General features: G+C 64.1%; 53 protein-coding genes (1 of these 53 running past the window's edge). 15 read left to right on the top strand and 38 right to left on the bottom strand.

Going from position 1 to position 57,671, the window contains the following annotated elements; genetic code table 11:
- The 4 genes from IP86_RS20570 to mdeB form a co-directional block, all read right to left on the bottom strand.
- On the bottom strand, positions 1-251 hold a 251-nt coding region (locus tag IP86_RS20570), incomplete at its 3' end, for a carboxyl transferase domain-containing protein (protein ID WP_283804787.1).
- 17 nt (positions 252-268) lie between these two features.
- Positions 269-1,996 (bottom strand): dihydrolipoyl dehydrogenase, encoded by a 1,728-nt coding sequence (gene lpdA, locus IP86_RS20575; RefSeq protein WP_054164297.1) that lies wholly within the window; start codon positions 1,994-1,996, stop codon positions 269-271.
- 8 nt (positions 1,997-2,004) lie between these two features.
- A complete protein-coding gene (locus IP86_RS20580; RefSeq protein WP_054164298.1) occupies positions 2,005-3,288 on the bottom strand; it encodes a 2-oxo acid dehydrogenase subunit E2 in 1,284 nt (427 codons plus the stop codon).
- 17 nt (positions 3,289-3,305) lie between these two features.
- Positions 3,306-5,984, bottom strand: coding sequence for an alpha-ketoglutarate dehydrogenase (gene mdeB, locus IP86_RS20585; protein ID WP_054164299.1), 2,679 nt, complete (start codon positions 5,982-5,984; stop codon positions 3,306-3,308).
- Between the two features lie 329 nt (positions 5,985-6,313).
- On the opposite strand from mdeB, the gene IP86_RS20590 reads away from it, so the two are divergent.
- Complete coding sequence (locus tag IP86_RS20590) at positions 6,314-7,174, top strand: AraC family transcriptional regulator (RefSeq protein ID WP_197279908.1); 861 nt, start codon at positions 6,314-6,316, stop codon at positions 7,172-7,174.
- A 73-nt stretch (positions 7,175-7,247) separates the two neighbouring features.
- Here the strand turns inward: IP86_RS20590 and IP86_RS20595 are convergent, their stop codons facing one another.
- The 12 genes from IP86_RS20595 to IP86_RS20650 all read right to left on the bottom strand — a co-directional run bounded on the left by IP86_RS20595 (position 7,248) and on the right by IP86_RS20650 (position 18,652).
- The gene (locus IP86_RS20595) at positions 7,248-8,471 is read right to left on the bottom strand and encodes an ABC transporter substrate-binding protein (protein ID WP_054164300.1); all 1,224 of its coding nucleotides are present in this window, start codon (positions 8,469-8,471) and stop codon (positions 7,248-7,250) included.
- Positions 8,472-8,632: 161 nt separating this feature from the next.
- Positions 8,633-10,498, bottom strand: a complete 1,866-nt coding sequence (locus IP86_RS20600) for an AMP-dependent synthetase/ligase (RefSeq protein ID WP_054164301.1) — start codon at positions 10,496-10,498, stop codon at positions 8,633-8,635.
- A gap of 1 nt (position 10,499) precedes the next feature.
- Entirely contained in the window at positions 10,500-11,279 is a 780-nt protein-coding gene (locus tag IP86_RS20605; RefSeq protein ID WP_054164302.1) for an enoyl-CoA hydratase/isomerase family protein, read from the bottom strand.
- A gap of 15 nt (positions 11,280-11,294) precedes the next feature.
- Positions 11,295-12,428 (bottom strand): LLM class flavin-dependent oxidoreductase, encoded by a 1,134-nt coding sequence (locus IP86_RS20610; protein ID WP_054164303.1) that lies wholly within the window; start codon positions 12,426-12,428, stop codon positions 11,295-11,297.
- 166 nt (positions 12,429-12,594) lie between these two features.
- Positions 12,595-13,386: a creatininase family protein gene (locus IP86_RS20615; protein ID WP_054164304.1), complete on the bottom strand. Its 792-nt coding sequence runs from the start codon at positions 13,384-13,386 to the stop codon at positions 12,595-12,597.
- 4 nt (positions 13,387-13,390) lie between these two features.
- Positions 13,391-14,155 carry an enoyl-CoA hydratase/isomerase family protein gene (locus tag IP86_RS20620; RefSeq protein ID WP_054164305.1) on the bottom strand — a complete coding sequence of 255 codons (765 nt, stop codon included), beginning with the start codon at positions 14,153-14,155 and terminating at the stop codon, positions 13,391-13,393.
- 105 nt (positions 14,156-14,260) lie between these two features.
- Complete coding sequence (locus tag IP86_RS20625) at positions 14,261-14,980, bottom strand: ABC transporter ATP-binding protein (protein WP_082364145.1); 720 nt, start codon at positions 14,978-14,980, stop codon at positions 14,261-14,263.
- The gene (locus IP86_RS20630; protein ID WP_054164306.1) at positions 14,973-15,698 is read right to left on the bottom strand and encodes an ABC transporter ATP-binding protein; all 726 of its coding nucleotides are present in this window, start codon (positions 15,696-15,698) and stop codon (positions 14,973-14,975) included. The genes IP86_RS20625 and IP86_RS20630 overlap by 8 nt, the downstream gene beginning before the upstream one ends.
- Positions 15,695-16,705, bottom strand: coding sequence for a branched-chain amino acid ABC transporter permease (locus tag IP86_RS20635; protein WP_245290686.1), 1,011 nt, complete (start codon positions 16,703-16,705; stop codon positions 15,695-15,697). Before IP86_RS20635 ends, IP86_RS20630 begins: the two co-directional genes overlap by 4 nt.
- 4 nt (positions 16,706-16,709) lie before the next feature.
- Positions 16,710-17,579 carry a branched-chain amino acid ABC transporter permease gene (locus tag IP86_RS20640; protein WP_054164307.1) on the bottom strand — a complete coding sequence of 290 codons (870 nt, stop codon included), beginning with the start codon at positions 17,577-17,579 and terminating at the stop codon, positions 16,710-16,712.
- A gap of 113 nt (positions 17,580-17,692) precedes the next feature.
- Positions 17,693-18,217, bottom strand: coding sequence for a flavin reductase family protein (locus IP86_RS20645; protein WP_054164308.1), 525 nt, complete (start codon positions 18,215-18,217; stop codon positions 17,693-17,695).
- 90 nt (positions 18,218-18,307) lie between these two features.
- Positions 18,308-18,652, bottom strand: coding sequence for a VOC family protein (locus tag IP86_RS20650; protein WP_245290687.1), 345 nt, complete (start codon positions 18,650-18,652; stop codon positions 18,308-18,310).
- Positions 18,653-19,032: 380 nt separating this feature from the next.
- On the opposite strand from IP86_RS20650, the gene IP86_RS20655 reads away from it, so the two are divergent.
- Both IP86_RS20655 and ribB read left to right on the top strand, forming a co-directional pair.
- Positions 19,033-19,656 carry an Lrp/AsnC family transcriptional regulator gene (locus IP86_RS20655; protein ID WP_054164310.1) on the top strand — a complete coding sequence of 208 codons (624 nt, stop codon included), beginning with the start codon at positions 19,033-19,035 and terminating at the stop codon, positions 19,654-19,656.
- Between the two features lie 146 nt (positions 19,657-19,802).
- The gene (gene ribB, locus IP86_RS20660; protein ID WP_054164311.1) at positions 19,803-20,879 is read left to right on the top strand and encodes a 3,4-dihydroxy-2-butanone-4-phosphate synthase; all 1,077 of its coding nucleotides are present in this window, start codon (positions 19,803-19,805) and stop codon (positions 20,877-20,879) included.
- On the opposite strand, the gene IP86_RS20665 is transcribed toward ribB, so the two are convergent.
- A complete protein-coding gene (locus IP86_RS20665) occupies positions 20,838-21,776 on the bottom strand; it encodes an AraC family transcriptional regulator (protein WP_054164312.1) in 939 nt (312 codons plus the stop codon). The genes ribB and IP86_RS20665 overlap by 42 nt on opposite strands.
- A gap of 91 nt (positions 21,777-21,867) precedes the next feature.
- On the opposite strand from IP86_RS20665, the gene IP86_RS20670 reads away from it, so the two are divergent.
- Genes IP86_RS20670 through IP86_RS20680 form a run of 3 tightly spaced genes read left to right on the top strand, consistent with a single transcriptional unit; the run spans position 21,868 to position 25,045 of the window.
- Positions 21,868-23,940, top strand: coding sequence for an FUSC family protein (locus tag IP86_RS20670; RefSeq protein ID WP_082364148.1), 2,073 nt, complete (start codon positions 21,868-21,870; stop codon positions 23,938-23,940).
- Entirely contained in the window at positions 23,937-24,155 is a 219-nt protein-coding gene (locus tag IP86_RS20675) for a DUF1656 domain-containing protein (RefSeq protein WP_054164314.1), read from the top strand. The genes IP86_RS20670 and IP86_RS20675 overlap by 4 nt, the downstream gene beginning before the upstream one ends.
- A 14-nt stretch (positions 24,156-24,169) precedes the next feature.
- Positions 24,170-25,045: an efflux RND transporter periplasmic adaptor subunit gene (locus IP86_RS20680; protein WP_245290688.1), complete on the top strand. Its 876-nt coding sequence runs from the start codon at positions 24,170-24,172 to the stop codon at positions 25,043-25,045.
- A 153-nt stretch (positions 25,046-25,198) separates the two neighbouring features.
- Here the strand turns inward: IP86_RS20680 and IP86_RS20685 are convergent, their stop codons facing one another.
- The 7 genes from IP86_RS20685 to IP86_RS20715 form a co-directional block, all read right to left on the bottom strand.
- The gene (locus tag IP86_RS20685; protein WP_054164316.1) at positions 25,199-25,966 is read right to left on the bottom strand and encodes an SDR family NAD(P)-dependent oxidoreductase; all 768 of its coding nucleotides are present in this window, start codon (positions 25,964-25,966) and stop codon (positions 25,199-25,201) included.
- Positions 25,963-26,745 carry a 2-keto-4-pentenoate hydratase gene (locus IP86_RS20690; protein WP_054164317.1) on the bottom strand — a complete coding sequence of 261 codons (783 nt, stop codon included), beginning with the start codon at positions 26,743-26,745 and terminating at the stop codon, positions 25,963-25,965. Before IP86_RS20690 ends, IP86_RS20685 begins: the two co-directional genes overlap by 4 nt.
- A 189-nt stretch (positions 26,746-26,934) precedes the next feature.
- The gene (locus tag IP86_RS20695; protein WP_054164318.1) at positions 26,935-28,164 is read right to left on the bottom strand and encodes an ABC transporter substrate-binding protein; all 1,230 of its coding nucleotides are present in this window, start codon (positions 28,162-28,164) and stop codon (positions 26,935-26,937) included.
- A gap of 310 nt (positions 28,165-28,474) precedes the next feature.
- Positions 28,475-29,284 carry an alpha/beta fold hydrolase gene (locus IP86_RS20700; protein ID WP_054164319.1) on the bottom strand — a complete coding sequence of 270 codons (810 nt, stop codon included), beginning with the start codon at positions 29,282-29,284 and terminating at the stop codon, positions 28,475-28,477.
- Positions 29,285-29,311: 27 nt separating this feature from the next.
- The gene (locus IP86_RS20705; protein WP_054164320.1) at positions 29,312-30,835 is read right to left on the bottom strand and encodes an AMP-binding protein; all 1,524 of its coding nucleotides are present in this window, start codon (positions 30,833-30,835) and stop codon (positions 29,312-29,314) included.
- Positions 30,826-31,353, bottom strand: a complete 528-nt coding sequence (locus IP86_RS20710) for a hypothetical protein (protein ID WP_156332576.1) — start codon at positions 31,351-31,353, stop codon at positions 30,826-30,828. Before IP86_RS20710 ends, IP86_RS20705 begins: the two co-directional genes overlap by 10 nt.
- Positions 31,310-32,338 carry an amidohydrolase family protein gene (locus tag IP86_RS20715; protein ID WP_245290695.1) on the bottom strand — a complete coding sequence of 343 codons (1,029 nt, stop codon included), beginning with the start codon at positions 32,336-32,338 and terminating at the stop codon, positions 31,310-31,312. The genes IP86_RS20710 and IP86_RS20715 overlap by 44 nt, the downstream gene beginning before the upstream one ends.
- Between IP86_RS20715 and IP86_RS20720 the strand changes: the two genes are divergently transcribed.
- The 8 genes from IP86_RS20720 to IP86_RS20755 are packed head-to-tail and all read left to right on the top strand — an operon-like array spanning position 32,244 to position 39,113.
- Positions 32,244-33,719, top strand: coding sequence for an NAD(P)/FAD-dependent oxidoreductase (locus IP86_RS20720; RefSeq protein ID WP_197279912.1), 1,476 nt, complete (start codon positions 32,244-32,246; stop codon positions 33,717-33,719). The genes IP86_RS20715 and IP86_RS20720 overlap by 95 nt on opposite strands.
- Positions 33,720-33,748: 29 nt before the next feature.
- The gene (locus IP86_RS20725) at positions 33,749-35,038 is read left to right on the top strand and encodes an aromatic ring-hydroxylating oxygenase subunit alpha (RefSeq protein WP_054164323.1); all 1,290 of its coding nucleotides are present in this window, start codon (positions 33,749-33,751) and stop codon (positions 35,036-35,038) included.
- Between the two features lie 12 nt (positions 35,039-35,050).
- Positions 35,051-35,536: an aromatic-ring-hydroxylating dioxygenase subunit beta gene (locus IP86_RS20730; RefSeq protein ID WP_054164324.1), complete on the top strand. Its 486-nt coding sequence runs from the start codon at positions 35,051-35,053 to the stop codon at positions 35,534-35,536.
- Between the two features lie 8 nt (positions 35,537-35,544).
- Positions 35,545-36,306 (top strand): SDR family NAD(P)-dependent oxidoreductase, encoded by a 762-nt coding sequence (locus IP86_RS20735; protein ID WP_054164325.1) that lies wholly within the window; start codon positions 35,545-35,547, stop codon positions 36,304-36,306.
- On the top strand, positions 36,303-36,632 hold the full coding sequence (locus IP86_RS20740; RefSeq protein ID WP_054164326.1) for a non-heme iron oxygenase ferredoxin subunit: 330 nt from the start codon (positions 36,303-36,305) through the stop codon (positions 36,630-36,632). Before IP86_RS20735 ends, IP86_RS20740 begins: the two co-directional genes overlap by 4 nt.
- Entirely contained in the window at positions 36,616-37,365 is a 750-nt protein-coding gene (locus IP86_RS20745) for a TetR/AcrR family transcriptional regulator (RefSeq protein ID WP_054164327.1), read from the top strand. The genes IP86_RS20740 and IP86_RS20745 overlap by 17 nt, the downstream gene beginning before the upstream one ends.
- Positions 37,365-38,243: a VOC family protein gene (locus tag IP86_RS20750; protein WP_082364152.1), complete on the top strand. Its 879-nt coding sequence runs from the start codon at positions 37,365-37,367 to the stop codon at positions 38,241-38,243. The genes IP86_RS20745 and IP86_RS20750 overlap by 1 nt, the downstream gene beginning before the upstream one ends.
- A gap of 18 nt (positions 38,244-38,261) precedes the next feature.
- The gene (locus IP86_RS20755) at positions 38,262-39,113 is read left to right on the top strand and encodes a VOC family protein (protein ID WP_054164329.1); all 852 of its coding nucleotides are present in this window, start codon (positions 38,262-38,264) and stop codon (positions 39,111-39,113) included.
- A gap of 278 nt (positions 39,114-39,391) precedes the next feature.
- Here IP86_RS20755 and IP86_RS20760 read toward each other — a convergent pair whose 3' ends face one another.
- The 6 genes from IP86_RS20760 to IP86_RS20785 all read right to left on the bottom strand — a co-directional run bounded on the left by IP86_RS20760 (position 39,392) and on the right by IP86_RS20785 (position 45,867).
- On the bottom strand, positions 39,392-40,003 hold the full coding sequence (locus IP86_RS20760; RefSeq protein WP_054164330.1) for a TetR/AcrR family transcriptional regulator: 612 nt from the start codon (positions 40,001-40,003) through the stop codon (positions 39,392-39,394).
- A gap of 192 nt (positions 40,004-40,195) precedes the next feature.
- Positions 40,196-41,380 carry an enoyl-CoA hydratase-related protein gene (locus IP86_RS20765; protein ID WP_054164331.1) on the bottom strand — a complete coding sequence of 395 codons (1,185 nt, stop codon included), beginning with the start codon at positions 41,378-41,380 and terminating at the stop codon, positions 40,196-40,198.
- Positions 41,381-41,458: 78 nt separating this feature from the next.
- Positions 41,459-43,024, bottom strand: coding sequence for an acyl-CoA synthetase (locus IP86_RS20770; RefSeq protein WP_054164358.1), 1,566 nt, complete (start codon positions 43,022-43,024; stop codon positions 41,459-41,461).
- Positions 43,025-43,264: 240 nt separating this feature from the next.
- A complete protein-coding gene (locus IP86_RS20775) occupies positions 43,265-43,822 on the bottom strand; it encodes an aromatic-ring-hydroxylating dioxygenase subunit beta (protein ID WP_082364154.1) in 558 nt (185 codons plus the stop codon).
- Positions 43,822-45,030, bottom strand: coding sequence for an aromatic ring-hydroxylating oxygenase subunit alpha (locus tag IP86_RS20780; protein WP_245290689.1), 1,209 nt, complete (start codon positions 45,028-45,030; stop codon positions 43,822-43,824). The genes IP86_RS20775 and IP86_RS20780 overlap by 1 nt, the downstream gene beginning before the upstream one ends.
- A gap of 168 nt (positions 45,031-45,198) precedes the next feature.
- Positions 45,199-45,867: a TetR/AcrR family transcriptional regulator gene (locus IP86_RS20785; protein ID WP_054164333.1), complete on the bottom strand. Its 669-nt coding sequence runs from the start codon at positions 45,865-45,867 to the stop codon at positions 45,199-45,201.
- A 140-nt stretch (positions 45,868-46,007) separates the two neighbouring features.
- On the opposite strand from IP86_RS20785, the gene IP86_RS20790 reads away from it, so the two are divergent.
- The gene (locus IP86_RS20790; RefSeq protein ID WP_245290691.1) at positions 46,008-47,231 is read left to right on the top strand and encodes an MBL fold metallo-hydrolase; all 1,224 of its coding nucleotides are present in this window, start codon (positions 46,008-46,010) and stop codon (positions 47,229-47,231) included.
- Here the strand turns inward: IP86_RS20790 and IP86_RS20795 are convergent.
- The 8 genes from IP86_RS20795 to IP86_RS20830 form a co-directional block, all read right to left on the bottom strand.
- On the bottom strand, positions 47,215-48,561 hold the full coding sequence (locus tag IP86_RS20795; RefSeq protein WP_197279920.1) for an FAD-dependent oxidoreductase: 1,347 nt from the start codon (positions 48,559-48,561) through the stop codon (positions 47,215-47,217). The genes IP86_RS20790 and IP86_RS20795 overlap by 17 nt on opposite strands.
- A 99-nt stretch (positions 48,562-48,660) precedes the next feature.
- Positions 48,661-49,578, bottom strand: coding sequence for an alpha/beta hydrolase (locus IP86_RS20800; RefSeq protein ID WP_245290692.1), 918 nt, complete (start codon positions 49,576-49,578; stop codon positions 48,661-48,663).
- Entirely contained in the window at positions 49,575-50,309 is a 735-nt protein-coding gene (locus IP86_RS20805; RefSeq protein WP_054164337.1) for an SDR family NAD(P)-dependent oxidoreductase, read from the bottom strand. Before IP86_RS20805 ends, IP86_RS20800 begins: the two co-directional genes overlap by 4 nt.
- 3 nt (positions 50,310-50,312) lie before the next feature.
- Positions 50,313-51,149: an enoyl-CoA hydratase/isomerase family protein gene (locus IP86_RS20810; RefSeq protein ID WP_054164338.1), complete on the bottom strand. Its 837-nt coding sequence runs from the start codon at positions 51,147-51,149 to the stop codon at positions 50,313-50,315.
- 157 nt (positions 51,150-51,306) lie between these two features.
- Positions 51,307-52,461, bottom strand: a complete 1,155-nt coding sequence (locus IP86_RS20815; protein ID WP_245290693.1) for an acyl-CoA dehydrogenase family protein — start codon at positions 52,459-52,461, stop codon at positions 51,307-51,309.
- A gap of 282 nt (positions 52,462-52,743) precedes the next feature.
- On the bottom strand, positions 52,744-54,393 hold the full coding sequence (locus IP86_RS20820) for a glycosyltransferase family 39 protein (RefSeq protein WP_054164340.1): 1,650 nt from the start codon (positions 54,391-54,393) through the stop codon (positions 52,744-52,746).
- Between the two features lie 172 nt (positions 54,394-54,565).
- Entirely contained in the window at positions 54,566-56,065 is a 1,500-nt protein-coding gene (locus IP86_RS20825) for an efflux transporter outer membrane subunit (protein ID WP_054164341.1), read from the bottom strand.
- A gap of 239 nt (positions 56,066-56,304) precedes the next feature.
- Positions 56,305-57,671: the final stretch of an efflux RND transporter permease subunit gene (locus IP86_RS20830; RefSeq protein WP_283804786.1), read on the bottom strand. 1,801 nt of this gene lie beyond the right edge of the window; only the last 1,367 of its 3,168 coding nucleotides appear in the window; its start codon lies beyond the right edge, outside the window — the gene reads right to left on this strand; the stop codon is at positions 56,305-56,307.

Consider the following 57,671-nt stretch of genomic DNA (forward strand, 5'->3'; position numbering starts at 1 on the left):
TTGCGGCCGTTGACCGTGCCCCAGCCGGTGACCACACCGTCACCCGGAATTTTGGTCTTCTCCATCCCGAATTCGGTCGAGCGGTGCTGGACGAACATGTCCATTTCCTCGAACGAATGCTTGTCGAGCAGCAGGTCGATGCGCTCCCGCGCGGTCAGGCGGCCGCGCGCGTGCTGCGCGTCGATGCGCTTCTCGCCGCCGCCGAGTTTGGCACCGGCGCGACGTTGTTCGAGAGCTTGAATAACGGACATCGATTGGGCCAACTGATCTATCGCTTTCTGGCGATGGGAGGCAGGTCGGTGCAAATGCCCTCATAGACTTCGGCAGCCATGCCGATCGTCTCGCCGAGGGTCGGATGCGGGTGAATGGTCTTGCCGATATCGATCGCGTCGGCGCCCATTTCGATCGCAAGACAGATTTCCCCGATCAACTCGCCGGCATGCGGGCCGACGATCACGCCCCCGACGATGCGACCCGTTTCGGCGTCGAACATCAGCTTCGTTAGGCCATACGACGCGCCCGAGGCGATGGCCCGACCGGACGCGGCCCATGGGAATTTTGCCGAACGGACCTTTCCTCCGGATGCGGCGACATCGTGCTCGGACTTGCCGACCCAGGCGATCTCTGGATCGGTGTAGGCGACGTTGGGAACGATCCTCGCGTCGAAGGCAGCCGGCTTGCCGGCAGCGACTTCCGCAGCGACATGTCCCTCATGCACCGCCTTGTGGGCCAACATCGGACCGCCGACCACGTCGCCGATGGCGAAGATGTTGCGTGCCGTCGTTCTCATCTGCTCGTCGACTTTGATAAAGCCGCTATCATCGACTGCAACGTCTATCCGATCGAGGCCGAGCTCGCGGCTGTTGGGAACACGGCCTGCGGATTGCAACACCAGATCGTAGGATCGCGTTTGCATCGATGCGCCCGTGATACCAACCGTCACGCCGTCCGGCGTCACCGCGGCGGTTGTTACGCTGCAGGCGACGTCGATACGCTCGAAGCGATGCGCGTTGCGCGATCGCCAGATCTTCACGGCGTCGGCGTCCACGCCCGCCAGGATCTCGGGGAGCCTTTCGACGAGGTCGATTTTGGCGCCGAGCGCGCTGTAGACGGTCGCCATCTCCAGCCCGATGATCCCCGCGCCGATCACCAGCATGCGGCCCGGGATGCTGCGCAGTGCGAGCGCGCCGGTCGAGGTCACGACCCGCTCGTCCTTGGGAAGCATCGCCAGTTCGACTGCGCGCGAGCCTGTCGCGATGATGCACTGTCCGAATTCAATCTGCCGCGAACTCGGCGCGTCGCCGGCGATCTCGAGCCGCGTGGCGGAGACGAATGTCGCGGTGCCGCGGATCACCGTCACGCGGCGCGCCGTCGCCATCTGGCTCAGCCCATCCGTGAGCTTCTTGACGGTGCCGTCCTTGAAGGCGCGCAACGCCGGCAGATCGATCTGCGGCGCGGCAAAACGAATGCCCTTGTCGGCGATCCGCTCGGCTTCCTCCTTGACGGCCGCAACATGCAGCAGCGCCTTGGACGGGATACACCCGACGTTCAGGCAGACGCCGCCCAATGTGTCGTATCGCTCGACGATGGCTGTCTTCAGTCCAAGGTCTGCAGCCCGGAAGGCTGCGGAATAGCCGCCAGGGCCGCCGCCGATCACCACCAGATCGTAGCGCTCGTGATCGACTGCTACCCCCTGGTTAGCATCGGATCGGCTTGCGTCGACATCTTCCGCCTGTCCCGCCGTCGCATCGGATGCCGACGTCGCGGCCATGCCGATCAGTGTGCCTTGGGACACCTTGTCGCCGACGCGCAGGGCGACGCTGGCGATGACGCCATCGATCGGCGACGGAATCTCCAGCGTCGCCTTGTCGGATTCCACGACGATCAAGGCCTGCTCACGCGCGACGACGTCGCCGGCCTTGACGTGAACTTCGACAACTTCGACGTCCCGGAAATCCCCGATATCAGGGACCCGGATCTCCTCTGTCCGCTGCATCTATATCCTCACAAAGCGAAGCGCCGCAGATCGGCCAGCACCGATGCGACGAAGCCCAGGAACCGGGCTGCGGCGACGCCATCGACCACGCGGTGATCCCACGAGAGATTGAGCGGAAGCATGAGCCGTGGCTCGAATTCGCGTCCGTTCCAGACCGCCTCGGTGGCGGCCCGCCCGGCGCCGAGAATCGCTACCTCGGGCGCATTGATGATCGGCGTGAAGCCCTGACCACCGACGCCGCCCAGCGAGGACACTGAGAAACAGCCACCCTGCATTTCGCCCGACGCGAGTTGTCCTGCGATCGCCTTGTCGGCGAGCGAGCGCATCTCTGCGGCGATCTGCCGAAGGCCCTTTTGGTCACAGTCGCGGATCACCGGCACGACCAGACCTTTCGGCGTGTCGACGGCGAAGCCGATGTGGACGTAGCGCTTGAGGATCAACTCATCGCCCTCGAGCGACGAATTGAAGCGCGGGTATTTCACCAGCGCCAAGGCCGCCGCCTTGATCAGCAGCGACACCATGGTGAGCTTCGCCGCGTCCTTCGAAGCCTCCGCATTGGCGAGCTGGCGAAAGGCTTCGGCGTCGGTGACGTCCGCTCTGTCGAAATTCGTCACATGAGGAATGACATTCCAGTTGCGCGACAGGTTGGCACCGGTCAGCTTCTGGATCCGCGTCAGCGGCAGGCGCTCGACCGCGCCGTACTTCTCGAAATCCACCTTTGGCCAATCGACCGGCGCTTGGGTCGCGGGCGCCATCGCCGGCCCCGATCGCACCAGGCCGTTGACGAAGGCCGCTACGTCCTCGCGCAGGATCCGGCCCTTGGGCCCGGTGGGCTTGACGGAGTCCAGCGCAACGCCGAGCTCACGGGCCAAAGCGCGGACCGACGGCGACGCATGAGCGGCGCCGATCGGCTGTGGCTGCTGCGCACGGCCCCGGGAGTCGACGGGCGGCGCTGCGGGCGCTGGCGGTTGCGGCACAGCGGCCTGCGGCGAGACCGGTTGCTCCAGCATCGGCGCCAACGTAGCCTCCGGTGGAGATGCGGTGGTTTCTCCTCGCTGTTCGAGGATCATCAGCACCGAGCCTTGAGAGACTCGCGCACCGACATCGATCAGCAGTTTCGCCACCGTGCCTGCGGCCGGGGATGGCACCTCCATGGTCGCCTTGTCGGACTCGATCGACAACAGCGGCATGTCGACCGTGACCTCGTCGCCGACCGACACATTGATTTCGACCACCGGGACGTCTTTGTAATCGCCGATATCCGGCAGAACGACTTCCATTGAATGAGACATGGCGCTTCGCCCCTCTCTCAGCGGGACCAAGGCGATGAAACGCCGGTCGGCAATTCATAGCGAGTGATCGCTTCGGCAACCTGCTGCCGCGTGACGTCGCCCGTTTTCGCCAGCGCCGACAGCGCCGCGACGACGATCTGCTTGCGGTCGACCTCGAAGAAGGCCCGCAGCGCGGCGCGCGTATCGCTGCGCCCGAAGCCGTCGGTGCCGAGCACCGTAAACGGCGCTTCGATGTAGGAGCCGATCAGTTGCGGATAGCCGCGGACATAATCCGACGCCGCGACGATCGGCGTGCTGCCGCCGAGGCACTTTGCGACGTGGCTTTCGACCTGGTCTGACAGCGGCGCGAGCCGGTTGGTTCGCTCGACCTCGCGCGCGTCCCGCGCCAACTCGGAATAGCTGGTTGCCGACCAGACTTCGCTCGACACATTCCATTCGCTGAGCAGCATCGCCGCAGCGGCCATCACCTCCGGCAGAATGGCGCCCGAGCCGACCAGCCGTATTCTTGCCGGTCCGTCCGCACTGGGCAGAACCCGATAGAGTCCCTTGATGATGCCCGGTTCCGCATCGGCGGGTATCGAGGGCTGCGCGTAGTTCTCGTTCATCACCGTGAGGTAGTAAAACTCGTCGTTGCCCTGCTCGAGCATCGACCGCATGCCGTGGTCGACGATGACGGCCACCTCGTAGGAGAACGCCGGATCGTAAGCGCGGCAGTTCGGAACGGTCGCCGCCATCAAATGGCTGGAGCCGTCCTGATGCTGCAAGCCCTCGCCGCCGAGCGTCGTCCGGCCGGCCGTCGCTCCGATCAGAAAGCCGCGCGCGCGTTGATCCGCCGCCGCCCAGATCAGATCTCCGACCCGCTGGAAGCCGAACATCGAGTAGTAGATATAGAACGGCAATAGCGGGAAATTATGGGTGCTGTAGGACGTCGCCGCCGCGGTCCAGGATGAAATCGCCCCGGCCTCGGTGATGCCTTCCTCCAGCAGCTGACCGTCGATCGCCTCCTTGTAGTACAGCATGGAGCCGGCATCCTCCGGCTCGTAGAGCTGGCCTGCCGGCGAGTAGATGCCGACCTGCCGGAACAGATTGGCCATGCCGAAGGTGCGGGCTTCATCGGCGACGATCGGAACGATGCGCGGGCCGAGCGTCTTGTCTTTCAGCAGATTGGTGAACAGCCGCACGATCGCCATCGTGGTCGATGTCTCCTTGCCGTCGCCGCGCAGCGCGAACTCGCCATAGGATGGCAGCGGCGGCACCGGAAGCGTCTCCGAGTTGCGTCGCCGCGCCGGCATGTAGCCGCCGAGCGCCGCGCGGCGGCCGCGCAGATACTGAATTTCCGCGCTGTCCTCCGCCGGCCTGAAGAACTCCAGATTCTCGACCTGGTCGTTGCTGAGCGGAAGGGCGAACCGATCGCGGAACGCATACAGCGCGTCAACGTCGAGCTTCTTGGCCTGGTGCGACGTCATGCGCGACTCGCCGGCGCCGCCCATGCCGTAGCCCTTCTTGGTCTTCGCCAGAATGACCGTCGGCCGGCCCTTGGTGTCCTTGGCGGCCGAGAAGGCTGCGAACAGCTTCTTGAAGTCGTGACCGCCGCGCTTCAGGCCGTCGATATCCGCGTCCGACATGTGCGCGACCAGCGCCCGAACTTCAGGGTCCTCGCTGAAGAAATTGGCGAGGTTGTAGGCCCCGTCCTTGGCGCCGAGCGTCTGATATTTGCCGTCGACGGTCTCGGCGAATTTGCGCAGCAGCGCGTGCTTGCTGTCGCGGGCGAAGATATCGTCCCAGTCCGATCCCCACAGCACCTTGATGACATTCCAGCCTGCCCCTTGGAACAGCGATTCCAATTCCTGGATCACCTGGCCGTTGCCGCGGACCGGTCCATCAAGGCGCTGCAGGTTGCAATTGACGATGAAGGTGAGGTTGTCGAGATTTTCGCGCGCCGCCAGTGCGAGCCCGGCGATCGACTCCGGCTCGTCCATCTCGCCATCGCCGAACACACCCCAGACGTGGCGACCAGCGGTCTGCACCAGACCGCGATGCTGCAGATACTTCATGAACCGCGCCTGGTAGATCGCACTGATCGGCCCGAGGCCCATTGACGCACAAGGCACCTGCCAAAATTCCGGCATCAGCCAGGGATGCGGATAGGACGACAGCCCGGGGCCGCTCAGTTCCTGCCGATACAGCTTCAGGTTCTCGTCCGTCAGCCGACCTTCGAGAAACGCGCGCGCGTAGACTCCGGGCGACGAGTGTGGCTGGAAATACACCAGGTCGCCTTCGGACTCCGGGCTCGCCGCGCGGAAGAAATGATTGAAGCCGACCTCAAAAATCTCCGCGGCGGAGGCGTAGCTGGCGACATGGCCGCCGAGTTCGCCATAGGCCTTGTTGGCACGCACCACCATCGCCAGCGCATTCCAGCGAATCATCGCCGTCAGCCGGGTTTCGATCGCGATATCTCCGGGATAGGGCTGCTGCCGCTCAAGCGGAATCGAATTGCGATAAGGCGAATACGGCGGAGCATCCGGCAGCACGCCGAGTTCCTTCGCACGCCGATCGAGCGCAGCCAGAATGTATCGCACGCGTTCGGCGCCTGCGCTGTGGTGGAGCGAGCCAAGCGAGGCCAGCCAATCGGCGGTTTCGATCGCGTCTTGATCGGCGTTGATGGCTTTGCGCGGTGGATCGATGTGAACAGTCATTCGTCGGCTCCCAGAAAGCCCGCACTTGGTAGCACCGGGTGCCGTGGCACGTGCTGCTGAATACGGCTCCGGTCTGGGCTCGTATGCAGCATTCTCTGCTGCGGGATTAATCAGGGAGTGACCAAACTCCACGCTGCGCTGCAGTCTCCCCGGTTTGCCGACGACGCAGAATGCCGAACGACTAAGCGCACACGTGCAGGTCACGGGCATCATGTCGCGGACGGTCGAAGCTAACGGCTTGTCGCGACTAGTGACCCGAGCTTCGAAAGCAGCTAATCTCGGATCGCACGACAATCTGCGTCAAGGCTTGACGAATTGGCAGGATGGGAATGCGGCCCGAGACCGAGTTCGATCCAGATTTTGCACGGATGGATCTGCCTGATCTTCGGATCAACTATGATCCCGTCGATCCGGATCAATTCGATCGTCCCATCACTTCGTTTTGTCTCGAAACCAGCAAAGACAACGACGATCTCCCGCTGCACTCGCATCGCAAGGGCCAACTGGTCGTCGCATCTCATGGCTCGGTGATGTGCCGGGCGCCGGGCGGCTTGTGGATCGTGCCGCCGCAAGGCGCGGTCTGGATCCCCGCTGGCGTGCAACATAGCAATTGCGTCGCCGACTTCGGCAAACTCTACACAGTCTTCATCGATCCGCAGGTCAGCATGCTGCCGCGGACCTGCTGCACGTTGATGATCACGTCCCTGGTGCGCGAGTTGATCCACCGTCTGTCCGTCTTCCCACCGCTCTATCCACTGGAGGGACCGACCAGCCGTCTCGGCCGCGTCTTGCTCGACGAACTCGTGCAGATGACGACCACGGATGAAATGTATCTGCCGATTTCTGCAGACGCTCGCCTCCAACACCTCGCGGCATTCATGCTGCACAATCCGGGCGACCGGAGCACGATGGACGAAGTCGCCTCGCGCTACGCAATGAGCGAGAGCACGTTTGCGCGTTTCATCGTCAAGGAAACCGGGATGACCTTCGGGCGCTGGCGCCAGCGTCTCCACATCCTCCTCGCGATGCAACGCCTCACGGCGGGCAGTTCGGTTCAGGCGGTGTCGCTGGAACTCGGCTACGAGACGCCCAGTGCGTTCATCACGATGTTCAAGAAGACGATGGGAAAGAGCCCGCGGCGCTTTCTGGCCGAGCGGTCGCGCCTGATCAATTCCGAGATTTTGTCGTAGCCGGTCTATAGCCCACCGGCCGCCAGTTGGTTGCGGCCCCACGATCATTGTGGGGCCGCATGGCGTCGTGAAGTCAGCGTTTGCTGTAGGGCGCGAGCGGATATTCAAGCGACGCTTCGGCGATGGCTTGTGGAGCCACCACCCGCGGCCTGCCTTTCAGGCCCTGCAGCATCACCATCGAACAATGAATGTTCTGGCCGGTCTCGTCGAATTTGGTGTTGTCGCCATGCATCAGGATCGGCTTCATGTCGGTCGTCTTGAGTGCGCCGTGGATCGCCGCCGACTCCGTCGATGCTGCCCGCGTCACCGCGTCCGCGACGATCTGCACGGCCTCGAATGCGCAGCCCGCATTGGCATCGAACCAGTCGTTCGGGTAGTCGGCCGTGAACATCTTCATGATCTTGTCGGTCTCGGCGCCCTTCGGATTGAGCCACAGCGCCGACAGGATCGGCCCGTCGCCGTATTTCCCGAGCGCATCGTGATACGCCTTGTCCGAGACGCCGTTGGAGTTGGGCGAGAACACCATCTTGGGATCCCAGCCCTGCTTGATGCATTCGCGGGCGATCATGATCGCGTCGTTGACGCGCGTGACCGAGATCAGCGCGTCGGCACCCGATGCTTTCGCTTTGGCCACCTCGACCGACAGATCCTTGGCTTTCTCGTCGTAGGCGACGTACTGCGCGATCTTGAGCGGGACATCGACTTCCTTCCACGCCTGACCGATGCTCGCCGCCGTCGATTGCCCCATCGTATTGTTGAGATGGAGCACCACGGCACTGCTCGGCGGATCCTTAAGCGTACTAAGCACGGACTTCAGTTCGGTCAGCGATTGCCGCACGATGGTCAGCGACGTGGGGTAATAGCGGAAGACCTGGGTGAAGCCCTGCGACGTCACTTGCGTGGCGCTCGCGATGTGGACCACCATCGGCACCTTCGCCGCTTCGCAGGCCTGCAGCGCCGAGATGGTGGCGCCGGAATCCCACGCGCCGATCAGCACGGTGCAGCCTTGCCGGATCAGGCTCTCGGCGGCGATGCGGCCGTTTTCCGGACGGCTCTGCGTATCGGCGTGAACGATCTCGATGTCGAGGCCGAACTTTTCACGCGCGAACTTGGCGCCGAGATCGATGCCGCGTACGCAGGCCTGGCCGGGAAACGCCAGCACGCCGCTGCTGGGCATGATCGCCCCGACCTTCACCTTCGTCTTCGCCGCAAGCGATGGCTTTGATACCAAGCCTGCCGCAATTCCCAATCCGGTTCCGACAATCGTCCGCCGCGTGAGTCCGCCTTGCTTGGTCATCTCGATGCCCTGTTGCTGAAGGAAGGAAAATGATCTCGACTTGTAGCTTCGTCCGCATGGTCACGACCGGCGCCGGCGAGCCTCACCGTGCGCCCCGCTGTTCGCGGCCCGCGCAATCGTCCGGACACCGACGGTTCCGGGCGCTGCTCCGGCCGCCGACGTCAAAGGCCCATCTCGGCCTTGATCAATCTTTCTTCGGTCTCATCGTAGAGCGACGCGATCAGCGACTGATAGCGCTCGTTGATCTGCTTGCGACGCTTCTTCCGCGTCGGCGTCATCACGCCGTTCTCCAGCGACAATTCCTCCGGCAGAATCCGAAACGCCTTGATCTGCTCGGCTCGCGCCAACCTTCCATTGGCCTTGCCGATCTCCGCCTCGATCAGCCGGTTGACGATCTCGGAGGCCGCCAGGTCGGCGTAACCCGCGATCTTATCGTCACGCGACTTCGCCCACTCCATCGTGGCGGTGGCATCCACTTCGATCAGCGCGGTGAGATATTTTCGCCCCTCGCCGATCACCGCCGCCTCGGAAATGAACGGACTGTGCCTCAATTCGTTTTCGATCTGAGTCGGGCTGATCGACTTGCCGTTGGAGGTGTTGATGATCTCCTTCTTGCGATCGACCAGCTTGAAGATTCCCTCCGGCGACACCTCGACGATGTCACCCGTGTAAAGCCAGCCGTCGCGCAGCGCCGACTTGGTCTCGTCCGGCTTATTCCAATAGCCGGCAAACAAGCCCGGCCCGCGGACGATCATCTCGCCGTCCTGGAGCACGGCGGTCTCCCAGGCCGGATCCGGCAGCGGCACGCCGACATTGCCGGCCTGCGGCCACTCCGCCATCTGCACCAGATTGGCACCGACCAATTCGGTCTGGCCGTAGCATTCCTTGAGCTGTAGGCCCCACAGCTGCCACAGCGACATCAGCTCGGACGGCATCGCCGCCGACGAGGTGAACGCGACCTTCAGCTCGTTGAACCCGATCTCGGCGAGCAGCGGCCGGAACACCTCCTCGCGGCAGGTCGCGAACAGTTTCGCCACGAATGCATCGTGGTGACCGCGCTGACGGTCCTCGAGCGCCCGGCGCGCGATCGTCATGGCGAGGGCGTAGTTCGGATCTCCCGCTTCGCCGGCCGGATGCACCTTGCTGAGGATCTGCGTCGCAAACCGCTGATAGAACCGCGGCGGCGCCATGTAGTAGGTGGGCTTCACCTCCTTGATGGTCTGGGCGAAGTCGGCGGTGGTCTCGCCGAAATACGGAACGGCGTCGGCGAACAACGGCAGCGCCGTCGCCTGCCCGCGCGCAACGGTGTGCGACATCGGCAGATGCACCACCACCCGGTGCTCGTCCTGGCGCATGCTGGGGCCGAACAGAGTGATGCAATGCGCGCCGGCCAGAATCGAGAGATGCGTCAGCATCGCTCCCTTGGGATTGCCGGTCGTGCCGGACGTATAGCCGATGCTGACCACATCGGAGGCCTTCGCGGTCGCGCTCTCCTTTTGCAGATAATCATGCGCGTCGACGTCGTCCGCGCCGACGAACTCGGCCAGCGGCTTGATCAACGCCGTGGCCTCGCCGGACCAATCGGGGTCGAGCACGATGATGCCGCGCAGCTGCTCGGCCTGACCGGAGGCGAGAACGATGCGGAGCTGCTGCTCGCCGCCGACGAACGCGAACTTCGCGCCCGAGTCCGTGAGGCAGTAGGCCACCTCTTCGGGCGACGAGGTGAAGTAAACGCCCACCATGACGCCGCCGGCGCACATCGTGGCCATGTCGGCGATCAGCCATTCCTCGGACGAATCGCCCATGATCGCCACCCGATCGCCGCGCTGGAGACCAGCGCGCCGAAGCGCACTGGCCAGGTTCACGACACGCTGCGCATAGACGCCCCACGTCATGGCGGTCCAGGCACCGTGACGCTTTTGTTGCAAGGCGATCTTGTCGGGCCGCTCCGCGAGTCGCGCAGCCAAAAGCTGCGCGACGGTCGTATCGGCCAACTGGGCGCCGGATGTAATCGCAGCGACGTTCATCTCAGCGCTCCGCGAAACGCTTGCGCTTGGCCGCGAATGCGGCAACCGCTTCGGCCCGCTCGGGCGACTTGAACGTCAACATCTCCAATGCCGCAGAGGTGTCGAGCAGCAGGTGAGCGTACTGCTTGATGATCTTGTTGACGCTGTACTTGGTCCACACGATTGATTCCTTGGGCCCGCTTGCCAGCAGTTCGGCGTACTCGATCGCGGCATCGAGAACGTTGCCGTCCGCGATTACCTCGTTGATCATGCCTATCGCGGCCGCCTTTTCGGCCGAAATGAATTCGCCGGTCATGAGATAGTGCTTGGCACGCACCGGCCCCATCAGCAGCGGCCAGATCACCGCACCGCCATCGCCGGCGACGACGCCGGCATTGACGTGAGTGTCGGCAAACCGCGCGGTCGAGCTTGCGTAGATTACGTCGCAGAACAGCGCGAGCGTGGCCCCCAGGCCGACCGCGACGCCGTTGACGGCCGCGACGATCGGCACTTCGACTTCCAGCATGTTGCGGATCAGGTGACGACCGCTGCGGGTCGGGGACGGCAGCGCGCCTTTGTCCAGCGACTTCTGGTCACCGCCCGAGCAAAAGCCGCGTCCCGCGCCGGTTAGAACGATTGCGTTGACGGAACTGTCGTGGTCGAGCTTGACGAAGACGTCTTCGAGCTCCTCATGCATCTCCCAGTTGATCGCGTTGAGGATCTCCGGGCGGTTCATCGTGACGATCGCGACGCCGGTGGCGCGCTTTTCGACGATCAGATACTTGTAGTTGAATTGCGACATCGATCTCACCGTTGATTACTGATTCTGGGCCCGCATCTGGCGGATCGTGCCGAGGATTTCCTCGGTCGGCCGCACGACGTTGTTCCGATCGTTGAAATGCGGGATCACGTAACGGCCGACCATGTCGATCGCTTCCATGATCTTTTCGTGCGGGACGGAGTCCATGTGCAGCAGAACCTCGTCGACTCCCATGGCTTCAAACTTCTCGATCTGCCGGATCACCGTATCGGGGCTGCCGCACACCGTGGTGGCCGACTCGTTGACCAGATAGTCCCAGTCGTTGGCGGCGCGCTCCATCGACGGCACGCTCTCGCCCATGTACTTGTAATCGTCGGCGATCGCCGCGAGCCGCGGATAAGCGTCGGTCGAGATCTTAGCGTAGTGCATCAGCGGACCGGCGTAATCCGCCTTGGCCTGTTCGTCGGTCTTGCCGATGCCGATGAACAGCGGGACGCCGATACGCGGACGTTGCAGCGGCCCTTCCTCGTCGCGTTTCCAGTTCTTGTGATAGGCGTCGATCAGCTTCTGCTGGGCATCCCAGCCCTGATAGATGTTGCTGCTCATCACCGCGAAGCCCTGCGAGCCCGCCCAGACGTGGCTGCGCTCACTGGTCGCGGCGATGCCGATCACCGGATGCGGCTTCTGCAGCGGCTTCGGCACCAGCTGGCGCGGCGGGATCTGGTAGTACTTTCCGTCGAACGTGAAGATGTCCTGGCGCATCGCCTTCTTCAGCAGCGCCAGCCCTTCTTCCATCTGCGGCAGCGTCTCGTTCGGGTCGACGTTGAACGCCCGCATCGCGATGGTCGTATTGGCGCGGCCGCCGTAGAATTCCATCCGTCCGTTGGACAGGATGTCGGTCACCGCAAGCCGCTCGGCCGAGCGCAAGGCGTGGTTGATCCGCTGTGGCATCAACGTCACGGCCGCGCGCAGCTTGACGCGCGACGTCACCGCAGCCAGATAGCCGAACACCACTTCGGGCGCCGAGCTCGAGATGCCACCGAGCGCGACGTGTTGCTCGGAGAGCGCAACGCAGTCGAAGCCGACCTTCTCGGCCAGCCGGACTTCGTCGACCAGTTCGTGAAGCCTGCGCGTGTAACTGTGGCCAACCTGGGTTTCCTGTTCAGACCAGAACCCAAACGTAAGTGCCATGTCTCAATCCTTTTAGCTTTCGAGATGGCACAGGGTTTCATAGCCAGAGCGACATTTTCGCCCGAAGGCCGCGCCGCGTAGCAACGCTTTCCAAATTTTATGCTGTCCGTAATCGCAAGATGGCAGAAGCGCAGGAAGGCTAGGCGCACAACCGATGCGCAGGCCGTCAGCGGCGAGCACCAACGGCTGTAGAGCCGCCGTCAAACGTCTCGATCAGCAGGTCTGCGACCGCCGCGAGGCAGGCTTCGCCGATCTGACGGCTCGATCCAAACGGACATCCGATCACACCGTTAGGCGACACCGACCGGATGCCGTTCTTCCACATCAGTTCGAGATCCGCCTCCGACAGGCCGCCAAGATGGCCGACTTCGAAGCGATCCTGTCTGACGCTATCGGGGCGGATGGCCATCATCAGCGAGGTCTCGGCAATATCGGCGTGGCCGCCGACCGCCGACACATCGCCTCCGGCGTTGCGCACCGCTTGGCGCCACGTATCGATCCATGCGGTCGAGGCCGTGAACGCCTGGATCTCGACATCTGGCGGGACGGCTGCGCGCAGGCGGCCGAGCATATCCTTCAGGACCGGAAAATTGCCGATATGGCCGGAGTGGATCAGAATGCGCTTGAATCCATGCCGCGCCAGGCTGGTGCAGTAGTCGAGACAGATCGCTTCGAGCGTCTCCGGTCGGAGCGAGATCGTGCCCGCAAACGGCAGATGGTGAGCCGAGCAGCCGGTCTTGATGGTCGGCGCCACCAGCGTGGCGCCGCGGCGGCGCGCGATCCGCTCGGCCAGTGCCTCGGCATGATCCGCGTCCATGCCCAAAGACAAATGCGGTCCATGCTGCTCGACGGCCCCTAGCGGAATCACCACCGTGGTGCATCCTTGCGCCAGCGCAGCGGCGACTTCCTCGTGGCTCATCTGCTCAAGATAGATCTGGTCGGGATATCCGCGCGCCATCGCTTCAGCCCTTATTGTTCTTCGACAAGAACTTCGCCCGCGCGTTGGTGGAGCTTTCGGCCGTGACGTAGGCGTCGAGGTCGGCCACGGTCATGTCTTCGAGCGCCTGATCGCTCAGCTGAGCCGTGCGGTTGAGCGATCGTTTGATGGCGTGAAACAGCTTGCGATCCTTCTGCCGCAACGCGCCGCAGACGTCCCGCGCCCGGGATGCCACCTTCGTGGACGCCACGATCTCATTCACGGCGCCGATCGCCAGCGCGCGCTCCGCGCCGACGAGGTCGCCCCAATACAACAGCTGCTGCGCCGCCCGCACGCCGAGCTTCTCGACGGCGCGGCGCATGCCTTTGGTCACCGGCAGCAGGCCATGGTTGATCTCCGGAAAGCCGATCTTGCACGCCGCATCGGCCACGACATAGTCCGCATGTAGCAGAAACTCCAAGGCGCCTCCGACCGCATAGCCGCGGACCGCGCAGACGATCGGCCCCGGATAGGTCTCCATCACCACCAGCAGTTGGTGGAAGAATCGGATGCGCGGCCTTGCGACCTCGAGCCCGACCACTTCCTTGATGTCGCCGCCGGCGCTGAAGAAGCGGTCGCCGCTGCCGGTGAGAATGATGCCCGGCGAATTCTCCTCACCGGCAAAGCCCCTGATGGTCTCCAGCAACTCGACGATAAGCTGCGCATTCAGCGCGTTGGCCGGTGGCCGGTTCATCGTGATCGTGACCAGGTCGCGATCGCGCTCGATCAGCAGAGAAGTGGCAGTGTTCATCAGTGAGACCCAAGCGAGTGGTGGCTGCAACAGCCGGGAAGCGGTGAACCGAACGGCGGCGCGACGTGAGCTGCGACGCCTGACGCCGTGCCTGGCCAGCGCGCCTCACAGTCCCAGATAGGCGCGCTGAACATCGGGGTTCTCGAGCAGATCGCGGCTGGCTCCATGCAACACTACCGAGCCATTCTCGAGCACATAGCCGCGGCTGCTCAGCGCGAGCGATTTCGCGACATTCTGCTCGACGAGCAGGACCGTGATGCCCTGGTCGTTGAGGGATTTCACAACGTCGAACATCACGTCGGTGAGCGCCGGCGACAGCCCGATCGACGGCTCGTCGAACATCACGATCTCGGGCTTCGACATGATCGCCCGGCCGATCGCCAGCATCTGCTGCTCGCCGCCGGACAGCGTACCGGCGAGCTGGTCGCGGCGCTCGCGCAGTCGGCCGAACAATTGATAGACGGAATCGAGCGTGGTCGCGCGATCATGCCTGGCCCGCTTCAGCGAGCCGCCGATCAAGAGATTGTCCTCGACAGAGAGGGCGCCGAAGATCTGGCGGCCCTCGGCGACCTGAGCGATGCCCATTTCGCAGATGTCCCAGGGCGGGCGCCGCGAAATATCAATCCCGTTGATCTTCACAGACCCGCGCGACGACGGCACGATCCCGGCGATCGACCGGATCAGCGAGGTCTTGCCGGCGCCGTTGGCGCCGACCACGCAGATCAGTTCGCCCTTGTGGATGCGGAGCGACACGCCGTTCAGCGCATTGGAGCCGTCATAGGCCACGCACAAATCGTCGATGGTGAGCAGCGCATCATCAGGCATGGAAGCCGGCTCCCAGATAACTTTCCAGCACCGCAGGATCCGCCACCACCTCCGACGGCTTGCCCTCGGCGATCTTGGCGCCGTGGTGAAGCACCACAACGGTCGAGGCCACCTCCATCACGATCCGCATCACGTGCTCGACCAGCAGGATCGTCAGTCCGCCCTCGGCGAGCTTCTGCAGTACGCCGACAACGCCGGCCGCTTCTGTCGGCCGCAACCCCGCCATCACTTCGTCGAGCAGCAGCAGCTTGGGGCGGGTCGACAGCGCCTTGGCCATCTCCAGCATCTTGCGATCGGGCAACGTCAACTGATCGGTGCGGGCATTGGCCTTGCCGGCGAGCCCGACGCTCTCGAGCGACTGATACGCCTTCTCCCGCGCCTCCTTGACGCTCGTCGTCCAGCTGAAGGCACCCACCATGGCATTCTCCAGCACCGACATATCCTTCATCGGCCGGACGATCTGGAAGGTCCGCGCAATGCCCATGCGGCACACCGCTTCGGGCGGCTCGCGCTCGAGCGAACGGCCTTCGAACCGCACCTGCCCGGCGGTCGGCCGCAGCGCGCCGGCGACGAGATTGAAGCAGGTCGTCTTGCCGGCGCCGTTCGGCCCGATCAGCGCGGTGATGCGGCCCGCCTGCAGCGAGAAGCTGACGTCGTTGACCGCGACCAATCCGACGAACGCTTTGGTGAGGTTGTTGACTTCGAGCAGCGCGGTCATTCTTCGACCTTCCGCAATTGTCCAATCCGTCCTCGCGCCGGCAGCTGGATCGCCTCATAGCGGCGGACGATCGCCGGCCAGATGCCGTCGGGCAGAAACCACACGACCAGGATCAGCACCGCCCCGTAGGCGACGCTGTTCAGTCCAGGGAGCCCCATGCTGTCGCCGAGCGCCCCCATGGCGTGATGCAGCGGGATCGCCGCCAACGAGCCGACCAGCGGACCGAACGCCGTGCCCAATCCGCCGACTACGGGACCGATCAGCACGTCGACCGAAATCGCCATCCCCATGATCGAATCCGGGAAGATCGAGCCTTGCACCAGGCCCAGCACACCGCCGCCGATCGCAGCCGCGGCGGCCGATATCGAAACCACCAGAACCTTGTGACGAAACGTCCGCACCCCCAACGCCCGCGCGGCCTCGTCGTCGTCGCGCATCGCCCGCCAGACGTAACCCCAATACGACCGCGAGATCATTTCCGTTCCCGCGACGCCGAGCGCCGCGAGGGCTAGCGCGACGAAGTAATAGAACCGCGCGTCGCCGCGCAGCATCGCCAAATCCATCGCCCCGCTCGGCGCCTGATAGAACAGGCCCTGCATGCCGCCGACATAGTCCCAGCCGCCGAACATGATCCGGGCGAATTCGGCGGCTGCGATCGTGAGCAGCGCGAAATAGATGCCGCGGACCTCGAAGCGGAAGCTCAGCCACGCCAGCACCGCGCCGACGAAACCAGCAATCACCGCGCCCAGCAGCAGACCGATCCACGGCGTGATGCCGTACTTGATGTTCAGGATCGCCACCGCATACGCACCAATTCCAACGAACAGGGCGTGGCCGATGGACAGTTGCCCGCCGATCCCGAGCATCAGATTCCACGATTGCCCCATGAAGGTGAACAGCAGGACGATCGTGAGAAGCGAGACGACGTAGGCGTTGGACGCGCCGCCCACCACGGCGAGGACGGCGAACACCAGAGCGCCGGCGCCCCAGCGCTTGATGTCGCTCAATCGATCAGATGTCCTTTGCACCGAAAAACCCCCTCGGACGGAAAATCAGGATGACGATCAGGAGCGCGTAAGGGAGTGCTGTTTTCATCGACGGCGTGAACATCAGGGCCGCGATCGCTTCGGCGACCCCGATCGTCAGGCCGCCGAGAAGAGCGCCGCCGAAGCTGCCGAGACCGCCGACGATCACCGTCACGAAGGCCAGCAGCGTGAAGTCGACGGCGAGGTAGGGCTGCGCATCGAACAGCGGCGAGATCAACGCACCGGCGACGCCGGCGCAGGCGGTGCCGATGCCGAAGGTCACCGCATAGACCCGCGGAATGTTCAGCCCGACCACCAGTCCGCCCAGCCGATTATTTGCGGCGGCCCGCAGCGATCGGCCGAATGCGGAGTACTTCAGATAGGCTCCCAGGGCGGCGATCAGCAGTCCGGCCGTCGCGGCCGCCTGGATGCGGGCCCAATCCAATGTCAGCGGCCCGATGCTGACGGTCTGGAAGGAGAGCTGCGACGCCGTCGGCCGCGGATCCGGACCGAACGACATCAGCAAGACGCCGCTGAAAAGCAATGAGAGGCCGATGAAGACGATGAACTGATAGTGATGCGGCCGATTGACGAACCGCTTCACGAGCAGCGTCTCCAGCAGATACCCGAACACGAACATCACGACCGCCGCGATCGCCGCGGCGACCACGATCGGGACGTCCCAGACGCGAACGGTCCAATAGCCGATGTAGATGCCGAACACGACCATCTCGCCATGGGCGAAATTGACGACACGCATGACGCCGAAGATGATCGTGAGACCGAGCGCGACGAGGCCGTAGACCAGCCCGATGAGCACCCCGCCGGCCAGAACATTGAGCCACAGCGACAGCATCAGCGACCGACCGCTGTCGATTGCGCGATGGATCGTCTTGGTTTTCCTTGCATGCTCATCGGCTCCATCCTGGCTGTCGCGAAAGCGTAAGGCGTCGAACGTCGCCGCATGTCTCAGAGCGCCGTCAGCGCGGCGAAGGATCCATCCATGTAGACGAGCGGCTCACCGCGGCCTCGCGTCGTCTGAGCCACCACCTCTCCGGTGAAGATGGTGTGGCTACTCTCGCTGTAAGCATTCACGACGCGGCAATCGAAGCTGCAGACCGCGCCGATCAGACTGGGGGCGCCGGTCGTGAGATCGCACCACACCCCGTCGGCGAAGCGGACGTCGCCCTTGCTGCCGTCCTGCCCGGAGAACTTCAGCGCCAGATCGAGGTGCTCGACGCCCAGAATGTTCCAACAGAACGCCCCGCTGCTGAGGATGGTGTCGTGCGCGCCAGCGGAGCGGTTGACGCACACCAGCACGCTGGGCGGAGCCGCGGACAGCGAGCAGCCTGCCGTCAGTGTCAGGCCATGGCGGAACGGCGCCTGCCCGGTCGTGACGATCGACACGGTGCCCGGTACGTTGCGCATCGCGGCCCGGAATTCTGCGGCATCGAACGGGAGCGCTTCGGACAGCGGCGGTGTTGCGGGCGGCATGGGTGCGATACTTGGATTCATGAGAAGGATGAGTCCTGTTTGTCTAATTGCGGGCCGGGCGTGACGCCGCTGCCCCGCTGAACGTCTGAGCTATCTGGCTGCTTGGTAGAACTGGATGATGTTGCCGCCCGGATCCCGCACCTTCACCGCGCGGCCGTGACCGGCCATGTCCCGAACCGTGCCGATGTCTGCGCCCAGAGCTGCGGCGCGCTCGGCCGCAGCTTCGAGATCGTCGACATCGAATACGACGACGGCGTCTTGCAGCTGGGTCGACACCGACTCCGTCGGGCCGGCGACGCAGAAGGCAGCCGCATCGCTGACGAACTGGATCCACTTGCCGGGATCGGCGAAGCGCACCTTCAAACCCAGACCTTCGTAAAACGTGGCCAGGCGTTCGGGGGCGTTCGCGGTGAGATAGACTTGCTTCAGTTTCACGCTCGACAATCCAAACCGTTCGCTGCCTGTGTGCGATCGTGGATGGATAGTCTCCCGCCCCTCTCAGCATTACTGCTTGAACAACGCGTGTCGCAGAAGCTTCATCAGCATTTTATGCTGCCCTGACTCGTCGAAGCAGCCGGTTTAATCCAACAAGGTCACGCTGCATATCGCATGTGCAAAAAATGTATCGAAAATAGGCAACTAACATTTTGATCGCAATGCACAATCCGAACTTTGACGGTTTTTCGATACAAGTCGGCGTTTTGTCGAAATCCCACAAGCACGTTTGCGGTTAGCGTTTACCACGCAATTGTCATCACCCCGCGAATGCGGGTGATGGATGCCGCAAGAAGACTACCAGATTTGGGAGACACGCGATGTCGACGACCTCTCTCGACAGAATTGATATCAAGATCCTGAACGAGCTCCAGCAGAATGCGAGCTTGACCAATGTCGAGCTCGCATCACGCGTCAATCTCTCGCCGTCGCCGTGCCTCGCTCGCGTGCGAACGCTGGAGAAACTCGGCGTGATCGATCGACGGATCGCCCTTCTCGACCCCGCCGTGCTTGGCATTGGGGTAACGGCGTTCATTCAGATCAAGCTTGAAAAACAAGTCCAGACGTCGCTCGAGAGCTTCACCCGATCCATCGACCGGCTGGCCCAGGTGATGGAATGCTATCTGATGACGGGTGAGAGCGACTACATGCTCCGCGTCATGGCGGCCGACATCGAGGATCTCGAAGATCTCATCGTCAACAAGCTGTCCCGCATTCCCGGCGTCAGCAGCATCCGGTCGAATCTCGCTCTCAAGCGCATTTCTCACAAGACAGTGCTGCCGATCGATACCAATCGCCCTGTCACCGTGAAGGCGTGCAGCAATCCCTCGCGCCCAATGGAGCGCTCCCCAAGGCCCCGGTACGATGCAGCAAGCCCTTCGCTATCCGAAGCGCCGATCGGCCTCGACGCGCACTGCCCCAGCTACAGCGTCGAAAGACTATAGGCAACCGATGCAATCCGTCTCGAGTCTGGGCCGGTTCCCGACAATCGTGAAGACGAGATCAGCAGATGACTCGAACGGCATTCCGCGTCCAGACACCCAGATGGCTCTTCCGCAAGCGGACGTAAACTTCAGAGACATGAATTGAGATGACGGCATCCATCAAAGCAGCACTACAGGCGTTCGCGGATGGCGAAATCGTCGTGGTCACCGACGATGACGATCGCGAGGGCGAGGGCGACCTGGTTGTCGCCGCCTCGCTGTGTACGACCGAGAAGATGGCCTTCATCATCCGCAATACATCGGGAATCGTCTGCGCGCCCATGACGGTCGAGGACGCAAGGCGCCTGCGGCTCGACCCGATGGTCCTCAACAACGACTCGGCCCACACCACGGCCTTCACCGTGTCGGTGGATTATCGACCGGACAACGGAACAGGCATCTCGGCCGAAGAGCGGGCGTCGTGCTGCCGTGCCCTCGCCAACCCCAACGCCGGCGCGGACGATTTTTGCCGGCCGGGACACGTTTTCCCCCTGATCGCCAAGGAGGGAGGCGTGCTGATGCGCTCGGGCCACACCGAAGCGGCGATCGACCTGTGCAAACTGGCTGATCTCGAACCGGTCGGTGTCATCAGCGAACTCATGAACGACGACGGCTCGGTGATGAAGGGACCGCAGGTCGCGGCCTTCGCCGACAAGCACAAGCTGAAACAGGTCACCATCGCCGACCTGATCCGCTTCCGGCAGGCCCGCGAGACGCTAATCGAGCGCGTCGCGAGCGTCACGGCGGAGAGCCCGATCGGCCCGCTCCAGGGCTATTCCTACCGGTCGCCGTTCGACCCGATCCATCACGTCGCATATATCTATGGCGACTTGGGCGACGGCACCAACGTCCTCACGCGCTTCTACAAACCGAACATCCTGCGCGATCTGTTTTCGGGGCAGGAACAGGCGAGGATGAGTGTCATCCTGCAGCGCTTCAAGGACAATGGCAGCGGCGTGCTCGTCTATCTGCGCGACGGCGCGGCGGGTGTTCCGCCGGCGCCGCTGGGACCTGTCACTTCCCGCGAGGATGATCGAAATCGGGAGTGGCGCGAGATCGGCGTCGGCGCCCAGATCCTACGGGATCTCAAGATCAGCTCGATCCGTCACCTGACCTCCTCGACGCATCACTTCAAGGGGCTGTCAGGCTTCGGCATCGAGATCGTCCGAAACGAGGCGCTCTAATTGCAACCAGCGGCGTTGCGAAAGCCCGTTGATCGCGTCGCGCATGTCGGGCATCCGGCGAAGCTTGCAGTCCGTCTCGCGACAGATCTCCCCCGGACCCGTCTGGCCGGCCTCACGCTCGGAGAAGTAGCGCGCGGGCGACTTGCCGAGCGCCTTCTTGAACATGGTGATGAAGGCGCTCACCGACTCGTAGCCAAGCGCTCCCGACACCGACTGAACCGTGTCGCCAGCAGACAATTTCTGAATGGCGACGATGATCTGAAGCTGCTGACGCCAGCGACTGAAGGTCATGCCGGTCTCGGCGAGCACAATGCGCATCAGCGTCCGCTCGCCGAGCGCGACGGCTTGCGCCCACTCCGCCACGGTCCGGCGGTCGGCCGGATTGTCCATCAGGGCATCGGCGATGATGCGCAGTTTCGAACTCCGCGTGATCGGAAGATGCAGCCGTTCGGTCGGCATCGCGATCAACTCGTTGAGGAGCACCGCAGCGATCTGCGCGGTCGGGCCCTGGGAATCGTAGAGCGGCGGCAGTGTCGCCATCCGATGGATCAGCTCGTGCAACAGCGGTGAGATCGACAGCGTGCAGCATTCCTGCGGGACGTTCGCCGCGTCCATGTCGACATAGAGAAACAGCAGGCTGGCATTGCCGCTGACCCGGTTGCTGTGAGGCATGCCGCCGGGGATCCAGACGCCGCAGCGTGGCGGGACCATCCACAGGCCGCTCGGCACTTCGCACGTCACCCCGCCGCGCTGGGCGAGGACGAGCTGTCCCTTGCGGTGGGTGTGAACCGGCAGTTCGTCCTCCTGCTCCTTGGTATCCACCATGCCGGCCACGATCGGACGGTCCAGGATGTCAGGATCGAACTGGCGATAGTGCTGATGCAGCGTGCCGCGCATTGTCATCTCTTAGCAATTAATTGGCAGAGTAACGAAATTCTTGCGGGGCAGCAACACCTATGGTCGCCGGGTGTCACGGACGATCAGGACGATGCCCGCATCACTTCTCTCTCGGCTTCTCGCAGCAGTCGCGCCCGGTCGACTCGATCCGAAATGGGCGCTGTTCTCGGCGAATTCCTTTATCGCCGCGATGCTGGCGATCTATCTCGCCTTCCGCCTCGGCCTAGAACGGCCGTATTGGGCGATGCTCACCGTCTATCTGACCGCGCAGCCCTTCGCCGGGGCGGTCCGGTCACGCGCGGTCTATCGTTTTCTCGGGACATTGCTGGGCGCTTGCGCGGCGCTGGCGTTAGTGCCGGTGCTGGTCGACCAGCCGGCGTTGTTGTCGGTCGCCGTCACCGCGTGGGCTGCGCTCTGCCTCTATATCTCCCTGCAGGACCGCACGCCGCGCAGCTATGCTTTCCTGCTGGCGGGGTACACCGCGACGACAATCGCGTTCTCCAGCGTCGCCGTTCCGACCATGGTTTTCATGACGGCGCTGTCGCGGGTGGAGGAAATCCTGCTGGGCATCGGCTGCGCCACCCTGGTGCACACCCTGTTGTTCCCGAGCGACGTCACCACTCCTGTGCTGAAATCCCTCCGTGGCGCATTGTCGGACGCCTTCGCCCGGACCACCGATGTGCTCTCCGCGCGCCTCGGCGAAATGCAGGATACAGGACGCTGGAAGCTCGCTGCGGACATCACGCAGATCGAGATCTTGGCGACGCACCTGCGTTACGACACCGCCGCGAGCAAGCCGGACCTGCGTGCCATCGGTGCCGTGCAGGACCAGCTCGCATTGGTCTTGCCGATGCTGCTGTCGGTCGAGGAGGGACTCGCCGCCTTGGGAGAGAGGCGCTCGGCCGAGTTGAACCAGCTGCTGTCCGAGCTCGCCGACTGGACGCGCGCACCAGACCGGTCACCCGCCAGTGCTGACGATCTGATCAGAAAGTGCACATCGTTCGAAGTAACCTGCCGCGACGACCGCTGCGAATGGGATCGGCTGATCGAGGCCGGAACGGTGGCCAGATTGGCCACGCTGATCGAAGCGCTGGCTGCCGCCCGAAGCCTGTCTGCCGCGCTGCACGACGGTCATCGAACGTCCACCTGGAGCAAAGCTGGCTTTCGGGATGGGCACGTGAGGCGACGCCTGCACAGCGATCCCGGCCTCGCCGTTCTGTCGGTCGCGGCTCTTGTTGTCGCCGTCCTCGGCTGTTGCACCGTGTGGATCGCGGCAGCGTGGCCGGAAGGCGGCGTCGCCGCGCAAATCGCCGCGATCGCCGCGGCGCTCTATAGCAGCCTCGACGACCCCGCGCCGACGCTGATCTCCTACGCGCTCTGGACGCTGGCTTGCCTGCCGATCGCAGCGATCTACCTGTTCGTGATATTCCCGGCCATCACCGGCTTTCCGACGCTGGTGTTCTCGCTGGCGCCGACCTTTTTGGTGATCGGCTATCTACAGGCCAATCCCCGGCATTTCATCAAGGCGCTGGCGCTCGGTCTCGGACTGATCAGCGCGCTCGACCTCCAGAACAAATTCAGCGCCGACTTCGCTCTGTTCATCAATAGCAATGCGGCTGCGATGATCGGACTTCTCGCAGCGTTCATCGCTATCCGATTGCTACGCTCACTCTCCGCATCTGGCGCGGCGCAACGTCTGCTGCGCCATGGCTGGGCCGATCTGGCGAGGTTGGCCACGGCACGGCGGCCGATGAGCCGCGCCAGATGGACCAGCATCATGCTTGATCGATTTGGCCTGGTCATCCCCCGGCTGGCCGGCGCGGCGACGGACATCGCGGCGGAAGCCCGCCCTTTGGCCGCGCTGCAGATTGGACTCGATCTGCTCGCGCTCAGGCAATCTGCGCTCTATGACGAGGAGCGTAGCGATCCTGGACTCCAACAACTTCTACCCAGGCTGTCGCGCGCATTCCGCTGGCTGGCGCGCGGCAACGCGAAGCTGAAGCCAGACGACGCTCACGCCCTGCTGGCGGCGATCGACAACGCGCTGAGCGACACGTGCGAAGACGCGCCCGCCCGCCGACAGCGAAAACTCGCGCTGATCGGTCTACGCCGGACGATGTTTCCGGATGCCCATGCCTTCTCGTCCGGCGAGGTCCCGCGATGAACGAGGAAATCGCCATCGCGGGCGTCTACGTTCCGACCTTCGGGTTGGCCTGCGCTTGCGCGCTCGCCACCTGCTTCATCGCTTCCTCGGCCAATCGCAGATTCATCGGTATCGACCTCCGGAAGTATGCGTGGCACCCGGCGCTGTTCGACTTCGCCGTCTTCGTCATTCTGACCAAGATCTTCTACGCTGTTCTGGGAAAGCTGCCGCTATGACAACGATCAGTTCGATGTTTCCCCGCATGATGCTCACCGTCCTTATGGTCAGCGTCGCGGCTCCGGTCGGCATCGGCATGTGGGAGCATTACGAGACGGCGCCATGGACCCGCGACGGACGCGTTCGTGCCGACATCATCGCCGTCGCCCCCGACGTGTCCGGCCTGGTCGACGCGGTCCTCGTCCACGACAATCAGCTCGTCCACAAGGGCGACGTCATGCTGCGCCTGGATTCCGAGCGTTTTCGCCTCGCGGTCCGCCAAGCGGAGGCCGCCTTGGCCAGCCGCGAAGCCGCAGCCGAAAAGGCCGCCGGCGATCGCGTCCGATACGAGAAGCTGAGCGAGGGAGTCGTTTCACAGCAGCAGCGCGAGGCGGTCCGCGCCGCGGACCTGCAGGCCAAGGCCGTGTATAATCAGGCGGTGGCCGATCTGGCCATCGCACGCCTCAATCTCGATCGATCCGAAATCCGGGCGCCCGTCAACGGCCGCGTGACGAATTTCGACTTGCGGCCGGGCGCCTATCTCGCCGCGGGGCACGGCATCATGGCGCTGATCGACACCGATACCGTGCGCATCGAAGGCTATTTCGAGGAAACCAAGATTCCTAGAATTCATGTCGGCGACATCGTTGATGTGAAGCTGATGGGCGGAGCGAAGCTGGCAGGCCGAATTGAGAGCATCGCCGGGGGTATCGAGGACCGCGATAGAACTCTGGGCTCCAGCCTCCTTGCCAGCGTCAATCCTTCCTTCTCCTGGGTCAGGCTTGCACAACGCATCCCGGTTCGGATCCGCATTGAGAGTAAGGATGTCGATCGCCTCATCGTCGGAACGACCGCGACGATACAAGTCAACGTCCGACGCCGCCACAAGCCGCAACGCGCTGGTCTTTGATCAGTCCCGACGCCGCCCGCCAGCCCCGATGCCCCGAGGACGCGGCGACCCCAATCAGGAGATTTCAAGAGGCAACGTTGCGTTCGAAACTTCAATCGGGAACGGCCGCTGTCACTTGGGTTTCTGGCAGGCGTCGGATGGTACGCATGGCCCCTAGTAGGTCGCTCGCCCGCCCGACAAATCGAACACCGCCCCCGTGCTGAATGAGCATTCTTCGCTAGCGAGCCAGCAGATCAGCGAGGTGGCTTCGTCCAGCGTGCCAAATCGTTGCAGCGGAATCTTGGACAGCATGAACTGGATGTGCTGCTCGGACATTTGATCGAATAACGGCGTTCGGATCGCGGCCGGCGCGATGCAATTCACGCGCACTCCCGTGGAGGCCATTTCCTTGCCGAGCGATTTGGTGAGAGCGATCACCGCTGCTTTGGATGCGCTATAGGCGGAGGCGTTGGGGTTGCCCTCCTTCCCGGCCACCGACGCGACGTTGACGATCCGCCCATAGCCGTGGCGCTCCATGGCGCGAACCGCGGCACGATTGCAGTAGAACGTACCGTTGGCATTGATATCGAATACCTTCCGCCAATCACCGCCGGTGTAGTCCTTCACTGGCGCATTCGGCCCCGTGACACCTGCGCTAGCGACCAGAATATCAACGCGGCCTCCCAACGCCGCGAGGCTTCGTTGAAACGCCGCGTCGACCGCTTGTTCGACCGAGACATCGACGGGTTGCGCATCGGCAGCCCGCGTCTCTCCCATCGCGGCGTCGAGCGCTGCGGCATTCAGATCCCAGATCGATACGCGCGCACCTTCTGCCGAAAGGCGGCGCGCGACGTCGCAGCCGATGCCTGATGCACCGCCGGTCACGACGGCCGTGCGTCCTTCGAACCGCCCTTTGAAAACGCTCACGGCCACCCCGTTCATGCGAACCGCGCCGACACGGTGCCTAGACCCGTGATCGTCGCTTCGAACACGTCGCCGGTGCTGACCGGGACCATCGGTCCCAGCGCGCCGGACAACACGACGTCGCCGGCCCGCAGCGGGCGCTTGCGGCGTGCCACTTCGCCGGCCAGCCAGACCATCGCATTGAGCGGATTGCCCAGACAGGCCGCACCGCTCCCTTGCGATACGATTTCTTCGCCTCGAGTCATCCGCATCTGCATCGCGCGAAGATCCAGGCCGTCGAGCCGACGAACCGGGCCGCCCAACACGAACAGCCCGGACGACGCGTTGTCGGCTACCGTATCGACGATTCCAATGTCCCAATTGGTGATGCGGCTGCCGACGATCTCCAGCGCCGGCATCACATAGGCGACCGCGCGGATGATATCCGCGACCGTCGGAGCTTCGACATCGATATCCCGATCGAGGACGAACGCCACCTCGGCTTCGATCTTCGGCTGCAGCACTCGCCCCACGCCGACCGGTTCGTCTTCGCCGACGATCATGTCGGCGAACAGCATGCCGAAGTCGGGACGGTCGACGCCGAGTTGCTTCTGCACCGCGCGCGACGTCAATCCGATCTTGCTGCCGACCACGCGCCGTCCCTCCTTTTCCCACAAGGCCGTATTGCGCTGCTGAATCGAATAGGCCGCATCGATGTCGAGGTCGGCCAACTCGGATCGGATCGGGGCAATCGTCGCGCCGTGATAGGCCGTACGGATACGCTCGGCGATCCCGCCGATGTCTGCCTGCGTGTTCATTGGAAGGTCCCCTGCTGCTTTGTCGAAGAGTTGAAAGGCCACAATGTCGGCCGAGGTGCGCCTCTCACGAGGACATCGAATTTCGACGACGAAATACTCGCGGTCGGGCGCGGCTTTTGTGCCATCCGCGAGCAATCGACGACACGACAAACGACCGGGCGCCCGATCACGGGAGCCCGGCACGTGTGGCTAAGAGGCGATGTTATTCAGGTCGATCTTGTCTCCGTGCGGCATCCAGTTCGCGCCGTCGAACTTCGTGATCTGGATGTTGTGGATCGCCCGGTAATCGGTCGACGAATTCCCCACCTTGATTCCATCGAGGAACAATGGAGGCTGCTCGTCCCGGAGCGAGGTCGCCTGCTTCAACAGATTTTCGCGCGTGAGGTCGTTGCCGCAGCGGCGCAGCACCTGCTCGATCATATACGCGTTGTTGTAACCGGGGGTCGCGGTGGTGTCGTCGAGAGTCACCGTCGGCATATACTGCTTCATGAACTCGACAAAAGTCCGAATTCTCTGCTTGTCGCGATAGTTGGGGTCGGTGGCGATAGCCTCCCATGAGGCAGACACAAGCCCTTTTGCATTGTCCAGCCCGGCAGGCGCCAACGTCCCCCCGACGGAACTACAATTCGAGTTCACGATGTGAAGCGGCTTCCAGCCGAGTGCCGCGACCTTGCGGATGCCCTGCGCGGCGAACTTCGAGTAGGTGAGCTGCACGAACACGTCGGCACCGGCGGCCTTGCAGTCGGCGACCTGGTTGTCGATCGACGGTTCGGTAATCTCGTGACTGACTTCCTTGACGATCTGGCTGGCCTTGTCCCCGAGACCTTTCTTGAACCCGCGCAGAAAATCCTTGCCGAGATCGTCGTTGAGATACTGAACCGCAATCTTCGCGTCTGGCTTCTCCTTGAGGACGTACGCGCCGAGGGCCGCGCCTTGGGCGACGTAGAGCGGATAGAATGGGATGATCCAGGGATATTCCTTGGGATCGTTGAAGCGCTCGGCGCCGGACGTCAGAAACAGGTTCGGCACCTTCTTGCCGTTGAGATACTTCTGAACGGCGGCATTGGCGGCGGTTCCCAAGAATCCCGCAATGGCGAAGACTTCGTCGGACTCCACCAGCTTGCGGGTCTGCTCCACCGCCTTCGGCGGCGAGAAGGCGTTGTCCAGCGAAATCAGATTGATCTTGCGGCCATTGATGCCGCCATTGTCGTTGATCATCTTGAAATACGCGGTCTGCGCCTGGCCATAGATGCCATAGCTCGACGCGGGTCCGCTATAAGGCGCAGTGGTGCCGAGCTTGATCTCGGTATCGGTGACGCCGGGACTGTATTTGGACGCCGCGCGGGCGCGCGAGCCGTTCAGCGCCAGGGCAGTCGCGCCCAGGCCGGCAAGCGCGGCTCGTCGTGAGATGGCCTTCATGTCGTTTCTCCCTCATGTTGTTGTCGTTGCACGTTTGGAGCGCAATCTTTCCGTCTCGTTCGCTGCCGCGTTAAGCTGATCTAGACAGACGAGACGGACACTTGTGCGAAGCCTGACGCGCAGACTTCGTCGTCGTCGCGGGACAGACGGGCGGCAGTCGCCGGGCTGACGGCCGCGCTCGGTCCTTGAAGCGGGACTGCTGCTGAGCCGCGAGCGGCATCAGCTCGATGTTGCGACGCTTACGACAACCGTGTGATGGAGAAGCCGTGACTTCGTCCGCTCACACGGTGATGCGCACGTCACCGCTCCCTCAGGGACGGTCGAGGAAGTCGGCAACCAGGGCGTTGAACTCGTCCGCTTTCTCCCACTGTGCCCAGTGGCCGCACTTCGGGTAGACGTGAAGTTGCGCGTTAGGGATCGACTTCAGCAGGATGAAGCTGGAGTCGAACGGCACCACGCGATCCTCGCGCCCCCACACGATCAGCGTGCGATGCTTCAGCGAAGCCAGATCTTCGCGCCACAGGTCGAGCCCCGGCCGCTTGAAGATATCGATGGTGTCGGATCGCGAAGCCGCTTCGAGCCGTTCCTTCATCAGAGACTCGGTGATGGTCGACTGATCGTAGACGAGCAGGTCCAGCACCGCCTTCAGCTTTTCCATGCTCGGACCGCTGCCGGCGTTGAAGCGCGCCATTCGCATCAAGCCCTCGGTCGGCATCGGCGAGAACACCGCCTGGCTGCCGCCGGTGCCCATCAGCACCAACCGGTTGACCCGCTCGGGCGCACGCAGCGCGACCGTCAGCGAGGTGCCGCCGCCGAGCGAATTGCCGACGAAGCTGGCCTTGTCGACGCCGATCGCATCCATGAACGCCCGGGTGAACTCTCCCAGGACCTCGTAGATCGCGCCGTCCTTCAGCTTACCCTCCGTCTGCCCATAGCCCGGCAGATCGAAGACGATGACGCGCCGCTTGGCGGCGAGCGCTTCGATATTCTTGCGGTAGTTGCTCAAACCCGACGCGCCCGGGCCGCCGCCATGAATCAGGATCGTCGCTTCGCCCTGCCCTACGTCATAGTAGTGCGTGCGAGCCCCCAACACGTCGACCTGTTTGCCTTTGAAGTCCACCGTCTCTCTCCTCTTGCCATTCGGCGCTTAATGGATGCGGGCACCTTGCAGATAGGCGTCGCGCAGTTTCCGCTTGAGCAGCTTCCCACTCGCTTCGCGCGGCAGCGCGTCGAGCATGAGAAAGCGCTTGGGAATCTTGAAGCGGGCGACGTGGCGCTGCAGGAATTCCATCGCCTTTGCCGGCGTGACCTGTCGATCGTCGTCAGGCTCGACCGCCGCGACCAGGCACTCACCGAATTCCTCGTCCGGCACGCCGAACACCGCGCAGTCGCGGACACCAGGACAATTGACCAGCACGCTTTCGATCTCGGCCGGATAGATGTTGACGCCGCCGGAGATCACCATGTCGCGCTTGCGATCGCAGATGAACAGGTAACCGTCGGCGTCGAGATAACCGACGTCACCACAGGTCACGAGCCCGTCGCGGTCGATCTCGCGGCGCTGTTCCGACCGATTGTGATAGGTGAAATCGGAATACGCCTGGGTCCGAAGATAGATTTCGCCGACTTCGCCGGCGCCGACCGGCGCGCCCTGCTTGTCGTAAATCCGCACCGTCGTGCCGGCCATCGCGCGGCCGACCGTGCCGGGATGCGCCAGCCATTCCTGCGAGCTGCAGCCGATCGCCGGGCCGGTCTCGGTGGCACCGTAGGTCTCGTAGATGACCGGCCCCCACCACGCGATCATCTGCCGCTTCACCTCCGGCGGGCACGCCGCGCCGGTGTGGGTGACCCATTTGATCGACGACACGTCGTAGCGACTGCGCACCTCCTCGCTGAGGCGCAGCAGGCGCACGAACATCGTCGGCACCATGGTCAGGTGCGTGATCCGGTGCTGCGCCACGGTGCGCAGCAAGTCCTCCGGATCGAAGCCGTGCTGCAGCACGACGAGTTCGGCGTGCTGGAATGCCTGGCGCGCGAACGCGCCAGGCGAAGCGTGATACAGCGGCCCGCACACATAGGCCCGCATTCCTGTCTCGATGCCGTAGATCAGCTTCAGCAGCGCCGAATTATGCGCGAACTGCTCGGCGGTCATCGGCTGGCGTCGCACGCCTTTCGGCCGGCCGGTGGTGCCCGAGGTGTAGATCATCGTGCCGCGCGGCGCGCGGGCGGGCTCGCACCAGGCCGAAAAGCCGTCGCGAAAATGCTCCCAGGATCTCCAAGGCCAGTCATCGACGTCGGAGACTGCGGCCCCGCCTGGGTGTTGGACGACGAAGGTAGCCAGGCTGTCCGGAATCGCACCAGCGGCGGCATCGAGAAGACTGCGATGCCCGATCAGCGCGCCCGGCGTGCAATCGGAGAGAATGTAGCGGATTTCGTCGGCGCTGCTGTGCCAGTTCAGCGGCACCACATAGGCGCCGAGCAACGCCGCCGCGTGAATGAGCTCGAAGTAGACCGGGTCGTTCTGCAGCAGCAGCGCGATCGCGTCGCCTTCACGAACACCAGCCGAGGCCAACGCCGATGCCGCCCGCGCTCCTCGGTCGACAAGATCCCGCCGGGCGACGCGTTGCTCTCCGAGCACGACGGCGGCGTCGCCGCCGCTCGCTATAGACATATCGTCACCTCAGCAGTGACGGACGGCAGGCGCACGGCGTGCAACGACTTGAATTGGTCGTCGCTGAGTTCGATCGGATGCGCAAGCGTCAGCGGATCCATGTGGCCGGAAAGGACATCCGGATACGACCACGCGCTGGTCGTCACCACGCCGGCTTGCGACAGCAATTCGATCTGCAACGCAGACCCCGCCGACGATCCGCGCCCGCTGTGATAGCCGTCGCCGATCGCGTAGGCCTCCAGCACATAATGGTTGGACGCACGGCGCTGCACGCAAATTTCGACGTCGAGCAGGCCGAAGGCAACGTCGTCGGCCGCGCCCTCACAGTAGAAATAGACGTACGGAACGCGAGCGTATCGACAGTCGCCAAGACTGGCATCGATCGGCACCTGGGCGTCGGAACGACCGGGCGTGCGCGGCGGAATGGGGCCGAACAGCGCCATCTGGGAAATCGAGCGGCACAACACCATGGGGTCATGCCTCTCCGACGGCGGCGGTAGCGGGACGACGAGATTCATGCGATGTGTCCTGATCTTTGCTGCGCCCCAGCAGCGCCAGCGCGTTGCTGCAGAGGGCGTCGCCGTTGTGAGGCAATGCCTCGCGGACGAAGTGAGCGGGCTGTTTTTGCTCGATCGCGAACGGGTAGTCCGAGCCGACGACGATGCGATCGGTGCCGACCGCCGCCTCGAGAAAGCGCAATGCGGCCGGATCGTAGACGACGGAGTCGTAGTAGAAGCGGCGCGCCGCCTCGGACGGCCGCAACGGCATCCGTTTGCGCATGTCGCCGCCAAGCGACCAGCTGTGATCCATGCGCGGCAGGATCCACGGCAGCGCGCCCCCTCCGTGACTGAGCATCACCCGCAGCGTCGGGTACTTGCCCGGCACGTCGGCCGCGAGCAGAGACGCCGCGGCGAGCGCCGTCTCCAACGGAAACACCGTCGTGGCCGCAAATTCCGGACCTGCCGCAACGCGCTCCACCCCGGCGGGATGCAGCGGATGGATCATGATCGCAAGATCCAGCGCCTCAGCGGCTTCGTACAGCGGATGTAGGACCTCGGCCCCCAGCGCGACGCCGTCGATATGCGTGCCGATCTCGATGCCGTTCAGTCCGAGCGCCTTGAGGCGATCGAGTTGCCGCAGTGCACGCGGCATGTCCTGCACGCACACCATGCCGATCCCGGCGAAGCGCTGCGGTGCCTGCGCGATCATGTCGGCGATGTGATCGTTGATGATATCACCGAGATGCTCGGCATCGTCGGGCGGAAGCCAGTGCGACAGCAATTCCGGCATCGGCGACAGCACCTGTACCGCAATATCGTCGCGGTCCATGTCCGCCAGGCGTTTTGCGACGTCCCACGAGCGGTGATCGAGCTTGCGGAAGACCTTGCCGGCGATCATGACCACGCCGTTGTCGCCGGCGATCTCCACGCTCGGCCAGCGGCGATCGCGCGCGGGGTCAGGCGGAAGTCGTGCGGGCACGACATGCGTATGGGCATCGATCACGCTCAAGGCGCGCCTCCCCGGTTTCATCCCATTGTGTTTTTCCGCCGCCCGACGTTTGCACATCGCCATCGACGAATTCACTTTACAAACAGGAATGATTGTTTCTAGTTTGCGTGTCAAGAGCATTCGCAAGAGCGCTGATAGCAGCGCCGGGCGCGTCGGAGGAAACTACGTGGATCTTCTCGAGTCACGCATCGTCATCGTCGGCGCCGGTCAAGCCGGCGCACGCGCAGCCGAGGCACTCCGCGCCGCCGGTCATCGCGGCGCGGTGACGTTGATTGGCGACGAGCCTCATCCGCCCTACGAACGGCCGCAACTCTCCAAGAAAATGCTGCTCGATCAGCAGGCCGACGCGGCATTCATCCGAACCACTCAGGAATGGTCGGACCTTGGCGTGACGCTGCGCACCGGCACGCGTGTGGTGACGATCGATCTTGGTCAGCGCAAGCTCGCGCTGTCCGGAGGCGATGACGTCGGCTTCGACCGTCTGCTGATCGCCACCGGCACACGGCCGCGACGACTCGCCGCGCTCGAGGGCGCGACGATTGCGGTGCACTATCTGCGCGGCATCGATGATGCGCTCACGCTGCGACCGCAGCTGGTCGAAGGACATCGCGTGGCGCTCGTCGGCGGCGGCGTGATCGGCCTCGAAGTTGCGGCTGCTGCACTGTCACGCGGCTGCAAGGTCACCATCATCGAGCGCGCCGACCACCTGCTGCCACAGATCGGCTCGCCATCGCTGAGCCGGTTCGCGCACGACATGTTCGTCAAGCGCGGCGCCGCCGTCCTTTGCAAGGCAGAGCTTTCCGATCACCACGCCAGCGGTCTCATGCTCGCGGACGGCCGCGTCGTCGATGCTGACGTTATCGTCGTCGGCATCGGCGTCGAGCCCGCCGGCGAGCTCGCGCAGCAGATCGGCCTCGCTGGCGTGCAGGGTATTCGTGTCGACGCCCGTGGCGCGACCGAATGCGACAACATCTTCGCCGCCGGCGACGTCGCCGAGCAATGGAGCGCCTGCCACGATCGCTGGCTGCGTCTGGAAAATTGGGCCAACGCGCAGAACCAGGCGATCGCGACCGCACGGGCGATGGTCGGTCTCGACAGCCGCTACGAAGCGCCGTCCTGGTTCTGGTCGGATCAGTTCGACGCGAACATTCAGGTGGTCGGCCATCCGGCCTGCGCCAACGAGATCATCCGCGGCGATGCCGGATCGGCCCGCTTCAGCGCGATCAGCGTCCGGGATGGCGAAGTCGTCGGCGCGGTCAGCGTGAACAACGCCAAGGACATGGCGATGCTGCGCCGCCTCGTGGCATCGCGCAAGAAGGTCGACCCCGCCGCACTCGCCAACCCGAATTTCGATTTGAAGCGCGCCCTCGCCTGAAGAAGGGCCGTCCCAAGGAGGAGGAAACCATGCAACATCAAAGCGATCCCGCTATCCTGATCGATCAGGCTGAGAAGACCTTCAAGGTCGCACGGCGCAACTTCACCGATCCGGACATCTTCCGTGCGGAGAAAGACCGCATCTTCGAACATTGCTGGCTGTATCTCGGCCACGCCTCGGAGCTACCCAAGCCCGGCGATTTCATCAGCCGCACGGTTGCGGGCCGCAGCATCCTGCTGAGCCGCGACAGCAAGGGCACGCTGCGCGCGCTGCTCAACACCTGCCCGCACCGCGGCGCACAGGTCTGCCGCGAGCGGAAGGGCAACGCCAAATCCTTCCAGTGCTTCTACCACGGCTGGGTGTTCGGTGCCGACGGCAAGCTCCGCAGCCAGCCCGGCGAAGAATCTTACGCTGCGGATTTCAAGCAGCGCGACTCTTCGAACATGCAGCCGGTGCCGCGGTTCGAGATCTATCGCGATTTCTGCTTCGTCGCGTTCGACAAGGACATCGTTCCCCTCGTCGACTATTTGGCCGGCGCCAAGGAATATCTCGATCTGGTGTGCGACCAGGCCGATGCCGGGCTGTCGATCATCGGCGGCACCCAGGAATACTCAATCCGCGCCAACTGGAAGCTGCTGACCGAAAACAGCATCGACGGCTATCACGCGGTCACCACTCATGCGAGCTACTTCGACTACCTGATGAACACCACCGACGGCCTGTCCGGCGGCATGGGCGGTGGTTACGGCTACGATCTCGGCAATGGTCACGCCGTGCTGGAATACGCCGCGCCGTGGGGCCGCCCGGTCGCCCAATGGATCCCGTCATGGGGCGAGGACGGCAAGCGTGAGATCGAGCAGCTGCACCGGACGCTGACCGAGCGCCACGGTCGCGAACGCGCCGACCGCATCGCGCTCAAGAACCGTAACCTGTTCATCTTCCCCAATCTGGTCGTCAACGACATCATGGCCTTGACGGTGCGGACCTATTTCCCGATCGCGCCCGACTACATGCTGATCAGCGCCTGGGCGCTCGGACCGAACGACGAGTCGGCTTGGGCCCGCAAATATCGACTGAACAATTTCCTGGAGTTTCTCGGACCCGGCGGCTTCGCGACACCTGACGATGCCGAGGCGCTCGAGCACTGCCAGCGCGGCTTCAACAACGCCAAGGAAGCGCAGTGGAACGACATCTCCAAGGGCATGGGCAAAGATCGCCCCGCGCACAATGACGAGTTGCAGATGCGCGCCTTCTGGACGCGCTGGAACGCCATGATGTTTCCGGAGCCGGTGCCCAGCCTCAAAGGCGTGGCGGCGTAAGGAGGGATGGCCATGAACACGATCGAACGCAGCAAGGTCGAAGACTTTTTGTTTCACGAGGCTGATCTGCTGGATCAGTGGCGATTGCCGGAGTGGCTCGAACTGTTCACCGACGACGCGACCTACGAGGTGCCGTGCACCGACCTGCCGGCCGATGCGTCGTCCGACGTCAGCCTGTTCTACATCGCCGACGACCGGTTCCGGCTCGGCGAGCGCGTCAAGCGGCTGATGAAGCGCACCGCACATGCCGAGTTCCCGCACTCCAAGACCAGTCGTCTGATCGGCAACGTCCGGATCTGCGAGAGCGACGACGACAGCCTGCGGGTGAGCGCCAAGTTCCAGACCTATCGCACCAAGGATGGCACCACCGACGTGTATTTCGGCACGGCGAACTATCGGTTGCGACTCGATGGGGACCGGCTGCAGATTCGCGACAAGCGCTGCCTGTTGGCCGGAGACGGCCTGCGGCCGAGCGGCCGCATCTCGATCGTGTTGTGAGCCGGCGGATGACGGATCGCTTCTCCGGACAGGTCGTGGTCGTGACCGGTGCCGCCAGCGGCATCGGCGCGGTCATCGCCCGCCACTTTGCCGAACAGGACGCAGCGCTCGTGCTGTCCGACATCGACGGCGCCAAACTAACAGCCAGCGCCGATGCGCTGGCTGCGGCGGGCCACCGCAAACCGATGATCCATGTCGGCGACCTGGCGAAGGAGGACGTCGCCGGCAAGCTGATCGGCGATGCCGTCGAACTGCACGGTTCGATCGATATCCTGGTCAACAACGCCGGCGGCGGCATCATCAAGCCATTCCTGGATCACACGCCGGACACATTGCGGACCACCGTGGACCGCAACCTCTGGACCGCGCTGTGGTGCACCTGGCACGCGGTGCCGATCATGAAGGCGAAGGGTTATGGGCGCATCGTCAATATCGGCGCCGACTCGGTCCGTAACGGCCTTTGGGACCACGCCGCCTACAATGCCGCCAAGGGCGGCGTGCATGCGATGGCGACCGGCCTCGCCCGCGAATTCGCCACCAGCGGCATCACGGTGAACGTCGTCGCGCCCTGCATCGTCAATACACCCCAGGTGCAGCAGGCGTCCGCGACGGTCCCTCACCTGATCAAGAAGTTCGTCGATGTCGTTCCGATGCAGCGGCCCGGCGAGATGGATGAGATCGCCTCGATGGTGACCTATCTGGCATCGAAGGAGGCGTCGTTCGTCACCGGCCAGGTGATCAGCGTCAACGGCGGAAGCACGATGCTATGAACACGATCGCATCCACCGACATCCAGGTCGGCACCATGTCGGACTTTCCAGAGGGGGAGATCCGGCCGGCGACATTGCCCGACGGCACAGTCGTCGCGATCTACAATGTCGACGGCACGCTTTATGGAACCGCCGACCTGTGCAGCCACGGCGAGGCGTCGCTCTCGGAGGAGGGGATCCTCACAGGGACGACGGTGGAATGTCCTTGGCACTTCGGCACGTTTGACGTTACCGACGGTCGCGCCACCGGCATGCCCTGCACCGTTGCGCTGAAGACTTACACCGTCAAAATTGCCAATGGAAATGTCTATGTCGAATCCCGATAAGCCGCGATCGACGCGGCCACGTTCCCAATCGCTGTCGGCCTCCCCGCCACGTCAGAAACTGCAGTCCAGGCGAAACAGTTCGACCGGCGCCAGCTACGCACCGCGGCGGACCCAGGCGGAGCGCAGCGAAACGACGCGGACCCAGCTGATCGAGGCAGCCATCAAGCTGGTTCGGGCCAACGGCCTGAGCGGACTGCGGACGGTAGAGGTGGCGGAGCTCGCCGGCGTGTCGCGCGGCGCGCTGATGCACCATTTCAAGAGCAAGCACGATCTGGTGGTGGCCGTGATCCGCCACGTCAACGAGATCTCGCGCGTCGAGAGCGCCCGGCGTGCGACGCTTGCGAAGCGAGCCGACAAGGATCCGATCAAGGGCATCATCGAGGACGCCCACGACTTCTACTTCGGCGATTACTTCTTTATCGAACTGGCGATCGCGATGAGTGCGGACGCCGAGTCGCGGGTCCTGAAGCGGGAGACGTTCCAGACGTCGCGCACGAGCCGCTTCTCGGTCGAGGCGGCGTGGATCGAGGCGCTGGTGGCGACAGGCATTCCCAAGCAGGTGGCCGAAAACGTGCTCGCCCTGACGCTCAGCGTGGTCCGCGGCTTCTCCGTGCGCATGTTGCTGCAGCGCGATCCCGAGCAATTCAGTCATCTGCTCAAGCTCTGGCACAGCATCCTGCGGCACTATCTCGACAGCGAGCTGGCGCCCTCCTCGAAGAAACGTGGTTCGTGATGGCACCAGTTCCGACAGACGGCGGTCCCGAGATGAAGCTGTGCTACGTCCGGCTGGGCCTGCGCGAACCCGCCGCCGCCGCCGCCTTCGCCAGCGACATTCTCGGCTTGCAGCCGGTGCCGAACGACCTGGGCTGTCATCTGTTTCGATCCGACCAGCGCGCTCATACGCTTTGCCTGTCCGACGACAGCGAACCTGTCGTGATCGGCATCGAGTTGCTGACGGATGAACTGGAGCCGATCGGCGACGCGATCCGGGCCGCAGGTTTCGAGGTCAAGGTCGCGAGCGATGACGATTGCCACCGGCGCGCCGTGCGGCAGGCACTGCTGGTCCGAGATGCCAGCGGAAACGCGATCGATCTGGTCAGTCGCCCATTGGTCAGCGGACGACGCTACTTTCCCAGCCGCGATGCCGGCGTGACCGGGTTGCAGGACGTTGGGCTACGCAGCCGCAACGTGGCGGAGGATCTGAAGCTGTGGACGGCGATCCTCGGCGCCCGCGTGAGCGATTGGGCCGGCGACGCCGCCTACATCAAGATCGACGAAAAGCATCATCGCATCGTGCTGTACCCGTCCGACCGCGCCGGGCTGGTCTATGTCGGCTACGCGGTCGAGAGTTTAGACGCGATCATGCAGAACCACTATTTCGCCCAGGAGCGGCAGATCAAGATTCTGCACGGCCCCGGCCGCGAGCCGGCTTCGGGCCAGATGTTCGTGCGGTTCGCGGGGCCGGAGGGCCACGTCTTTTCCTACGGCTACGGCATGAACGACATCACCGCCAGGCACCGCTGCCGGCAGTTCTCGCCCGTGCCGTCGTCGCTTTGCGAATGGGGAAGTGACGGCTCGGAGATCCCCGAGTTTCGCCGCTTGGTGGGCTGATACTGAAAGGACACGACCATGATCGAACTCAAGGACGTCGCTTATGCGCGTCTCGGTACGCCCGATCTCGAAGACGCTGAATCCTTCGCGACGTCCTGCCTCGGCCTGCAGGTCGCCGAGCGATCCGGCAAGGCGCTACATCTGCGGTCCGACGATCGCGCCCACACGCTGTGCTACTACGACGGCGATCCGTCGGAACAGACGCTGGGATTCGAAATTGCCGACGAGGACGAGCTATCCTCCGCGGCCACGACCCTGGAAACGATCGGTCATCCGGTTCACGTCGGCACCGAGTCCGAGTGCGCGGTGCGCAAGGTGAAGGCCTTCATCGGATTCAAGGATCCGAGCGGCAACAGCATCGAACTGGTGGTGCGGCCGGAGCGCCTCGGCCGCCGATATTTCCCGACGCGCGATGCCGGCATCACCGGCTTCAGCCACGTCGGCCTCAACTCGACCAACCCGCGCCGCGATGAGGCGTTCTGGACCAAGGTCTGCAACGCGCGTGTCAGTGACCGGATCGGCGACATCGCGTTGATGCGCGTCAACGCCATCCATCACACCGTCGCGCTGGCGCCTGCCGCCGGGCCCGGCATCCAGCACATCAATCATCAGGTGCAGAGCAACGACGACGTGTTGCGCTCCTATTATCACCTGTCCGAGCAGCGCGTTCCGATCGTGTTCGGCCCGGGACGTCATCCGACGTCAGGCGCCCGCTTCCTCTACTTCAAGGGGCCGGACGGAATGGTGTTCGAATATTCGGTCGGCGTCGACGAGATCGAGGATGAAGCCACGCACCGTCCGCGCCAGTTCGGATTCGAGCCGTCCAGCCTGTGCATGTGGGGCTCGAAATCTCAACGGATGGCGCGTTGACGGCCTGACGAGAGGTTCATCGGGGCGGCGGTCGCGCCGTCCCGCGTCCGAGGCTGGTCGCGCGGCGCCGCCCCGAATACACCCGCCGTCAAACTCACCGGCCGCGCCGTCGTCCCAGCCGAGCAGCTCGCAAATGTCTGTTCGGTGTGCAGGCCGACCGTCGTCACGGCCCATAGGCTGGATGTATCAGGGCGATCGAAAACTGCGCATCTTGCATGGTCGTAGACCAGAGGGCCCAACATGCAATCTGTCAGCGACACGTGGATGCGCAGCCCCTGTCACTCACCCCCGCCCGCAGCCGGGCTCGTAAACCCATAAAGGAAAAGATCCACGATGGTGTCGGCAAACTCGGTCGGGCTTAGTCCACGGGCCGGATCGAACCACGTGTGGCTGAAGTTGAGAATGCCAAACAGCATCATCGTGTAAACGGTTTTTGTCCGCTTCGCGATCTTGCGCTGCTTGTCCAATCGGATCAGAAGCTCCGAAATGATATCGACGATCTGTCGCTCCAACGATTTGATCGACGTCTGCTCGGCTTCGCTGAGAAACGCCATATCGTTGAGGATCAGCCGCTGCTCGTTGGGCGAACGGGCATTGAGTTCGACGATCGCGCGGATCGCGGCGCGAAACTGAGCGAGCGTATCCGTCTCGGCTGCGATCGCATCCTCGACATCCGCGATCATGCGCCGCACATGGGCATCCAGGATCGCGAACAGGATCGCTTCCTTGGATTGGAAGTAGTGATAGAGAGCTCCGCGGGACAGCCGGCAGGCGTCCGCGAGTTCGGCGATCGACGCCCGCATATAACTCTGGCGGGCGAATAGTTCGCAAGCGACGGTCAGAATTCCGTTCTGGATGTCGTCGTAATTTTCTGAGCGGGTGCGCGCCATTCCAGCCTTTCGGGCCGTCCGACGGCGAGTCGGACGGGTTGCCTGTTCGGGCCTCCGTTACGCGCGCCGGGCGGCCAGCGCAATCATTATCGAACGGACGACCGGACTGCTCAAAGCTGCGAGCTGGCCCGCGCAAGAGATTCAGCACGAACACGAGACAGGCGAGATGACCTGGCGGTCATGGCGGCTGGCTCACCGGCCGCGGAAATCAGGACGTCGCTTGTTGGCGAACGCCACCACTCCCTCCCGCGCGTCATCGGTTCGCGCGGCGAGGACGATGGACTCGCATTCGTCGCCGAGTTGCTCCCTCAGACTGGTTTCGTGGGATTGGCGAAGCAGACGGCGCATCGCGCCATACGCCTTGGTCGGCCCGGCGGCGAGCTTCTTGGCGAGACCGAAGACTTCGCTTTCCACTTCGCCATCAGCCACGACCCGGCTGACGATGCCATAAGCGAGCGCTTCGTCGGCGGTCAGACGGCGGTTCAGCAGGAAGAGCTCTTGCGCCCGGCGCATGCCGACCATCCGGGGCAGAAACCAGGTGTTGCCACCGTCCGACGTCAGCCCCAGCGCCGCATAGCCGAGCGCGAACCGGGCATCATGGGCTGCGACCACGATGTCGGCGGCATAGAGAAGGCCTAAGCCTCCCCCTGCGGCAGCGCCCCGAACGGCTGCGATGACAGGCGCATCGAAGCTCGTCAACCTCTCGATCGCCAGATGATATGCATCGATCATCGAGCGCAAACGTCCGGGCAATCGATCGGGCTCGGTGCCGGCGAACAACGCCACATCCCCGCCCACGGTGAAATTCGCCCCTGCCCCCGCCATGACGATGGCGCGAACCCCGCTCGCATCGGCGATCGTCTTCACGGCCGCGTTCAAGTCCGACGCCATCGCTTCGTTGATGGCGTTGCCCTGATCCGGGCGGTTCAACCGAAGCGTGGCGATGCCTTCGACAATGTCGAGCTGCACTGCGCTCGACGCTCCGGCTGCATCGCGCCAACGCGCCGTGTCGGTGTATTGCCGAAGCGCGCGGATCTGCTCGCCGTCGAACGTCAAGATATGCGCGAACGCAGCGTCGAGCGGCCCGCCGCTTCTCCCGCGTCCGCGGTAACGACCAGTCACCAACAATCCGTCGGCGCCGATCTCGCGGAAGCTGTCCGGCTCGGCGCGGGCTTCGAAATGCCGGGCGATTCCGCCCCAACCATTCCGACGCATCGCAGCCGCGCCATCGTGCGTGCCGCCGATGTCGAACGGCATGCCCTCGGCGATTTCTCCGACGAATTCCGGATGCAGAAGCTGATCGAGCTGCTGACGGTCTCCGCGAGACAGCGCGTCGTACAACGAGCGCGCGAGATCCGCACGAGTTCTGACTTGCATGGACGGCCTCTCTCCACGGGGCGAATGCGGTGAGCTTTGTTATAGTGGGAGGGCCGGTGCGACGGCCCTCCGGCGCGATCACCCTACGGCGCGATCGCGTCCCTCCCAGTACGGGCCGCGCAGCTCGTGCTTCAGCAGCTTGCCGGCCGCCGACGTCGGCAAGGCGTCGCGGAATTCGACGCTCACCGGACATTTGTAACCGGCGATGTATTGGCGGCAATGCTCGCGCAATTCTGCCGACGTCGCCTCGGCACCCACTCGCAGAACGACGACGGCATGCACCTGCTCGCCCCACCGCGCGCTGGGAATGCCTATCACGGCGCAACTCGCGATCGCCGGATGACGCGCCAGCGCATTCTCCACCTCGGCGGAATAGACGTTCTCACCGCCGGAGACGATCATGTCCTTGAGGCGATCCACGATGAACAGATATCCTTCGTCGTCGACGTAGCCCATGTCGCCGGACCGCAGCCAGCCGTTGCGAAAGGCGTCGTTAGTTTCCCGCTCGCGATTCCAATAGCCGATCATCACGCCGATGCCGCGGGCGACGATCTCTCCCACCGTTCCCACCTCGGCCTCGACGCCGTCCATGCCCTGAATTTGCATCTCGATGCCCCACGCCGGGCGTCCGGCGGAGCGCAGCCGCGCCTTGTCGGCGGCGTTGTGCGAGCGATGACAATGTGGCGGCAGCACCGTGTACGGCCCTCCGGTCTCCGTCATGCCGTAGCCCTGATAGAAGTCGACGTGAGGCAGCGCCTGCAGAAGTCGACCGAGCAGTTCCTCATTAATCGGGGAAGCGCCGTAAACGATCTTGCGCAGGCTGCCGAGGTCGAACTCGCCGAACCCCGGATGTTCGATCAGACGCTGCAGCATGGTCGGCACAAGCAGCGTGAAGGTGACGCGTTCCTTCGCCATGGCACGCAGCACGACTGAGGGCTCGAACGCCTCCACGTAAACGGTCCTGCACCCGCGCACCAATGCCCGGATGAGGATGCACATGCCGGCCTGGTGAAAGATCGGCGCGACCGCGAGCACGACCTCATCTGACGCGTAGGCGACGTCCAGCAGATTGCAGATCGCGTTCCCCAGAAGTGCGTTGTGACTCAGCATCACGCCCTTCGGAAACCCGGTGGTGCCGCCGGTGTAGAACACGCCCGCGAGATCATCGCCTCCCCGCCGCGCATCTTCGGCCGGCTGCGCGGCGCGCATCAGCTGTTCGGCGTGCAGCACGCCGTCGGGAGCCTCACCGTCGCCGACATAAACGATCGTCCGCAGCGATCGGCTCAGCGTACGAAGATCGTTGCACCACGACAGGAAGTGATCATCGACCAGCAGGATATGGGTGTCGCAATCGTCCAGAGAGAACGCGACCTCGGCCGCGCTCCATCGCGTATTCGCCGGATTGAGGGCGCCGCCACCCCACCAGACGCCGAGCATGTATTCGAGATAATGGTCGGAATTCAGCGCCAGCATCCCGACGCGATCGTCTTTCGCCATGCCGATCTGCTGCAGCACCGCGGCGAGACGCGCGGTGCGGTCCGCGAGCTCTCGCCAGGTTCGGCGCCGATCGCCGAAGGTCGTCGCCACCGCGTCAGGTGCCGACCGCATCTGGCGATGGAGTCCATCGGTCAAATTGAGCTTCATCTTGTCGTCCTCCCTCGAATCGATCACGCGAGCTCGGGACCTGGCGGACCGGCTCCGCGATCATCAGCCCTCTTGCCGGGGCTCATTTATTAGACCGACGCGTCGGTCTTTATCTTGCGCCGCGATGTCCGCCGGGTCGGCGAACGCCGCTGCTTATCAATGTAGCCTTCCCGTCACATCGGACCGCGCAGGGATATCGCCCTCCTGCCGCGCAACGACGGGAAAGATCGGGCCGTCCGATCAGATCAGAAAGGAGATCGTGTAGATAGGCTTGTTGTTATTCACCAGCACGACCTTCTTGTAGACGATCTTGAGAGCGCCTTGCTGCCGACGGAGTCGGTAGCAGCAGCGCGCCGCCCACATCGTATCTCCACGCAGATTGGTCTCGAAGATCTGACTGTTGCAGGCGACGCCGATGTCCTGCCCCTCGGACTGCAACAATTCGACATTGCCGATGATGCGCGCGAGCTGCGATGGCGGGGTTTGCGAATGGCGGCGTCCCGTTTTCAACTGACGCACACGGAGCGCGATCCGGGATCGATTGTCGTAGATCAGCGACATCTGCCGTTCCGGGTCGGTGTCGGCGCCGTTGGCGGGCACCCAATACACCGCGTCGTCGGTCCACAGCGCCTCCCACGCATCGTATTCATGCGTGTCCTGCAGGCGCGCCTCGCGATAGAGAAACTGGCTCACTTCATGATGGAGGTCGGCGTCGACCTCGGTGGCGTAGCTCAGATCCCGGCCCGTCCACTGCTTCAGGATATTGTCCGCAGGGCGTTCGCTCGTCTCGGCATCCATCAGCAGGCCTCCATCAGTGCGCGGTAGTGCTTCCAGATCTCCCGCGACGGAAGATCGTCGGTCGAATGCCCAATGAGGAAGCCGTCCTCGTCGCGCCGTTCTCGATGCTCGCCGCGCTTCAAATAGAGATACTCCGGCGCGCGAATTTCGAGCCCCCGTTGGTTTCGCTCGTACATCTCGGTGTCGTCAGCGAGCAGGAAGCCGGCCGGCCCCACGGACCCCATCGTCTGTTGCCTGAGTCGCCGGTTGATCTCCGGCGAGTCCTTGAATTGAATGGCGGTAACGTGCTGGATCGACTCGACTGCCGAGACCGGCTGAATGACGAAGATCTGAATTTCGGCGATGAACAGATTGGGAAAGATCATGACGTGCGGCATCCCGTCGATCATGATCTGCCGGGCGCGCTCATCGCCATAGGCCGACTGCATCTGCGCGGTGTATTCGGGCAGCTTGTCGGCCGTGGTCCCGAACCAGCTCATCGGTTGATCGCGGCGGCGGAATTCCGGACGCGGGTCGACCTCGGTGTGACCGTTGCCGAGCGCACGCGTGACGGCGACGGCGTCGTTCCCATAAAGGCTGCCGATGGCGCTATCGGCGACCGAGAAGATCGAGGAGTGCACGAAGGCGGGGTGATAGCCGTCGCACTCATTCTCCAGGATGAACTTCCAATTGGCTCGCGCGCGATGCCGCAGGAAGCCGGCGCTGAGGTCCAGTTCGCTGGTCGGCGAATTTTCGCAGGCTTGATCGAGCGTTCGGCGTGCGCCGCCGAGATGCTCCTCGAGCGACGGCCCATCCTGCGCCATCGAAGCGAACACGAAGCCGCGATAACTCGCGACGCGCGGCACCTTCGCCAGACCAAGTCCTGACTTGTCCGTCCCGGCGTATCCTTCGGGGAAAGCGTAGTTCATCAACCTGCCGTCGTTCGCGAACGTCCAAGAGTGATACGGGCAGGTGAACGACTTGCGGTTTCCCTTGTCCTGCACGCAGACCGCGTTGCCGCGATGAGGGCAGCGATTGAGCAGCAGGTTGATCTCACCGTGCTGATTGCGGACCATCAGCACGGGCATCGGGCCGATCGACTTGGTGACGAAATCGTTAGTGTTGGGCACCTCGCTTTCGTGCCCGACATAGACCCAGGTCTTGAACCAGATCTTCTCCAGCTCCTCCTTGAAGATCACTTCGTCCGAATAGAGGGAGCCATGAACCATTCCTGGCCGAATGAGGGTTTCCCAAGGGCTGTGCAGACCACCGTCCATCGGCGCTTCTCCCGTCGTCTCTTTATAATCCGGACAGTCGGTCTATAAATAGAACGCAAACAATTGTCAATCGCTGAGACCACCGGGAGCGGACTTCTACGTGACAAACGTCAGCGGTTATCAGCTTCGATCGAGTTTACGGGCGCGCGCCTTGCTGCCGCGAGCTGTTGAACCTTCACGCTCCCGCGACCGATCAGCCGGCCCCTCGGCCAGAACGCCGTCGAGATAGAGCCGTGCGATCCGATCACATAGTTCGCGAGGCTTCATCTTTCCTCCAGGCCGGAACCAGAGATCGGTCCAGTTCAGCATTCCGATCAGCAGCATGGCATAGGGCGCATAGACTTCGTCGGGCATCCCAGGATTGACCGCACGTAGCAATCCGCTGAGCGTCCGCCTCACCTTCCGCTCCAGCTTAAGGACCTGCGCACGCTTCTCGGCGGGAAGGAACTTGGCATCGTTCATGGCGCTGACATGGCGTTGCCGCGATTGAGCGGACTTCGTCACGAACACGTCGATGAAGCGCTGAAGCTGGTCCTCCGGCGATTGGCTTTCACTGAGCGCTTGGTCGATGTCCGCCAGAAGACGTTCGAGATGATCGATCAGCAGCGCCAGCAGCAGGTCGTCCTTGGTCGGGAAGTAGTGATACAGCATCGACTTGGTCGCGCCGCACAGCTTGGCGACATCCTGCAGCTTGGCGCTCGGGTAGCCTACCTTCGCAAACAGAGTCGCGGCACTGTCGAGGATCGCTCGATATTTGTCGTCGTAATTGTCGGCTCGAACGCGTGGCATCTTGGTCCCCCAATATCGCGTTTGCCATCGCAGCGTCCGGCCTGGAGCCGACCATCTGAGGCATCGGTCAGCGCGCGCCAGCGGCTGAGCGCGTTGACATAAACCGTCTCGTCGGTCTTATAACTTGCCACAGATCAAACATGCAGGTCATCTTGCGAGTGGACGCAACATTGCCCTGCCGACCGATCGGTGAACGAGCAAAGGCGGGTTCGATCAGGCCGAATTCTGATCAGTGCGACGCCGGCAGGACGGGCGACGACCGTCCGAACACCAGCCAAGCTTCGACCGACAATCGTGGAAGGACGATCATGCAGCCCGAAACTGCGACGCCTGCGCCAGCCCGCTTGAACTTTCCCTTTCCTGAGCCACCGCGGTTCGGCGAGGTGACGGAGGTGCGTCCCGGCCTGCTCTGGCTGCGTCTGCCGCTGCCGTTTCAGCTCGATCACGTCAACATCTATCTCATTCAGGATACGGACGGCTGGGCCATCCTCGACACCGGCTTGTCGGAAGATGAAGCGCTCGCGGTTTGGGACGGCTATTTCGACGGTCCGCTGGGTGGACTGAAGATCACGCGGATCGTGGTGACGCACCACCATCCCGACCACATCGGGCTCGCGGGATGGCTGTGCAAACGCTTCAAGGCGCCGCTGCTGACCAGCCTGTCGAGCTACATGAGCTGCCGGATCATCTCCCTCGACCCCCAGGCCTTCGAGTCGCCGGCGAACCGGCTGTTCTACGAGAGCCACGGCATGGACGACGATGCGGCGCGGATCGTCAGTACCCAGGGTCACGAATACTTGCGGCAGGTCGGCCCCCTGCCCGACACGTTTCTGCGCCTGGTGATGGGCGATACGCTGACGCTCGGCGACAGAAATTTTCGCGTGCTCACCGGCGATGGTCATTCCGCCGAGCAGGTCATGCTTTACTGCGAGAAGGACCGGCTGCTGTTCGTGGCCGATCAGGTGCTCGAGCGGATTTCGCCGAATGTCGCCGTCTGGGCGGGTGAGCCGGACGGCGATCCGCTCGGGCATTTCCTACGCAGCCTCCGTTTGCTGGCGAGCCAGATCCCCAACGACGTGCTCGTGCTTCCCGGGCACCGGCGGCCGTTCTACGGCCTTCATGAACGTACGCAGGAGTTGGTGCAGCATCACGAGACTCGCTGCCGTGTGCTCGCGAATGCCTGCGAGACCGGCGCCCATTCGGTCGCGGAGCTCGTTCCACTGCTGTTCAGCCGTCCGCTCGATCCGCACCAAATGGGGTTCGCCTTCGCCGAAACGCTCGCACACGCCAATCGGCTAGTGCGCCAAGGGATCCTCGACGTCGTCTCGCGACACGATCGCTACGCCTTTACTGCAAGGCGCTGACGGCCTCGTCTCGAGGATGAGCGTGGCCGGCGGCGAGTAAGGCCAGCGCCTTGTTAGCAGCCTCGCGCCCGGTGAAGGCACAGGCCTGTGTCCCGCCGTCGCCATAGTCTTTCACGGCGTCGCCGACATGCCAAAGATTGGCGAGCGGCGTCTCTTGCGGCATGTCGAAGCCCGCGCAGGAGCGCTGCGCCGGCCAGTCGCCCTTCATGACGCGAACCGACAGCATCTTGGCCCCGGCGAATGCCGGAAACAATTCGCGAAGATCCGCCAGCGACGCCTCGATCTCGGCCTCTTCGTCGAACTCGCCGATCGCCGGCCGCGGCACGGCGTAAGCGACGTACTGATACCAGCCGGCGGGAGCGAGCTCGGGGCAAGTCGCGGTCAGCTCCCCCATGTTGCACAGCCGCCGGGTTTTGCCGAATGTCACCAAGCCGGGCACATCGAGAAGCCGTTCGCGTGTTGCGAAGTTGATGACGATGTTCGCAGCCGGCTTGGGAAGCACCTTGGCCTGCTGGAGATAGGCCTCTCCCATCGCCTCTGCGCCAGGGAGAGATGCCGTCGCTGCCGGGCCGATATTGCTGATCACCACCGAAGGCACAACCGTCACGGAGGAGCCGGCGTGGTCGATCGTCACCGCGACGATGCGGCCGCCGCGAACGTCGAGGCCGGTCACGGTCGCTTGCGTCCAGACCTGGCCGCCGCGGCCGCGGATCCCCTCGGCCAAATCGTTCCACAATCCGACGGTCCCGCGCGGGCAGAAGCCGAACCGCTTGAAGGCGCCTTTGACTGCGAAGTAAGTGAGAAATGCGCGCGCCGGCAGTTCGTCCGCGTTGACGGCGAAGATGGCTGCGCAAAGATTGCGGAAGATCGCATGCACGGTGGCGTTGGTGGTGTATTGCTCGAGCCATTGCTTCGTCGTCAGCTTGGCCTCGGGAAGGTCGCCGGCGCGGGCATCGGAGAATTTCGCCCCGATCTTCGCAGCCTGCTTGGTGAATGTACCCAGCAACATGCCCCAACCGCCTTTGGCGACGTTGATGACCTTGCCGTCGATGAAGAATACGGTGGCGGGGTTGGGTTCGCGAATGTCCAGCGGAACGCCGAGCAAGTCGAACGTTTCCTCGAAGACCCCACCGCGTTCGATCGCGATCGCGCCGACATTGACGATGTGGCCGTCGATGACTTCGCTGGAGGCGCGGCCGCCCAGGCGGTCCAGACGTTCGGCGACCAGCACGGACTTGCCGGCCGCGACCAGACGCGCTGCAGCCGTGAGGCCGCCGGCGCCGGCACCGATCACGAGAGCATCGACATGCAAGGCTGATGTATCAGTCAAGTAAGCCTCCTGGCTGTAGTGGCCACACGGGTCAGGTCCAAATGCTCGGCGACGTCGGGCCCTTCGATGCCTGCCACGCGCCAAGATGCCGCCCGTCCATCACTCGGTCTTCGCTGCCGGAGCGAGATGACGGGCGATGAAGTGTCCGCCGGCAGCGATGGCCTCGTGCGCCTGAGGCAGATCGCCCGCGAATTGTTGAAACACGTGAATCATCCCGGGCCAGATTTCGAATTGCACGGGCGCTCCCTCGGCTTGCGCGCGCATCGCGAAATCGACGGTGTCGCTGACCAGCGTTTCGCGTTCGCCGACCTGAAGCAGCATCGGCGGCAATCTGCCGAACAGATCGCGCGGAGCGTGCAGCGGCGACCATCGCGGATCGTCGGCTGCGCGATCCGCTCCCAGCGCCCCCTGCGCCATCGCCAGAATGAGATGGCGCTGGTGAATCGGATCGAGCTCGGAGCGCTCGGTGTAGCTGGCGCCCGACGCGGTCAGGTCGGTCCAGGCCGACATCAGATATGCGGCCGCCGGGCTTGGCTTCCCGTCTTTCAGCCGCGACAGCATCGCCGAAATCGCAAGACCGCCGCCTGCGGAATCACCCGCGACAGCCGTGCATTCCGGAGCAATGCCGATCTGCTCCAACCAATCCAGCACCGCCACGGCGTCGTCGATCGCCGCAGGCAGCGGATGCTCCGGCGCCAGCCGATAATCGACGCCCAGCACCTGCACGCCGGCCGCCGTCGCCAGCCGCGCCATCAGGTCGCGATGCGACGCCACGGAGCCGACACGATAGCCCCCGCCGTGCAGATAGATGATCACGGCGTCTCTTCGCGTGCCGGCAGGCCTGATCCAGTGACAAGGAACAGGGCATGCGGCGACCGGTTCGACCTCCGCATCGACCTCAACGTCGAACAGAGCGTCCCAGTCGGCGCGCATTTGCGACACCGGCGTATCGCGTCGCCACCGCGAGTACACCGCGCGGACTCTGGCGACCACAGTATCGATCGGGTCTTGCGTCACGCGCCGCACCCCATGCCGCCTGACACGCCGAGAGCTTCGCCCGTGATGTAGCCAGCCTCCTCGGAGGCGAGGAATGCGATGGTGGCCGCGACCTCATCGGAGGATCCGAGGCGGCCCAGCAACGTCGCCGAGGTCATCGCCGCCATCAGTTTGTCGCCGCCATCGGAAACCGCGCGCCGAAGCATCGGCGTATCGATCGGGCCGGGCGCGATGACATTGGCCGTCACGCCCATGCCGCCGCTTTCGCGCGCGATCGATCGCGTGAACGCGATGACGCCGCCCTTGGCCGCCGCGTAAACGGCGCCACCGCGCGAACCAAGGCGGCCGGCTTCGGAGGCGACGTTGACGATGCGGCCATAGCCGCGCTGCTGCATCGCCGGCAGCAGCACGTGCGTCGTGTTGAGTACGGAGATGAGGTTGATGGCGATCAGCCGCGCCCAATCCGATGGGGCGGTTCGGGTGAAGAAGGCGTGCTGATCGACGCCCGCGCTGTTGACCAGAATATCGAACGGCTCGCGGGCCGCGATCGCCTGGCTCACCGCATCATAGTTCGTCAGGTCGGCCGCGACGAAGGACGCGCCGATCTGCTCGGCCACGCCTTCACCGCGACTCCGATCAAGATCGGCTATCGTCACGTCGATGCCCTGCGCCGCCAGGCGCGACGCCGCAGCAGCGCCGATACCACTAGCGCCGCCGGCCACGAGTGCGCGTCGCTTGCTCCGCCCGGTCATCGATTAGCGTCCGGTGAATTTCGGACTGCGCTTCTCGATCACGGCCGCGAGGCCCTCGCGCGCGTCGGCCATACCGGACAAAATTTCCTGCGCGTGGTTCTCCTCCGGCATGGCGGCTTCGACGCCCTCGCCCAAGCCGTTCCAGAGCAGCCGCTTGGTATTCGCCAGCGCCGCCGGCGCCCCGGCAGCCAAGGTGCGCGCCAGGGTCCATGCCTGGTCGAGGAGTTCGGCGTCCGGCACGACGCGCGTGATCAGGCCGATGTCGCGCGCCTGCGGCGCGTCGATGATCGGATTGAGCATTAGGATTTCCGTGGCGCGGCGAAGTCCAACGAGCTGGGTGAGCGTCACCGTGACCCCGGCGTCCGGAACCATTGCGACCCGGGTAGCTCCGGCAATGAATTTGGCGCTCTCACCGGCGACGACGAAGTCGGACGCGCACACGAGCCCCATGCCTCCACCGCCCGCGGCATATCCCTGCACGGCAGTCACGACCGGGGCTTTCAGGCGGATCAAACTACTTGCGACCATGCCGAGATAAGCGGTGGCCACGCGGATATAGGCGGGCAACTCCGTGCCCTTGGCGAGGAAGGTGTGCACGTCGCCGCCCGCGCAGAAATTGCTGCCCGCTCCTGTCAGCAGAACGACGCGGACGCGATCGTCGCCATGGAGCAGCATGATTGTTTGGTGAAGCGCGGTGAGAAGCTCGACATTCAGCCCGTTAGCGGCTTCGGGCCGATTCAGCCGGACGTGAGCGACGCCATCGGGATGAAGCTCCGCCGTGACCGGCCCAGAGGCGACCAGCAGCAACGAGGCGCCCGTCGTCGTTTGTTCGGTCTGCATGGGCTTCCTCCCGTTCACGCTTGTCGCCACTCTTTGGAGTGATCGTCGCCAAGGGCGGTGATGCCCAAGCCGTCCTTCAATAAATAGTCCGACTAGTCGGATTATGTCAAATGCGCGCTGCTGTGCTCCGCCGCTTGCCGGCGACGTCTTGCGAGCGTCACATCCGCTTGGCGACCTCTTCGAGCATGACCTCGGTCGCGCCACCGCCGATCGTCAAAATCCGCGCGTCCCGGACCATGCGTTCGATCGGAGTTCCGGACATGTAGCCGATGCCGCCATGGAGCTGCAGGCAGGTGTGCACCACTTCCTGCAGTGTCTCGCCCGCCAGCGCCTTCAGCATCGAGACCTCGCGGACGACGTCCTGCCCCTCGTCGATCATCGTCGCGCATTGATAGGTCAACGCGCGGACGGCGGCGGCTTTCGCCGCCACCCACGCCATCTTGTTGCGCACCACGGGCTGATCCCACAGCGATTTCCCGAAAGCCTTGCGCTGACGCAGATAGTCGAGCGTGAGCTGGATGGCTTTTGCACATGCGCCGGAGACGAGCCCTCCGATCACCAGACGCTCGTTCTGGAATGTGCCCATGATGTAGTAGAAGCCGCGCCCCTCTTCGCCCAGCAGCGCATCCTCGGGCACGAACATGTCCTGAAAGAACAGCTCTGCGGTGTCGGAGCTGAGCCAGCCGTGCTTGCGCAGCTTTCCGGACACGGACAATCCCGGCGTGCCGCGCTCGACGACGAACAGCGAGATGCCCCGCGCGCCGCCTGCATCCGGATCGGTCCGGGCAGCGACGATGTAGATGTCGCCGAGAACACCGTTGGTGATGAAGGTCTTGGACCCGTTGATCACCCATCCACCATCGACCCGCGTCGCGCGTGTCTTGAGCCCAGCAACGTCGGAGCCGGCGTGCGGCTCGGTGACGCAAATGACGCCGACCTTTTCTCCCGCGCAGGCCGGCGGCAGGTAGCGGGCTTTCTGTTGCTCGTTGCCACGATGCGCGATGTGCGAGATCGACATGTCGGAATGCACCGTCAGTGCGCTCGCGACACCGCCGAATGACGAGCGGGACAGCTCCTCGGCGAGGATCACGGACGACAACGCGCCTAGTCCGCCACCGCCGTAATCCGTCGGATGTCGCATCCCGAGAAAGCCGAGTGCGCCCATCTCGCGAAAGATCTCCCGCGGAATTTCGCCAGCTTCTTCCCATGACAGCCCCGCCGGCGATATGCGCTCGTCCACGTACCTGCGGAGCTGAGCCCTGAGGAGCGTCAGATCTGCTTCCGGTAGAGCGGGTTCGGCGAATTCGAACATCGTGCGGCCTCCCATGCGACATCGATCTAATTAATAGACCGACGGGTCGGTTTATATTTTAGACGGACGTGCCGCGCAATCAATATCGACGCCCGGCAGAACACGTCCGCAGGAGCCGAGCCGGACCGCTGGAATTAGCTCGCTTGTTTCAGATCGTCGTCGCGAGTTGCAGGCCGGCGGAGACGGACAATCCGTCGAGGTGCAGATCCGGGCCAAAACAGCACCGGAGTGGCTTTGCTCGGTCGCGACTGGCAGGCTTTAATTGTCCCAAGAGCGTAGACTTCATCGCAGAGCCGTCGGCTGACACGCTTCAGCCAACGGCTCCAGTGACGCGGCTTCAGTGTCGGTTTCCGGCAGCGCGAGCAGCATAATCCAACGATCCGGCGGCAGGCTTTGGCCGAGCGCGCCCCGTTCGGTGGTCACGACGATCCGTTCGGCGCACGGCCGCAGCGCGGTGATGCGGTCGACACAGGCCGGTGCCGAGGCCGGACATATCCCGACGAAGCCGCTGCGATCGAGCATGTCGGCCGAAATCCACGGCGTCAGTTCAGGTGTGCCGGCCGAGAACATGCGCGGATGGTCGGTGCTGTAGAACGACACGGTGGCGATCTCCTCGATGTCGCCGACCACAACCCTAAGCGGCGTGCCCACGCGCTCGCGCCACAGGTCGGTTGCAATCTCCGCTAAACGATCCAGCCGCGGCGACAGCGCACGATTCGGTTCGAACAGAACCTTCACCGTCGCGAGCCCCGGCGCCGCCATCAACGCTCCCACCCCGAGCACCAGCAGGATCACCGCCGCCCTGGCCACGGCGCGCAGCGGCACGGCAAGCCGCGGCAGCGCCAGAACGGCGAGCGGGACCAGCGAGAACAACGGGATGGTCCAATCGCTCTTCATCAAGACCGGCATCGCAATGGCGGCGATGAGCGGCCCTATCGTCAACACGGCGACGATGATCCAGATCTGGCGGGCGCGCTCCAGCACGTCCTCCGGGGGCGCCACCACACGCCGAAGCCGCGGCAGCAACACGGCGACTGCGCCGGCCACCAGCACCGGCAGCAGCAGAGCGAAGGCGTGCAGCGTGGAGTCCATGGCATGCCGCGCTGCCGTCCCGCGATCGACCGCAAGGAACTGCGAGGCGTAGCGGAACGGCGTGAAGCCGACCGCAGAAAGCCAGTCGAGATGCGGAGCCATCGCCAGCACGAACACCGCGACCGCGACATAAGGCACCGGCGAGCGGAACAGCCGGTTGCGGTCCGGCCGCGTCACTGCCGCAACCGCGATCGCCACCAGTGCCCACGCGCCCCAGTACTTCGTCATCACCGCGCCGGCGCCGGCGAGCCCGATGACCACGCCCCACAGCGCGGTTCGCCGTTCGGCCGCGACCATATAGGCCCAAACGATCAGCACCACGAACGGCAGCTGCAACAAGTCGGGATTGAACTTGTATCCCTTGAAATTCAGGATCGGGTAGATCATCGCCAGCAGCGTGGCGAGGACGGCGCGCCGGCGATCGACCACCTCTCCGGCCAGCAACCTGATCAGCAAGACGGTGGCGCCGGTGACGGCCATCGCCAGCGCGTAGAACGCCCAATCGCTGGTCGGAAACACGCTGAACCATGCCCGCGCCACCCACCCTGCCATCGGCGGGTGCTTGCCCGAGCCCCAGGCCAGGGTCTGACCCCACGCGAACGCTTCCGTGCTGTCGGAATGCAGCACCTGAGCAAATTTCAGGATGGTCAGCACAGCGACCCACAGCAGCGCATTGCCGAGCACAATCCCCAGCAGCAGCGGCGTCCCGAGTCCCGGATGCAGCAGCGCTGCGGCGCCGCGGCGAAAGGCGCATCGCAAGTAGCAATAGCGGATCACGGCCGGCCGGGATGAGCCCGCGCCCAGATCGCGATGAAGCGCGTCGGCATTCGTGAGAGTCATGGGCTTACGACGACGAACGCGATGCGCAGCGAAGCCGATCGTCGTCCTGCAGGCCGAGCCGAAAATCCGTCAGGTCCGCTTCATGCGCCGGGACCAGGATGACGCGTTTTGCCTCATCCAATCTCATTGCGTCGTCTCCTGCATTGCCGACCTGTGTTTCCAATCGTCTCGCTCATAAAGCCGCACGCCGATGCGTGATCGGACCGGCTGGATGCGGTCCGGTGTCGACGTCGATCACCTCTGGCGTCAGCGAATCGACCTCGCCGTCCCACCCGCCGCCGAGCGCCTTGTTCAGTGCGATGTAGTCCGAGACGATCTTGACCCGGCTCTGCAGCAACGCATCCTCGGCGCCGTAGAGCGATCGCTCGGCGGTCAGCACGTCGAGAAAGCTCGACGATCCGGATCGATACAGCGACTGCGACAGGCTCGCCGCTTGTCGATAGGCCGTGGTCGATGTCGTGAGAATTCGGCTTCGCGCGCGCTCGTTACTCAGCGACACCAGCGCGTCCTCGACGTCCTTCAACGCGGTGAGCACAGACGCCTGGTAGGCCAAAAATTGCTGATCACGCTGCGCCTGCGCGATCTCGACCGCAGCCCGCAGTTTTCCGCCGTTGAAGATCGGCACCGTCAGGGTTGGACCGAGCGACCAGCTGATCGACGAATTTCTGCCGAGATCGCCGAGCTTGGTGCCGGAGGTCGCGATGTTTCCCGCCAAGCTGACGCTGGGATACAGCGCCGCTTCGGCCTGCCCGATCCGGGCGGTGGATTGCGCGTAGCGGCGCTCCGCAAGCCGCACGTCAGGCCGCGTCAGCAGAACGTCGGCCGGAATCCCGGCCGGCACCGGCAGCTTCGGCGCCGGGATCGGCTTCGGCCGCGCCAGAAGTGCCGACAGCGCGGCCGGCGGCCGACCGGTCAACACCGACAGCCGGTGCACGGTTTGGGCGTAGGCCGTCTCGAGCGTGGGAATGACGGCGCGCGTCGCCGCCGCCTGCCCGGTGGCGGTGGCGAGGTCGACGGCCGATGCGGTGCCGGCGGCCAGGCGGTTGCGGGTGATCGTGGTGGTTTCGTCCTGCGACAGCGCGGTGCGATGGGCCAGCGCAATGCGCGCCTGATAACCGCGCGCCTCGACGTAGCTCGACGCGACATCGCCGACGAGCGTCAGCAACACGGCGCGCAGATTCTCGTCCGAGGCATCGATGCCGTAGGCCGCGGCCTCGACGGCCCTGCGGTTGGCGCCGAACAGATTGAGTTCCCAGCTTGCATCGAAGCCCGCCTGATACAGACCGGAAGTGCCGTCCGATCCCACCACCGAAGATGAACCGCCGAGGTTCGGTCGCCCGGGTGCCGCCGATGGATCACCGGTCCCCTTTGCCAGCCGGGCCGAGTCGCTGTTGGCGATCGTCGGAAGCAACGCTCCCACGGCCTGCCGATAACTTGCCCGCGCCTCGCGCACCCGCGCGCTTGCCGTCGCGACATCGAGATTGCCGTCCACGGCCTCGACCACCAGCCGATCCAGGGTCGGATCGCGCAAGCGAGTCCACCAGCGTGGCAACACGGGCGGCGCAGGGGTTGCGACGCCGGCCCGGCTCCACTGCGCGGGCGTCGCGAGAGATGGCGTCTGGTAATCGGGACCGACCGCACATCCACCGAGTAGCACGGCGGCGAGGATCATCAGCGTAGCAAACGACGAAGCTGCGGCAGGTTTCGCGGGCACGCCAGGCGTCGCAGGCGTCTCGGCGGGCGGCGGTGCCTTTGCAGGGTGCAGCGGAATCTCGATGGCGCACCCGCTCAGCGCAGTGGCTGCAGACGCCAGCGACGCGGACGCGGCGAGCAGCACTCCGGCTCTCCGGCAACGCCGAAGCCACCGGCGAGGCCGCATCATCGGCGTTCGGACTTGCATCATTGCTCTGCTCACGAGTCTTTCGGGCCCGAAAGGCCGAGGGCGGCGGACGGGGTCGGAGTCGCGGCGATCTCGGTGGCGGGCGCGCCCTTGAAGACACGCCGGACCACGACGAACAGCAGCGGCACCAAGAAGATGCCCAGTACGGTGGCGGCCAGCATGCCGCCCATCACGCCGATGCCGATCGAGTTCTGCGCCGCCGAACCGGCGCCGCTGGCGACGACCAGCGGCGCCACGCCGAGGATGAAAGCAAACGACGTCATCAGGATCGGCCGCAGCCGCTGCCGCGCGGCGAGCAAGGTGGCGCGGTGCAATCCCAGACCGGCCTGCTGCCGTGCGATCGCGAATTCGATGATCAGGATGGCGTTCTTGGCGGCAAGGCCGATCGTGGTCAGCAGACCGACCTTGAAGTACACGTCATTGCTCTGACCGAGCAGCAGCGCGGCTGCCAGCGCGCCGAACACGCCGACCGGCACCGACAGCATCACCGCGAACGGGATCGACCAGCTCTCGTAGAGCGCGGCAAGACACAAGAACACCACCAGGATGGAGATCGCGTACAGCGACGCCGCCTGATTGCCGGAGAGCTGTTCCTGCCGCGACAACGCTGTCCATTCGTGGCCGAAGCCGGCCGGCAGGCCGGCGACAAGGCGATCGATCTCCGTCATCGCCGCGCCGGAGCTGACCGACGGGGCAGCGTCGCCCTGGATCTGAACCGCGGCCGCCCCGTTGTAACGCTCGAGTCGCGGTGAGCCGAACGTCCAGCGGCCAGAGGCGAAGGCCGAGAACGGCACCATAGCGCCGGCGTTGTTGCGGACGTACCAGAGATTCAAATCTTCCGGCTGCATCCGGAAGTCCGCCGCCGCCTGCAAATAGACTCGCTTGACGCGGCCACGATCGATGAAGTCGTTGACGTAGCTGCTGCCCCAGGCAATCGACAGCGTCGAGTTGACGTCGGCGAGATTGAGGCCGAGCGCACTCGCCTTCTCCTGATCGATGTCGATCGAGAATTGCGGCGTATCGTCCTGCCCATTGGGCCGGGTCCCGCTCAGCAGCCGGCTTTTTCCGGCGGCGCCGAGCAGCTGATAGCGCATCGCCATCAGTCTGTCGTGCCCCGCGCCGTTGATGTCCTTCAGATAGAAATCGAAGCCATTGCTGGTTCCGAGCCCTTCGATCGCCGGCGGCGCCAGCGCGAACACCTTCGCGTCGCGAATGCCGGCGAACACCGCCATGGCACGCTCGGCGACGGCACTGGCGGAGAGGTCGGTGTCTTTCCGTTCGGCGAAGTCCCTCAGACGCACGAAGGCCATGCCGACATTCTGGCCGGCCCCGGAAAACGAAAAGCCCGTCACCGTCATGAGGCCATCCACGGCCTTGG

Source organism: Rhodopseudomonas sp. AAP120 (assembly GCF_001295845.1).
Classification (GTDB): Bacteria; Pseudomonadota; Alphaproteobacteria; order Rhizobiales; family Xanthobacteraceae; genus Rhodopseudomonas.

Excerpts from the sequence above, each read along its gene's own strand:
- lpdA (WP_054164297.1), bottom strand. The coding sequence starts at position 1,996 with ATGCAGCGGACAGAGGAGATCCGGGTCCCTGATATCGGGGATTTCCGG.
- IP86_RS20580 (WP_054164298.1), bottom strand. The coding sequence starts at position 3,288 with ATGTCTCATTCAATGGAAGTCGTTCTGCCGGATATCGGCGATTACAAA.
- mdeB (WP_054164299.1), bottom strand. The coding sequence starts at position 5,984 with ATGACTGTTCACATCGATCCACCGCGCAAAGCCATCAACGCCGATCAA.
- IP86_RS20590 (WP_197279908.1), top strand. The coding sequence starts at position 6,314 with ATGCGGCCCGAGACCGAGTTCGATCCAGATTTTGCACGGATGGATCTG.
- IP86_RS20595 (WP_054164300.1), bottom strand. The coding sequence starts at position 8,471 with ATGACCAAGCAAGGCGGACTCACGCGGCGGACGATTGTCGGAACCGGA.
- IP86_RS20600 (WP_054164301.1), bottom strand. The coding sequence starts at position 10,498 with ATGAACGTCGCTGCGATTACATCCGGCGCCCAGTTGGCCGATACGACC.
- IP86_RS20605 (WP_054164302.1), bottom strand. The coding sequence starts at position 11,279 with ATGTCGCAATTCAACTACAAGTATCTGATCGTCGAAAAGCGCGCCACC.
- IP86_RS20610 (WP_054164303.1), bottom strand. The coding sequence starts at position 12,428 with ATGGCACTTACGTTTGGGTTCTGGTCTGAACAGGAAACCCAGGTTGGC.
- IP86_RS20615 (WP_054164304.1), bottom strand. The coding sequence starts at position 13,386 with ATGGCGCGCGGATATCCCGACCAGATCTATCTTGAGCAGATGAGCCAC.
- IP86_RS20620 (WP_054164305.1), bottom strand. The coding sequence starts at position 14,155 with ATGAACACTGCCACTTCTCTGCTGATCGAGCGCGATCGCGACCTGGTC.
- IP86_RS20625 (WP_082364145.1), bottom strand. The coding sequence starts at position 14,980 with ATGCCTGATGATGCGCTGCTCACCATCGACGATTTGTGCGTGGCCTAT.
- IP86_RS20630 (WP_054164306.1), bottom strand. The coding sequence starts at position 15,698 with ATGACCGCGCTGCTCGAAGTCAACAACCTCACCAAAGCGTTCGTCGGA.
- IP86_RS20640 (WP_054164307.1), bottom strand. The coding sequence starts at position 17,579 with ATGCTGTCGCTGTGGCTCAATGTTCTGGCCGGCGGGGTGCTCATCGGG.
- IP86_RS20645 (WP_054164308.1), bottom strand. The coding sequence starts at position 18,217 with ATGCCGCCCGCAACACCGCCGCTGTCCGAAGCGCTCCCGTTCGATGCC.
- IP86_RS20655 (WP_054164310.1), top strand. The coding sequence starts at position 19,033 with ATGTCGACGACCTCTCTCGACAGAATTGATATCAAGATCCTGAACGAG.
- ribB (WP_054164311.1), top strand. The coding sequence starts at position 19,803 with ATGACGGCATCCATCAAAGCAGCACTACAGGCGTTCGCGGATGGCGAA.
- IP86_RS20665 (WP_054164312.1), bottom strand. The coding sequence starts at position 21,776 with ATGCGCGGCACGCTGCATCAGCACTATCGCCAGTTCGATCCTGACATC.
- IP86_RS20670 (WP_082364148.1), top strand. The coding sequence starts at position 21,868 with ATGCCCGCATCACTTCTCTCTCGGCTTCTCGCAGCAGTCGCGCCCGGT.
- IP86_RS20675 (WP_054164314.1), top strand. The coding sequence starts at position 23,937 with ATGAACGAGGAAATCGCCATCGCGGGCGTCTACGTTCCGACCTTCGGG.
- IP86_RS20680 (WP_245290688.1), top strand. The coding sequence starts at position 24,170 with ATGTTTCCCCGCATGATGCTCACCGTCCTTATGGTCAGCGTCGCGGCT.
- IP86_RS20685 (WP_054164316.1), bottom strand. The coding sequence starts at position 25,966 with ATGAACGGGGTGGCCGTGAGCGTTTTCAAAGGGCGGTTCGAAGGACGC.
- IP86_RS20690 (WP_054164317.1), bottom strand. The coding sequence starts at position 26,745 with ATGAACACGCAGGCAGACATCGGCGGGATCGCCGAGCGTATCCGTACG.
- IP86_RS20695 (WP_054164318.1), bottom strand. The coding sequence starts at position 28,164 with ATGAAGGCCATCTCACGACGAGCCGCGCTTGCCGGCCTGGGCGCGACT.
- IP86_RS20705 (WP_054164320.1), bottom strand. The coding sequence starts at position 30,835 with ATGTCTATAGCGAGCGGCGGCGACGCCGCCGTCGTGCTCGGAGAGCAA.
- IP86_RS20710 (WP_156332576.1), bottom strand. The coding sequence starts at position 31,353 with ATGAATCTCGTCGTCCCGCTACCGCCGCCGTCGGAGAGGCATGACCCC.
- IP86_RS20725 (WP_054164323.1), top strand. The coding sequence starts at position 33,749 with ATGCAACATCAAAGCGATCCCGCTATCCTGATCGATCAGGCTGAGAAG.
- IP86_RS20730 (WP_054164324.1), top strand. The coding sequence starts at position 35,051 with ATGAACACGATCGAACGCAGCAAGGTCGAAGACTTTTTGTTTCACGAG.
- IP86_RS20735 (WP_054164325.1), top strand. The coding sequence starts at position 35,545 with ATGACGGATCGCTTCTCCGGACAGGTCGTGGTCGTGACCGGTGCCGCC.
- IP86_RS20740 (WP_054164326.1), top strand. The coding sequence starts at position 36,303 with ATGAACACGATCGCATCCACCGACATCCAGGTCGGCACCATGTCGGAC.
- IP86_RS20745 (WP_054164327.1), top strand. The coding sequence starts at position 36,616 with ATGTCGAATCCCGATAAGCCGCGATCGACGCGGCCACGTTCCCAATCG.
- IP86_RS20750 (WP_082364152.1), top strand. The coding sequence starts at position 37,365 with ATGGCACCAGTTCCGACAGACGGCGGTCCCGAGATGAAGCTGTGCTAC.
- IP86_RS20755 (WP_054164329.1), top strand. The coding sequence starts at position 38,262 with ATGATCGAACTCAAGGACGTCGCTTATGCGCGTCTCGGTACGCCCGAT.
- IP86_RS20760 (WP_054164330.1), bottom strand. The coding sequence starts at position 40,003 with ATGGCGCGCACCCGCTCAGAAAATTACGACGACATCCAGAACGGAATT.
- IP86_RS20765 (WP_054164331.1), bottom strand. The coding sequence starts at position 41,380 with ATGCAAGTCAGAACTCGTGCGGATCTCGCGCGCTCGTTGTACGACGCG.
- IP86_RS20770 (WP_054164358.1), bottom strand. The coding sequence starts at position 43,024 with ATGAAGCTCAATTTGACCGATGGACTCCATCGCCAGATGCGGTCGGCA.
- IP86_RS20775 (WP_082364154.1), bottom strand. The coding sequence starts at position 43,822 with ATGGATGCCGAGACGAGCGAACGCCCTGCGGACAATATCCTGAAGCAG.
- IP86_RS20780 (WP_245290689.1), bottom strand. The coding sequence starts at position 45,030 with ATGGTTCATGGCTCCCTCTATTCGGACGAAGTGATCTTCAAGGAGGAG.
- IP86_RS20785 (WP_054164333.1), bottom strand. The coding sequence starts at position 45,867 with ATGCCACGCGTTCGAGCCGACAATTACGACGACAAATATCGAGCGATC.
- IP86_RS20790 (WP_245290691.1), top strand. The coding sequence starts at position 46,008 with ATGCAGGTCATCTTGCGAGTGGACGCAACATTGCCCTGCCGACCGATC.
- IP86_RS20805 (WP_054164337.1), bottom strand. The coding sequence starts at position 50,309 with ATGACCGGGCGGAGCAAGCGACGCGCACTCGTGGCCGGCGGCGCTAGT.
- IP86_RS20810 (WP_054164338.1), bottom strand. The coding sequence starts at position 51,149 with ATGCAGACCGAACAAACGACGACGGGCGCCTCGTTGCTGCTGGTCGCC.
- IP86_RS20815 (WP_245290693.1), bottom strand. The coding sequence starts at position 52,461 with ATGTTCGAATTCGCCGAACCCGCTCTACCGGAAGCAGATCTGACGCTC.
- IP86_RS20820 (WP_054164340.1), bottom strand. The coding sequence starts at position 54,393 with ATGACTCTCACGAATGCCGACGCGCTTCATCGCGATCTGGGCGCGGGC.
- IP86_RS20825 (WP_054164341.1), bottom strand. The coding sequence starts at position 56,065 with ATGATCCTCGCCGCCGTGCTACTCGGTGGATGTGCGGTCGGTCCCGAT.